General features: G+C 45.1%; 56 protein-coding genes, 1 tRNA gene, 1 other RNA gene and 1 pseudogene (1 of these 59 running past the window's edge). 12 read left to right on the forward strand and 47 right to left on the reverse strand.

Going from position 1 to position 57,671, the window contains the following annotated elements:
- Positions 1 to 301 precede the first annotated feature (301 nt).
- The 3 genes from LKD46_RS12125 to LKD46_RS12135 all read right to left on the reverse strand — a co-directional run bounded on the left by LKD46_RS12125 (position 302) and on the right by LKD46_RS12135 (position 3,581).
- Positions 302 to 1,009 (reverse strand): CvpA family protein, encoded by a 708-nt coding sequence (locus tag LKD46_RS12125; RefSeq protein ID WP_021650939.1) that lies wholly within the window; start codon positions 1,007 to 1,009, stop codon positions 302 to 304.
- 10 nt (positions 1,010 to 1,019) lie between these two features.
- Positions 1,020 to 2,252, reverse strand: coding sequence for a DUF5711 family protein (locus LKD46_RS12130; RefSeq protein ID WP_227574176.1), 1,233 nt, complete (start codon positions 2,250 to 2,252; stop codon positions 1,020 to 1,022).
- 66 nt (positions 2,253 to 2,318) lie between these two features.
- The gene (locus LKD46_RS12135) at positions 2,319 to 3,581 is read right to left on the reverse strand and encodes a LysM peptidoglycan-binding domain-containing protein (RefSeq protein WP_110102774.1); all 1,263 of its coding nucleotides are present in this window, start codon (positions 3,579 to 3,581) and stop codon (positions 2,319 to 2,321) included.
- A 157-nt stretch (positions 3,582 to 3,738) separates the two neighbouring features.
- Here LKD46_RS12135 and yyaC point away from each other — a divergent pair, with 157 nt between their 5' ends.
- Positions 3,739 to 4,326 carry a spore protease YyaC gene (yyaC, locus tag LKD46_RS12140; RefSeq protein WP_022426512.1) on the forward strand — a complete coding sequence of 196 codons (588 nt, stop codon included), beginning with the start codon at positions 3,739 to 3,741 and terminating at the stop codon, positions 4,324 to 4,326.
- Here the strand turns inward: yyaC and LKD46_RS12145 are convergent.
- The 8 genes from LKD46_RS12145 to LKD46_RS12180 all read right to left on the reverse strand — a co-directional run bounded on the left by LKD46_RS12145 (position 4,299) and on the right by LKD46_RS12180 (position 12,024).
- Positions 4,299 to 5,237: a transketolase family protein gene (locus LKD46_RS12145; RefSeq protein ID WP_015525670.1), complete on the reverse strand. Its 939-nt coding sequence runs from the start codon at positions 5,235 to 5,237 to the stop codon at positions 4,299 to 4,301. The two genes, yyaC and LKD46_RS12145, sit on opposite strands and share 28 nt — an antisense overlap.
- A complete protein-coding gene (locus tag LKD46_RS12150) occupies positions 5,225 to 6,064 on the reverse strand; it encodes a transketolase (RefSeq protein WP_110102773.1) in 840 nt (279 codons plus the stop codon). Before LKD46_RS12150 ends, LKD46_RS12145 begins: the two co-directional genes overlap by 13 nt.
- A 66-nt stretch (positions 6,065 to 6,130) precedes the next feature.
- Positions 6,131 to 6,784: a fructose-6-phosphate aldolase gene (gene fsa, locus LKD46_RS12155; protein WP_110102772.1), complete on the reverse strand. Its 654-nt coding sequence runs from the start codon at positions 6,782 to 6,784 to the stop codon at positions 6,131 to 6,133.
- 274 nt (positions 6,785 to 7,058) lie between these two features.
- Positions 7,059 to 8,177 carry a LacI family DNA-binding transcriptional regulator gene (locus LKD46_RS12160; RefSeq protein WP_110102771.1) on the reverse strand — a complete coding sequence of 373 codons (1,119 nt, stop codon included), beginning with the start codon at positions 8,175 to 8,177 and terminating at the stop codon, positions 7,059 to 7,061.
- An 87-nt stretch (positions 8,178 to 8,264) separates the two neighbouring features.
- Positions 8,265 to 8,861, reverse strand: a complete 597-nt coding sequence (recR, locus tag LKD46_RS12165; protein WP_015525667.1) for a recombination mediator RecR — start codon at positions 8,859 to 8,861, stop codon at positions 8,265 to 8,267.
- Entirely contained in the window at positions 8,861 to 9,217 is a 357-nt protein-coding gene (locus LKD46_RS12170) for a YbaB/EbfC family nucleoid-associated protein (RefSeq protein ID WP_015525666.1), read from the reverse strand. The genes recR and LKD46_RS12170 overlap by 1 nt, the downstream gene beginning before the upstream one ends.
- Before the next feature lie 31 nt (positions 9,218 to 9,248).
- Positions 9,249 to 10,871 (reverse strand): DNA polymerase III subunit gamma/tau, encoded by a 1,623-nt coding sequence (gene dnaX, locus LKD46_RS12175; RefSeq protein WP_092072216.1) that lies wholly within the window; start codon positions 10,869 to 10,871, stop codon positions 9,249 to 9,251.
- A gap of 70 nt (positions 10,872 to 10,941) precedes the next feature.
- Positions 10,942 to 12,024, reverse strand: coding sequence for a 6-phosphofructokinase (locus LKD46_RS12180; protein WP_227574177.1), 1,083 nt, complete (start codon positions 12,022 to 12,024; stop codon positions 10,942 to 10,944).
- A gap of 290 nt (positions 12,025 to 12,314) precedes the next feature.
- Here LKD46_RS12180 and LKD46_RS12185 point away from each other — a divergent pair, with 290 nt between their 5' ends.
- Positions 12,315 to 13,076: a hypothetical protein gene (locus LKD46_RS12185; protein WP_227574178.1), complete on the forward strand. Its 762-nt coding sequence runs from the start codon at positions 12,315 to 12,317 to the stop codon at positions 13,074 to 13,076.
- 53 nt (positions 13,077 to 13,129) lie between these two features.
- An RNA gene (gene ffs / locus LKD46_RS12190) (signal recognition particle sRNA large type) lies at positions 13,130 to 13,391 on the forward strand.
- Between the two features lie 94 nt (positions 13,392 to 13,485).
- Here ffs and LKD46_RS12195 read toward each other — a convergent pair.
- The 3 genes and pseudogenes from LKD46_RS12195 to LKD46_RS12205 all read right to left on the reverse strand — a co-directional run.
- On the reverse strand, positions 13,486 to 13,923 hold the full coding sequence (locus LKD46_RS12195) for a GatB/YqeY domain-containing protein (protein WP_022426683.1): 438 nt from the start codon (positions 13,921 to 13,923) through the stop codon (positions 13,486 to 13,488).
- Between the two features lie 122 nt (positions 13,924 to 14,045).
- Positions 14,046 to 14,606, reverse strand: a complete 561-nt coding sequence (gene tadA, locus LKD46_RS12200; protein ID WP_227574179.1) for a tRNA adenosine(34) deaminase TadA — start codon at positions 14,604 to 14,606, stop codon at positions 14,046 to 14,048.
- A gap of 304 nt (positions 14,607 to 14,910) precedes the next feature.
- Positions 14,911 to 15,099 (reverse strand): annotated as a pseudogene (locus LKD46_RS12205) (family 1 glycosylhydrolase); the annotation flags it as partial.
- A 164-nt stretch (positions 15,100 to 15,263) separates the two neighbouring features.
- Here LKD46_RS12205 and LKD46_RS12210 point away from each other — a divergent pair.
- Positions 15,264 to 15,959 (forward strand): anaerobic ribonucleoside-triphosphate reductase activating protein, encoded by a 696-nt coding sequence (locus tag LKD46_RS12210; RefSeq protein WP_227574180.1) that lies wholly within the window; start codon positions 15,264 to 15,266, stop codon positions 15,957 to 15,959.
- 51 nt (positions 15,960 to 16,010) lie between these two features.
- Here the strand turns inward: LKD46_RS12210 and LKD46_RS12215 are convergent, their stop codons facing one another.
- From LKD46_RS12215 to LKD46_RS12230, 4 genes are all read right to left on the reverse strand, one after another.
- A complete protein-coding gene (locus LKD46_RS12215; RefSeq protein WP_227574181.1) occupies positions 16,011 to 17,162 on the reverse strand; it encodes a DUF6128 domain-containing protein in 1,152 nt (383 codons plus the stop codon).
- A 765-nt stretch (positions 17,163 to 17,927) separates the two neighbouring features.
- A tRNA-Pro gene (locus LKD46_RS12220) sits at positions 17,928 to 18,001 on the reverse strand.
- A 183-nt stretch (positions 18,002 to 18,184) separates the two neighbouring features.
- Positions 18,185 to 18,625 carry a DUF1284 domain-containing protein gene (locus tag LKD46_RS12225; protein ID WP_178818107.1) on the reverse strand — a complete coding sequence of 147 codons (441 nt, stop codon included), beginning with the start codon at positions 18,623 to 18,625 and terminating at the stop codon, positions 18,185 to 18,187.
- Positions 18,615 to 19,166, reverse strand: a complete 552-nt coding sequence (locus LKD46_RS12230; protein ID WP_118607955.1) for a biotin transporter BioY — start codon at positions 19,164 to 19,166, stop codon at positions 18,615 to 18,617. Before LKD46_RS12230 ends, LKD46_RS12225 begins: the two co-directional genes overlap by 11 nt.
- Before the next feature lie 278 nt (positions 19,167 to 19,444).
- Here LKD46_RS12230 and pduB point away from each other — a divergent pair, with 278 nt between their 5' ends.
- Complete coding sequence (pduB, locus tag LKD46_RS12235) at positions 19,445 to 20,167, forward strand: microcompartment protein PduB (RefSeq protein ID WP_015525654.1); 723 nt, start codon at positions 19,445 to 19,447, stop codon at positions 20,165 to 20,167.
- A gap of 155 nt (positions 20,168 to 20,322) precedes the next feature.
- On the opposite strand, the gene LKD46_RS12240 is transcribed toward pduB, so the two are convergent.
- From LKD46_RS12240 to LKD46_RS12255, 4 genes are all read right to left on the reverse strand, one after another.
- On the reverse strand, positions 20,323 to 21,711 hold the full coding sequence (locus LKD46_RS12240; RefSeq protein WP_195273673.1) for a PcsB-like coiled-coil domain-containing protein: 1,389 nt from the start codon (positions 21,709 to 21,711) through the stop codon (positions 20,323 to 20,325).
- A gap of 266 nt (positions 21,712 to 21,977) precedes the next feature.
- A complete protein-coding gene (gene spoVG, locus LKD46_RS12245) occupies positions 21,978 to 22,274 on the reverse strand; it encodes a septation regulator SpoVG (protein ID WP_015525652.1) in 297 nt (98 codons plus the stop codon).
- A 57-nt stretch (positions 22,275 to 22,331) separates the two neighbouring features.
- Positions 22,332 to 23,453, reverse strand: coding sequence for a glucose-1-phosphate adenylyltransferase subunit GlgD (glgD, locus tag LKD46_RS12250; protein ID WP_021652857.1), 1,122 nt, complete (start codon positions 23,451 to 23,453; stop codon positions 22,332 to 22,334).
- The gene (locus LKD46_RS12255) at positions 23,450 to 24,727 is read right to left on the reverse strand and encodes a glucose-1-phosphate adenylyltransferase (protein ID WP_059086196.1); all 1,278 of its coding nucleotides are present in this window, start codon (positions 24,725 to 24,727) and stop codon (positions 23,450 to 23,452) included. Before LKD46_RS12255 ends, glgD begins: the two co-directional genes overlap by 4 nt.
- A 313-nt stretch (positions 24,728 to 25,040) precedes the next feature.
- Here LKD46_RS12255 and murC point away from each other — a divergent pair, with 313 nt between their 5' ends.
- The 4 genes from murC (at position 25,041) to LKD46_RS12275 (ending at position 30,043) form a co-directional block, all read left to right on the forward strand.
- A complete protein-coding gene (gene murC, locus LKD46_RS12260; RefSeq protein WP_227574182.1) occupies positions 25,041 to 26,420 on the forward strand; it encodes a UDP-N-acetylmuramate--L-alanine ligase in 1,380 nt (459 codons plus the stop codon).
- Between the two features lie 330 nt (positions 26,421 to 26,750).
- On the forward strand, positions 26,751 to 27,848 hold the full coding sequence (locus LKD46_RS12265) for a DnaD domain protein (protein ID WP_195656157.1): 1,098 nt from the start codon (positions 26,751 to 26,753) through the stop codon (positions 27,846 to 27,848).
- Between the two features lie 22 nt (positions 27,849 to 27,870).
- Positions 27,871 to 28,857, forward strand: coding sequence for an ATP-binding protein (locus LKD46_RS12270; protein WP_015525647.1), 987 nt, complete (start codon positions 27,871 to 27,873; stop codon positions 28,855 to 28,857).
- 1 nt (position 28,858) lies between these two features.
- Positions 28,859 to 30,043, forward strand: a complete 1,185-nt coding sequence (locus LKD46_RS12275) for a ribose-phosphate pyrophosphokinase (protein WP_015525646.1) — start codon at positions 28,859 to 28,861, stop codon at positions 30,041 to 30,043.
- Between the two features lie 163 nt (positions 30,044 to 30,206).
- Here LKD46_RS12275 and LKD46_RS12280 read toward each other — a convergent pair whose 3' ends face one another.
- The 9 genes from LKD46_RS12280 to LKD46_RS12320 form a co-directional block, all read right to left on the reverse strand.
- Positions 30,207 to 31,754: an ATP-binding protein gene (locus tag LKD46_RS12280; RefSeq protein WP_110102762.1), complete on the reverse strand. Its 1,548-nt coding sequence runs from the start codon at positions 31,752 to 31,754 to the stop codon at positions 30,207 to 30,209.
- A gap of 27 nt (positions 31,755 to 31,781) precedes the next feature.
- Positions 31,782 to 32,843: a metallophosphoesterase family protein gene (locus tag LKD46_RS12285; protein ID WP_110102761.1), complete on the reverse strand. Its 1,062-nt coding sequence runs from the start codon at positions 32,841 to 32,843 to the stop codon at positions 31,782 to 31,784.
- 111 nt (positions 32,844 to 32,954) lie between these two features.
- Positions 32,955 to 34,346, reverse strand: a complete 1,392-nt coding sequence (gene asnS / locus LKD46_RS12290; protein WP_022426258.1) for an asparagine--tRNA ligase — start codon at positions 34,344 to 34,346, stop codon at positions 32,955 to 32,957.
- Between the two features lie 203 nt (positions 34,347 to 34,549).
- Positions 34,550 to 36,031 carry an InlB B-repeat-containing protein gene (locus LKD46_RS12295; RefSeq protein WP_110102760.1) on the reverse strand — a complete coding sequence of 494 codons (1,482 nt, stop codon included), beginning with the start codon at positions 36,029 to 36,031 and terminating at the stop codon, positions 34,550 to 34,552.
- 54 nt (positions 36,032 to 36,085) lie between these two features.
- Positions 36,086 to 37,576, reverse strand: coding sequence for a UDP-glucose--hexose-1-phosphate uridylyltransferase (gene galT, locus LKD46_RS12300; RefSeq protein WP_110102781.1), 1,491 nt, complete (start codon positions 37,574 to 37,576; stop codon positions 36,086 to 36,088).
- 139 nt (positions 37,577 to 37,715) lie between these two features.
- Complete coding sequence (locus LKD46_RS12305) at positions 37,716 to 40,169, reverse strand: hypothetical protein (protein WP_110102759.1); 2,454 nt, start codon at positions 40,167 to 40,169, stop codon at positions 37,716 to 37,718.
- 1 nt (position 40,170) lies between these two features.
- Positions 40,171 to 41,340, reverse strand: a complete 1,170-nt coding sequence (locus LKD46_RS12310) for a class I SAM-dependent methyltransferase (RefSeq protein WP_015525637.1) — start codon at positions 41,338 to 41,340, stop codon at positions 40,171 to 40,173.
- A gap of 113 nt (positions 41,341 to 41,453) precedes the next feature.
- Complete coding sequence (locus LKD46_RS12315; RefSeq protein ID WP_015525636.1) at positions 41,454 to 41,834, reverse strand: hypothetical protein; 381 nt, start codon at positions 41,832 to 41,834, stop codon at positions 41,454 to 41,456.
- Positions 41,835 to 41,912: 78 nt separating this feature from the next.
- Positions 41,913 to 42,614, reverse strand: coding sequence for a 5'-methylthioadenosine/adenosylhomocysteine nucleosidase (locus LKD46_RS12320; protein ID WP_015525635.1), 702 nt, complete (start codon positions 42,612 to 42,614; stop codon positions 41,913 to 41,915).
- 175 nt (positions 42,615 to 42,789) lie between these two features.
- Here LKD46_RS12320 and LKD46_RS12325 point away from each other — a divergent pair, with 175 nt between their 5' ends.
- Entirely contained in the window at positions 42,790 to 43,038 is a 249-nt protein-coding gene (locus LKD46_RS12325; RefSeq protein WP_110102758.1) for a TIGR03905 family TSCPD domain-containing protein, read from the forward strand.
- A 117-nt stretch (positions 43,039 to 43,155) separates the two neighbouring features.
- On the opposite strand, the gene LKD46_RS12330 is transcribed toward LKD46_RS12325, so the two are convergent.
- The 3 genes from LKD46_RS12330 to LKD46_RS12340 form a co-directional block, all read right to left on the reverse strand.
- Entirely contained in the window at positions 43,156 to 44,772 is a 1,617-nt protein-coding gene (locus LKD46_RS12330; RefSeq protein WP_059086203.1) for an MBL fold metallo-hydrolase RNA specificity domain-containing protein, read from the reverse strand.
- 353 nt (positions 44,773 to 45,125) lie between these two features.
- On the reverse strand, positions 45,126 to 45,605 hold the full coding sequence (locus LKD46_RS12335) for a DUF6147 family protein (protein ID WP_015525632.1): 480 nt from the start codon (positions 45,603 to 45,605) through the stop codon (positions 45,126 to 45,128).
- Between the two features lie 65 nt (positions 45,606 to 45,670).
- Complete coding sequence (locus tag LKD46_RS12340) at positions 45,671 to 46,510, reverse strand: DUF4367 domain-containing protein (RefSeq protein ID WP_015525631.1); 840 nt, start codon at positions 46,508 to 46,510, stop codon at positions 45,671 to 45,673.
- Between the two features lie 92 nt (positions 46,511 to 46,602).
- On the opposite strand from LKD46_RS12340, the gene LKD46_RS12345 reads away from it, so the two are divergent.
- A complete protein-coding gene (locus LKD46_RS12345; RefSeq protein WP_092072263.1) occupies positions 46,603 to 47,670 on the forward strand; it encodes an undecaprenyldiphospho-muramoylpentapeptide beta-N-acetylglucosaminyltransferase in 1,068 nt (355 codons plus the stop codon).
- Positions 47,671 to 47,734: 64 nt separating this feature from the next.
- Here the strand turns inward: LKD46_RS12345 and LKD46_RS12350 are convergent, their stop codons facing one another.
- The 3 genes from LKD46_RS12350 to LKD46_RS12360 form a co-directional block, all read right to left on the reverse strand.
- The gene (locus LKD46_RS12350) at positions 47,735 to 47,926 is read right to left on the reverse strand and encodes a hypothetical protein (protein WP_092072266.1); all 192 of its coding nucleotides are present in this window, start codon (positions 47,924 to 47,926) and stop codon (positions 47,735 to 47,737) included.
- An 81-nt stretch (positions 47,927 to 48,007) separates the two neighbouring features.
- Positions 48,008 to 48,262 carry an RNA polymerase sigma factor gene (locus LKD46_RS12355; protein WP_227574183.1) on the reverse strand — a complete coding sequence of 85 codons (255 nt, stop codon included), beginning with the start codon at positions 48,260 to 48,262 and terminating at the stop codon, positions 48,008 to 48,010.
- Between the two features lie 23 nt (positions 48,263 to 48,285).
- Positions 48,286 to 48,690 carry an HIT family protein gene (locus LKD46_RS12360; protein ID WP_015525628.1) on the reverse strand — a complete coding sequence of 135 codons (405 nt, stop codon included), beginning with the start codon at positions 48,688 to 48,690 and terminating at the stop codon, positions 48,286 to 48,288.
- Between the two features lie 130 nt (positions 48,691 to 48,820).
- On the opposite strand from LKD46_RS12360, the gene LKD46_RS12365 reads away from it, so the two are divergent.
- Positions 48,821 to 49,495, forward strand: a complete 675-nt coding sequence (locus LKD46_RS12365) for a two-component system sensor histidine kinase NtrB (protein WP_110102756.1) — start codon at positions 48,821 to 48,823, stop codon at positions 49,493 to 49,495.
- Here LKD46_RS12365 and LKD46_RS12370 read toward each other — a convergent pair.
- The 10 genes from LKD46_RS12370 to LKD46_RS12415 form a co-directional block, all read right to left on the reverse strand.
- Positions 49,462 to 50,064, reverse strand: a complete 603-nt coding sequence (locus LKD46_RS12370) for a rhomboid family intramembrane serine protease (RefSeq protein WP_021652840.1) — start codon at positions 50,062 to 50,064, stop codon at positions 49,462 to 49,464. The two genes, LKD46_RS12365 and LKD46_RS12370, sit on opposite strands and share 34 nt — an antisense overlap.
- A 157-nt stretch (positions 50,065 to 50,221) precedes the next feature.
- Positions 50,222 to 51,652 carry a DUF6382 domain-containing protein gene (locus LKD46_RS12375; RefSeq protein ID WP_110102755.1) on the reverse strand — a complete coding sequence of 477 codons (1,431 nt, stop codon included), beginning with the start codon at positions 51,650 to 51,652 and terminating at the stop codon, positions 50,222 to 50,224.
- Between the two features lies 1 nt (position 51,653).
- Positions 51,654 to 52,085, reverse strand: a complete 432-nt coding sequence (locus tag LKD46_RS12380; RefSeq protein WP_021652838.1) for a TadE family protein — start codon at positions 52,083 to 52,085, stop codon at positions 51,654 to 51,656.
- Positions 52,082 to 52,498 (reverse strand): prepilin peptidase, encoded by a 417-nt coding sequence (locus tag LKD46_RS12385; RefSeq protein WP_146207138.1) that lies wholly within the window; start codon positions 52,496 to 52,498, stop codon positions 52,082 to 52,084. Before LKD46_RS12385 ends, LKD46_RS12380 begins: the two co-directional genes overlap by 4 nt.
- Positions 52,499 to 52,509: 11 nt before the next feature.
- Positions 52,510 to 53,286: a hypothetical protein gene (locus tag LKD46_RS12390; protein ID WP_110102753.1), complete on the reverse strand. Its 777-nt coding sequence runs from the start codon at positions 53,284 to 53,286 to the stop codon at positions 52,510 to 52,512.
- 18 nt (positions 53,287 to 53,304) lie between these two features.
- Positions 53,305 to 54,798 carry a DUF5702 domain-containing protein gene (locus tag LKD46_RS12395; protein ID WP_202031280.1) on the reverse strand — a complete coding sequence of 498 codons (1,494 nt, stop codon included), beginning with the start codon at positions 54,796 to 54,798 and terminating at the stop codon, positions 53,305 to 53,307.
- Positions 54,799 to 54,857: 59 nt separating this feature from the next.
- Positions 54,858 to 55,028, reverse strand: a complete 171-nt coding sequence (locus LKD46_RS12400; RefSeq protein WP_044962312.1) for a Flp1 family type IVb pilin — start codon at positions 55,026 to 55,028, stop codon at positions 54,858 to 54,860.
- 44 nt (positions 55,029 to 55,072) lie between these two features.
- Positions 55,073 to 56,098: a type II secretion system F family protein gene (locus tag LKD46_RS12405; RefSeq protein WP_059086209.1), complete on the reverse strand. Its 1,026-nt coding sequence runs from the start codon at positions 56,096 to 56,098 to the stop codon at positions 55,073 to 55,075.
- A 9-nt stretch (positions 56,099 to 56,107) separates the two neighbouring features.
- Positions 56,108 to 56,890 carry a type II secretion system F family protein gene (locus LKD46_RS12410; protein WP_021652832.1) on the reverse strand — a complete coding sequence of 261 codons (783 nt, stop codon included), beginning with the start codon at positions 56,888 to 56,890 and terminating at the stop codon, positions 56,108 to 56,110.
- A protein-coding gene (locus LKD46_RS12415; RefSeq protein ID WP_059086210.1) for a TadA family conjugal transfer-associated ATPase crosses the window boundary here: on the reverse strand, positions 56,887 to 57,671 show its 3' portion. It continues 406 nt past the right edge of the window; only the last 785 of its 1,191 coding nucleotides appear in the window; the start codon falls outside the window, past its right edge — the gene reads right to left on this strand; it ends in the stop codon at positions 56,887 to 56,889. The genes LKD46_RS12410 and LKD46_RS12415 overlap by 4 nt, the downstream gene beginning before the upstream one ends.

Raw genomic sequence — 57,671 nt, forward strand, 5'->3', positions numbered from 1 at the left:
CATTTTTGAGTTAAGATTTTGTTGTCGTTTTGTTGACGACTTGGATACTTTATCATATCTTCTGTCTTTTGTCAACTACTTTTTTATTTTTCTGAAAGCAGATATATTTATCTGTTTCTTAAAAACAATTTGTTCCTAACAACTCTGATAGAATAGCATTTTTTCCATTAGCTGTCAACATGTTTTTTACATAAATTTCATTTTTTTCTGAAAAACGTATTTTTTCGCCAAAAACCGCATTTCACAGACATGGTCACCACCTGTATCCTGGTGCTTTTCCGTCTGCAAAATGCGGTTTCTTTTACCCACCATAAAATATTCCTGTAAAAATACGGATAAAAATATTTTTATCATAAAGAAAATCCAGTACTGTATCACCCCGGATCAGTCCCAGACCCTTTTGCCCTATTTCCGTGTTGCATAAAATCGTAAGTACCAACATTCCGACCCATACAAAAACAATACACTTCATGCCTCCTACTACGGCGCCGGCTATTTTGTTGATCCCACGGATGACCGGCAATCTTGCCAGGAGATCCATGGCATACGCCAGCACATGGATCAGGATTGAGGAAAGTATGTATGATACCAAAAAAGAAAGACAGTTCACTGCTACATTGGCCAGATATCCGGAAATATACCCTGCAAATGTATTAACCGCCAGATATTGATACACCAATGCCGTATTATTTTCTGTTATCCCCTTCTGGAGGAGATCCGGAATATCCATACTGCTGATCAACGCCTTCTGTTCCTCCTCATCCATGGTTTCTTTTCCATCTGCCAGAGAATCCACAAATGATCCGCTGGCAGTCTGGATTTTTTCATAAACAGACGTATTCTCACGTATGAACTGATTCACATAAGGATTGATCAGCCATACCAGAGCAACGGAGATCAGAACAAGCAATGCAGATACTACTTCTTTTACAAAGCCATGCCTGTATCCATCCACCATGGAAAAGGCAAGCAGGACCAGCACAGCCAGTCCAAGCCATGTCCAGTTCATATCTGCCCCCTTAACTGAATTTTATGGTGCTGACGCCTGTATCCAGTACCATAAGATATTTATTCCATCCGATCTTAAAGAAATCCCGGATCGTTCCATCTACATTTCCGGCATATTTCTGTACGCCACGGTTGTTCATCACGCAGATCTGCGAGCTGTTATACATGATGATATTATCTCCGCTCATTTTTATAGTCGTATATGGAATATTGAAATTTTTACGGAATTTCAGCTGTCCGCTCATACTATAGACTTCCATTGTATACAGATCATCTTTATTATTGTTTTTAAATACCAGGCCAATCCTGTCATCACTGAAAAATGTACTTACGATCTCCTGTTTTACATTGACTGTTTTGCTTTCTTTGGGGATCTGGCTTCCCTGGTAAGTAGAAAATCCATCATCTCGCAAAGCAATATACTTACTGTCACTGATACATTCCACCTGCGGGATCACTACATTCTCATAGGTATAACCACTTACGATCCGATCATCCTCATTCTGCCCTACATCCCCATAATTATAAAATGCCACATAGCTGGTAGTCTTGCTTCCATCAACATACTGGAATGTTACCATCATCACTCCGTTATCAGACACTGCTACATCCATGGGATATCCCGGATCATCGATCTTAGTCAGATTTTCCGCGACCAGACTGCCATCCGGATTATAAAAATTGATCCAGGTATTATCATCATTGTCCAGGATCACTGCAACCATTCCATTCGATGCAATCCGCACTTTTACAATAGCATAAGATGTTGTTACAGTTCCGGTCACACCTTTTTTGTCGCAGATATAAAGCGATGTTCCCTCGCTGTCTGCAACAACCGCCCTGCTTCCATTCACATCTGCAATAGGATTCTGCATTGTATAGGTTTCATTCCAGATCGTATTCATGCTGTTGTCCACAACAGATACTCCATCCGGACTGTATCTCAGGATATCTCCATCCATGTCCACATACTGCGTGGACACAACATCTTCCTGTTCGCTTGTATTTAATACTTTATAGCTGTGATAGCTTCTTTTTTCTGCATAGAGAAAAACCAGGCAGACTGCAGCAGCGATCACTGCCGCTGTGATCACCTTTTTTCCCTTTCTTGAAATCCTTCGGCGATGAGAAGTTCTCCCGTAGTGAGCGCCTTCCTGTGCAGCCTGTTCCTGTGCAAGCCTGGCTTTTTGCCTCATCAGCTTTTTGCGCTTTTGTTTTTTCTGTATTTTTTTTATGATATTCACAACCGTATCCCTTACCTTAAGTATTTTATTTTGTAATTGGTTTTCCAGTTATTATAGCACACTCCATCAGGGTAGTACAATTACCTGCCCGGGATAAATGATCTCATTGGCAGAAATTCCGTTTAATGCACAGATCTGCTCCATCGCCGCTACAGTACCATAGCGGTTGAGACTGATCTGATACAAGGTGTCTCCCGGGCGGATCACATAAGTTTCTCCAGGATTTCCTGCAGCCACTGAAGTCTCTTCTGTTTTTTTCTCTTCTGTTTTATTATCCTTTTTTTGCGTTGCTTCTGAAACAGACTGTTTTTTTGAACTTCGAGGTTCCGGTGTTATTGAGATTTTTTCTCTTTTCTGCATGGTTTCCGTCGGGACCGGAGTTCCCCGCACAGCTTCCTGCGTCTGTACCGGTTTTTGTGTTTGCACCGGTTTCTGCGTCTGCACCGCCTTTGGCGAAACCGATACACTCCGCACCGGTTCTGTTACTGCAGGTGTCATCTGCACCACCGAAGCAGAAGCAGCGCGATAATCTTCCGGAACCTCTGTTTTTTCCTGCTGATTCCGATAAAAGCCCACTCCAGCCACAAGAACTGCCAATGCCAGACACACCGTAGCCGCATAAGAAAAAACAGAAGTTTTCTCTTCTCCCTGTTCCTCCGGATTTTTACTATCTATGATCTTTCTGAAATTTCTGACAGCCCTGTCCTCCACTTTCTCGGATGCTTTTCCGCCCTCTTTCTGGCTGCGTTCAATCATATACGTCTGCATCTGAGAATTTTTCTCATAATAAATATAATACCCGCTCAGTTTTGCCATCATGCCGCCATCATAACGGAAAAAGGCATCCTCCCGTTCTCCAGGATCCATCAGCATCAGGATCTTTTCCCCTCCGAAATGTCTGAGATGTACTTTCACAAAAAGCTCCGTGATCTCCATTGCTATCTGAGGCTGTGCAAAAAACCATCCCACGATCTCCTGCTCCGGAAAATACTGATCCTTATCCTCCTGCAGTTTCTGCCAGAGTTTTTCCGAAAAGTCAATATGTTCTGCCGCAGCCTCCATGCCGTCTGCTGCAATGGCACCTTTTATAAAAATACAGGTCATATCTGCAGTCCATTGAATTTCACCTGTAAGTACCGCCACACTTCCCTGGCCTTCCGGCTTTTCATCTTCTGCCAGGCTGCAGAGAAATGTGTATACATAATCTTCTATATAAATCCTGTAATCTCCGTTCGCCAGCCCGATCTGCCTTACATTTCTAGGCATGGAAAACGATTCCTGTGCGGCTTCCTGTTCTGTTGTGTCCTCCTTATAAATGACTTCTATCATCTCATATCACTCCTTCTGTCCAAGCATAGCACAGTAAAAATGCGGATTTTAGCAGAATGTAAGAGTCTGTCCACAGAATTTAGCGACAGATTCCGCACCATGCATATTTTTCCTTTTTTCAGGATATGATAGAGTGAAAAAAGAATCGAGGTTTCTCATGGCTTTTTACATTGATGCCGGAAAAAACGGTTCATCCGGCGAGATTGCTTATCTTCTGAAAAAATGCATTCTTCACTGTCCTAAAAAATGGACTGAGATCGTGTTTTTATGCATTGGCAGTGATCGTGTTACCGGAGATTGTTTAGGCCCATATATCGGACACCTTCTTCATCCTCATGAAACCGGACATATTTTTGTCTACGGCACTCTTTCCTGCCCGGTCCATGCCCTGAACCTGGAAAAAACTTCATCGCTTATCACAAGGCTTCATCCACACGCCCTCGTGATCGCCATAGACGCTTCTCTTGGACAAAAAAAACACCTGGGCTATGTGACCATTGGAAATGGTGCACTTTACCCAGGTGCTGGTGTTCAGAAAGATCTTCCACCTGTAGGGGACATCCATATCACCGGCATTGTAAATACTGCCGGAATCATGGAGCAGCTTACCCTGCAGACTACCCGGCTCTCCACCGTGGTAGCACTTGCAGATGTGATCGCCTGCGGGATCCTTAAGATACTTCCTGCAGAAACAGACTTATCCCCTGTTGATCTTGATTATGCGAACTCCTTGATCTGCTTATAGATACCCTCTGCATCGAGACCGTATTTATGAAGAAGCTCTAATGCCGGACCGGACTCACCGAATACATCATGGATTCCGATACGTTTAACCGGTACCGGTGCCTTCTCAGCCAGGCACTCGCATACAGCTCCGCCAAGACCGCCGATGATGGAATGCTCCTCAACAGTTACAACCTTGCCGGTTTCTTTGGCAGCTGCAACAACAAGGTCCTCATCCAGAGGCTTGATGGTATGGATATTGATCACTTTTGCATCGATTCCGTCTGCTGCAAGCTTCTCAGCTGCTTCAAGAGCCGGTGCAACGCAAAGTCCGTTTGCGATGATGGTAAGATCTTTTCCCTCGCGGAGAACGATGCCCTTACCAAGCTCAAATTTATAATCCGGTCTGTCATTGATAACCGGAACAGCAAGACGTCCGAATCTCATGTATACCGGTCCCTGATGCTCGTAAGCAGCAGCAACCATAGCTTTTGCTTCGATATCATCAGAAGGACTTGCAACGACCATGCCCGGAATCACTCTCATCAGGGCAAAATCCTCCAGGCACTGATGTGTGGCGCCATCTTCACCTACAGAAATACCGCCGTGAGTTGCTCCGATCTTTACATTCAGCTTCGGATATCCGATGGAGTTACGAACCTGCTCATAAGCACGTCCCGCTGCAAACATTGCAAAAGTACTTGCAAAGGGAACCTTACCTGTGGAAGCGATTCCTGCTGCAATACCCATCATGTTGCACTCTGCGATACCGCAGTCAATGTGACGCTCCGGGAATTCTTTTTTAAACATACCTGTCTGTGTAGCTGCAGCAAGGTCAGCGTCAAGAACGATAAGATCCTCGTGTTTTTTTCCTAATTCTATGAGGGCACTGCCGTAGCTTGCTCTCGTTGCGATTTTCTTTACTTCTGACATAATGCTTCACCTACCTTCTCCAGATCTTCCATTGCCTGTGCATACTGCTCAGCATTCGGAGCTTTTCCGTGCCAGCCTACTGCGTTCTCCATGTAGGAAACGCCTTTACCTTTTACTGTTTTCATGATGATAGCTGTCGGCATACCCTTTGTAGCTCTTGCCTCATCAAAAGCAGCCTTCAGCTGATCCATATCGTTGCCGTCCGCAACATTGATCACATGGAAATTGAAAGCTTCAAATTTCTTGTCGATCGGATACGGGGAGCATACATCTGCAATGTCACCATCGATCTGAAGTCCATTGTTATCTACGATCACAACCAGGTTGTCCAGTTTACGGAAGCCTGCGAACATAGCTGCCTCCCACACCTGGCCTTCCTCGATCTCACCATCACCCAGCAGTGTATATACTCGATAGTCATCATTACTGAGTTTGGCAGAAAGAGCCATACCTGCTGCTGCAGAGATTCCCTGACCAAGAGAACCACTGGACATATCAACGCCCGGAATATGCTTCATATCCGGATGTCCCTGAAGATAGGAGCCCAGATGACGAAGTGTTTTCAGATCCTCTTTTGGAAAATATCCTCTCTCTGCAAGTACAGAATAGAGTCCCGGTGCTGTATGTCCTTTGGAAAGGACAAAACGGTCACGGTCTGCCTTCTTAGGATCCTTCGGATCGATGTTCATCTCTTCAAAATATAAATAGGTGAACACGTCTGCTGCAGAAAGGGATCCGCCCGGATGGCCGGCCTTTGCTGCATGGACTGCTGTTACGATATCCTTGCGGACTTCGTTGGCAACTTTCTGAAGTTCTAACTTATCCATGTTATAAATGTCTCCTTTTTAGTGCCCTGCTGTTCACAGGGAATTTGTATATAAAAGAGGTTTCGATCACTCACCGAATACTGCCTTGTAATCAGCCTGAAATTTAGCGATACCTGCATCTGTCAGCGGATGATGTGTCATCTGCTCAATTACCTTGAACGGTACCGTAGCGATATCTGCGCCTGCAAGTGCACATGCAGTTACATGCATTGGATGACGAACGCTTGCTGCGATGATCTCTGTCGGGATATCTGCAACTGCAAACATCTCAGCGATCTGCTGGATCAGCTCAACGCCATCTGTGGAGATGTCATCCAGTCTTCCAAGGAACGGAGATACATATGTAGCACCTGCTCTTGCTGCAAGAAGTGCCTGGTTAGCAGAAAAGATCAGAGTAACGTTTGTCTTGATCCCATCAGAGGAAAGAACCTTAACTGCCTTCAGTCCCTCTGTTGTCATAGGAATCTTAACAACCATGTTCGGATGGATCGCTGCGATCTCACGTCCCTCACGGATCATTCCCTCAGCATCTGTTGTGGTAGCTTTAACCTCACCGCTGATCGGTCCGTCAACGATCGTTGTGATCTCTTTGATCACCTCGTTGAAGTCTCTTCCTTCTTTGGCGATCAGAGACGGGTTTGTTGTAACTCCACAGATAACTCCCATGTCATTTGCTTCTCTGATATCCTCTACTTTAGCTGTGTCGATAAAAAATTTCATTGTTTTTTCCTCCTGTTTACGTTCGTTCTTTTTCTTGATGATTCCATTATAACAAACTCATTGCGGGGGTCAAGGCACCTGCTTTTTATTAATAAATCTTTTATTAATAAAATAACATTTTATTAATAGTGCCTGTCAATTTTTTCACCCAAAACAGCTTCTTTCCATTTTCCTCAATTCGAATATCGCCGTAATTATCGTAGCTAACAAGGTTTCTATTCAAATGTGTCATGGAAACTCTCTCTATATATTATTATTAATAATTTTTGCGCCATTATTTATTTTTCTGTTCATCAGACTGGTTTCTGTCCAGTCTTACATACCCCGTCGTGCGGCGCGTGATCAGCTTCGGGGTATATTCGATATTATACAGGCTGGCAGGTCTTTCATCCAGGTAAAATTTATCATTCATGTCGATCTTACGGATGATGATGTCACAGGCATCTCTTCCCTTCAGCGCAACAAAATGATCAATGGTTGTCAGGGAGATCCTGCGGATGCCGGAATAAAAAATATTGTCGCACCCTATGACAGAAACATCCTTCGGAACGTGTATCCTCATTTCATGCAGCGCATCAATGGCGCCTATGGCCATCATGTCATTCTGTCCTGCGATAGCCGTAAATTTCTGTCCTTCCTGGAGAAGCTCCATAGTCAGCTCGTAGCCCATGGCATACTCGGAATCCATCCGCGGGATTTTTCTGTCATTGGACTCATCTGCCGCCTTGATGAGCACATGATCCTTTTTTCCCTCTTTTTCAAACTCGCGAACAAAGCCCTCCACACGCTTGGAGCGCTGCCACTGCCGTCTGGTAAGTGGCGGCGTGATAAATGCCACATCCGTGTGCCCCAGATCAAGAAGATGTCTGGCCATCAGCCTTCCTACCACTGTGTTGTCCTGATTGATAGCATCTACCGTGGTTGTTTTTTCCTTGTTGCTGATGATGACCAGCGGTGTTTCTTTTGCGATCTTTTCTACCTGATGCTGGAAATCCGGATGAGGATTGCAGGTATAGATGATCCCTGCCGGCCGCATGGTCTGCATCATACGGAGATATTTTTCTTCCAACCCCGCATCGCGCTGGGTGTTGCAGATAAATACCCCATATCCCTGCTCATTGGCCACAGTCTCGATCCCTTGAAGCAGCAGTACATAATAGGGACTGGTGAGTGTGGGGCAGAAAACAACGATCAGCTTTTCTTTTCTGTCAGCTTTGTGTTTCCGACGTCCGGGAAGCTCATAGCCAAGCTCTCTGGCCGCCTGCTCCACCCGCTCCACAGTTTCTCTCGAAAAAGAAACATTATATTTCCGGTTCAGCACCATGGATACCGTTGCCTGGGAAACTCCTGCGCGTGCTGCCACATCCGATGAGGTTGCTTTCTTTTTTGCCACCAGTCTCACCTCCTTTATAATCTGGGGAAATTTCCTGGCTGCTTATCACTTTTTGCAATCCCTCAGGGAATTTTTCACCTGATCCGGTTATAGTTCCACTCTTCCTTCCAGTGCCCGGAGAAGTGTCACCTCATCAATATACTCCAGATCACCGCCCACCGGAACTCCGCTGGCGATACGGCTTACTTTGATCCCGGTCGGTTTGATCAGCTTACTGATGTACATAGCTGTCGTTTCGCCTTCAAGACTGGAATTGGTTGCCACAATAACTTCCTTTACATCCCCCTGAAGGCGCTTCATCAGTTCCTTCAGTTTGATATCATCCGGCCCGATCCCAAGCATCGGGGAGATTGCACCATGAAGTACATGATATACACCGTCAAATTTACCTGTTTTCTCATATGCTGCCAGATCCCTGGTATTCTCAACCACCATGATCGTGCTGTGATCCCTTTTGGGATTGGCGCAGATCGGACAAAGCTCCTGATCTGTCAGCGTGTAACAGCACTTACAGTACTGAACATTCTGCCTTGCATCGGTAATGGAGGCGGTCAGCTGCTCCACCTGGTCCTTCGGCATATTCATGATATGAAATGCAAGACGCTGGGCAGATTTGGCTCCGATCCCCGGAAGATGGGAAAGCTGCTCAATAAGTTTATTGATATGGCTGCTGTAATATTCCATCAGAAAGGAAGACCTCCGCCAAGACCGCCAAGGCCGCCTGTGAGTTTGGACATCACTGCTGCTGACTCGGACTCAACCTGACGGAGCGCCTCATTTGTTGCTGCCGCGATCATGTCCTCAAGCATCTCGATATCATCCGGATCTACCGCTTCCTCGGAAAGTGTGACCTTTGTTATTTCACGTTTACCGGAAACTGTAACGGAAACAGCTCCGCCGCCTACTGTTGCTGTAAACTCTTTTTCCTCAAGAGCTTTCTGGTTTTCTTCCATCTGACGCTGCATTTTCTGCGCCTGTTTCATAAGATTATTCATGTTTCCCGGCATACCCATGCCAGGAAATCCACCTCTTTTTGCCATAATACTTTCCTCCTGTTTTTTGTTTACGGATTTATGACTCCTCATCCGGGTCTTCTTCCACTACGATATCCATGTGGATATTCTCCCGAAGTGCATCGTCTACTGTGATCTGCGCGAGATTGGTGTGCTGATGTTTGTTGGCTACCAGCATATGTATCTCCACGCTTTTGCCTGTCCGGGCAGCAATAATGTCCTGAAGCTCTTTCTTCGCCTCCGGATTGTCTACATAATTCATCCCCAGAAAATCCTGGAATTCCACATAAAGGATGGGATCTCCTGTTTCTCCGTTATACTTAGGGACTGCACGCTGCAGGGACTGCTTGAAAAGTCCGGTAGTCTGACCCACGATGGCACGCCAGCCTGCCACGATCTTCTGAAGATCCTCAGGAGCTGCCTTCTGTGGTTTCTGCTGCTGTACCGTTGCTGTACCGGTCACTGCCGCCCCCGGTTCCCCGGCTCCACCGGCCTCGCTCTCCCGAACGATCACCTGCTGCACAGGCCGTTCCTCCATCTGCTTTTCCAGGACACGAAGCCTGTCAAGAACAGAGTCCAGATTTGTCTCCATGGCCGGTCTGCACAGCTTGATCAGTGCGATTTCCACCAATACACGCTTCTGGCTTGCAAAACGGATCTGATTGGACAGATCGGAAAAAATACGAATGTAACGCATCAGCGTCTCCACATCTGTCATCCCGCTCTCTTCCTTCAGAAGCTTCAGATTCTCAGAAGAAACATCAATGGCTTCCTCCGGATTTTCGGAAGTCTTCACAAGCAGAAGATTTCGCATATACCAGGTAAAATCTGATACAAACTGTCCCAGCTCCCGGCCGCCTGTGATCAGGTCCTCCAGCACATGGATGGAACCTGTCACATCGCCGGAAAGAACCTTTCGGAGAAGTCTGCTGAATACCTCTGTATCCACAGCTCCCAGAACATCCAGGACTTTATCATAAGTAAGCACCTGTCCCAGATAAAAGGAAATACACTGATCCAGAAGACTCAGGGCATCTCGCATGGACCCGTCGCCTTTTTTTGCCACATAGCGTACAGCCTTCTCCTCTGCTTCCACCCCTTCTGCTGTCAGAAGCTCGGAAAGTCTGGCAGCAATGGTATCAATGGATATCCGGTGAAAGTCATAGCGCTGACATCTGGACAGTATTGTGATCGGTATCTTGTGGGCCTCTGTAGTCGCTAGGATAAAAATAACATAAGAAGGCGGCTCCTCCAATGTTTTCAGAAGAGCATTAAATGCACCTGTTGAGAGCATATGCACCTCATCGATGATATAAACCTTGTATTTACCCTCTGTTGGACGATAAGCCACTTCCTCACGGATCTCACGGATGTTATCAACACCGTTGTTAGAGGCTGCATCGATTTCGATCACATTCATGGCAGTTCCCGCCTGAATGGCCTTGCACATGGCACATTCATTGCAGGGGCTGCCATTTACAGGATGTTCACAGTTTACTGCCTTCGCCAGGATCTTTGCAACCGTAGTTTTTCCGGTACCACGCGTTCCGCAGAACAGGTATGCGTGTCCGATACGGTTCGCCTTGATCTGGTTGGTCAGTGTTGTCACAATATGATCCTGTCCTTTTACATCGTCAAAATTGTCGGGACGAAATTTACGGTAAAGAGCAGTATAACTCATAAAACTCTCCTTCTCTTCGCCACAGTCGCCGCGGAAAGACTCCCGCGGCGGCCAGATGACTCATAATTCATTAATCGCCAAAACTGATTCCGATCTGTTTGGCTGCTTTTACAAGCTGATCCTTTGGAGATACCATCTTCAGCTTGCCTGCGCATTCAGCAAGAGGAACCCTCTTGATCTTGCCGTTGATGACACCGATCATAACACCGTATTCCTCATCCATGATCGCCTGCGCTGCACCGGCACCGATCCTTGTGGAAAGAACGCGGTCATATGCACATGGCTCTCCGCCTCGCTGCATATGTCCCGGAACTGTGATACGTACCTCACTTCCGGTCACCTGCTGGATCTGGTCTGCGATCTCATAGGATACAGACGGATATTTCTTCGCTCTTTCCGCAAGCTTTTCTTTGTATTTTTTCTTCGGAAGCTCTGCATCTTCTTTTGAGATAGCTCCCTCAGCTACTGCAAGAATGGTAAAACGCTTGCCTGCCTTGTTACGCTTCTGGATGGCTTCTACAACCTTATTGATATCGTATGGGATCTCCGGGATCAGGATCACATCTGCTCCGCCTGCAACACCAGCATTCAGTGTAAGGCTTCCGACCTTATGTCCCATGATCTCAACAATAAATACACGTCCATGAGATGCAGCTGTTGTATGGATGCAGTCAATGGCATTTGTTGCGATCTCCAGAGCGCTCTGGAAGCCAAAGGTCATATCTGTACCCCAGATATCATTATCAATGGTCTTCGGAAGATGGATGATATTCAGGCCTTCCTCGCGGAGAAGATTGGCGGTTTTCTGCGTTCCGTTTCCGCCGAGGATCACAAGACAGTCAAGACAGAGCTTATAGTAAGTCTGTTTCATGGCCTCAACCTTATCCAGTCCCTTCCCATCCGGAACCCGCATCAGTTTGAATGGCTGTCTGGATGTTCCGAGAATAGTTCCGCCCTGAGTCAGGATTCCGGAAAAATCTTTGGCTGTAAGCATACGGTATTTCCCGTAGATCAGTCCCTTATATCCGTCATCAAATCCATAAACCTCAAGGTTCTCAACGCTGTTGCTCAGACCCTTTACAACGCCTCTCATGGTTGCGTTCAGTGCCTGACAGTCACCACCGCTTGTCAGCAGACCGATTCTTTTAATCATAGCGTCCTCCATTCTATGCCCTCTTATGTGCACATTTTATTTGTTGCTGTCTGCATATAAGACAGATATTCCACCTGACGTATTTCTGCAGAACAACTACTGTATCCTCTCTTTTCACAGAGTTTTACACAATATAATATTATAAAGCATTTTCAGGCAGTGTACAATAGCCAAAAAAGCACGAAAACAGCGAGCGTATTGATTGACTTTACCTGTATCTCATCGTAAAATAAAATTATCAGTAACTTTCGTATGTTTACAGAAAATTTTCGTCAAGAAAGGAGCGTCCTATGAAAAAAATCCTCAAAAAACTATCCTGCGCTTTATTAGCCGCAGCCATGGTATGCGCCATGACTCCTCTCACCGCCAGTGCAGCGATCAATTATTCCAAAACCCGGATCGTTTATATGCCCACATCCGGAAAGGACCTGGGATACGATGAGATCTCGATCAGCAATATTCCTGCTAAACAGAACATTCTCAAATCCAATGTTAAAGTGGTCAGCGGCGGTTCTGTGATCGCACTGGACTCCTTCGGTTCCAGTGGCTTCAAAAGTACCACGGAGGCTTTCCGCAAGGGTGCAAAACCGTACACTCACTCCGATCATTTCTACAATATCGGTTTTGCCGTTAAAAAGCCCGGAACCGGAAAGATTTCCTTCAAAGTCGGAAACAAAACCTATACTTCCACCATCAAGGTGCTTCGTTATGTCAACCCGTTGAAATCCGTCTCCATCACAGGTGTAAAAGGCAATCTTGCCGGAAAATTCAAAAGATCCGGCCATAACGCCTTTCGTTACGCCAACAAGGCACAGAAGAATGCTGTCATGAAATGCACCGCTGCAAATGGCTGGAAGATCACAGGCGTTTCTTTCAACAACAACCGGACCCATACACAGTATAGTACCAATTACAACGCCCCTAACAGCGGGGCTTCTTCTTCCACGCTCCGTATCGGAAACCTTTCCGCGAAGCAGTCCGCCTATATCAGCTTCACCCTTCGCAACACCAAAAACGGGGCGATACAGTACTGTACACTTAATATGAACTGATTTATTTCGGTCTGTACCTTGACAAATCTGGTTTCAGAGTCTATAATTAAATTCCGCGCAGCCGGGGAGATAGCGGTGCCCTGTACCTGCAATCCGCTACAGCAGGGGTGATGCCAATCTGAGGCTTGTATCTTGCAGAGCAGCCCTTTATAAGTGGCGTTGACGTCTGGGTCTTACGCAACAGGAATCTGTGAACCGTGTCAGGGCAGGAATGCAGCAGCACTAAGCAGAAGCTCTTGTGTGCCGTGAGGGTGCCTGGGCTGAGTTAACTGTAAAGGTAACGTCTGTGAGACCATTCCGAGGTGCGGCGCGCGTAAAAAAGGTTATAATATATGATCTCTATATAAACAGCATTCCCGCCGGGTCCGTCATTTATGACTGATCCGGCGGGATTTTTTGTACTATTATTTTATTTACAATATCCGGCAACTACCTGATTGATCAGCTTGCCGTCTGCCTTTCCCTTCAGATCTCCCATAACTGCCTTCATGATCTGGCCTTTATTTCCTGTTGCCAGAACATCTGCAAATTTCTCCTCTATATAAGCCTTGATCTCTGCTTCATCCATCTGCTTCGGAGCATATTTCGCAATGATATCATATCTTGCCTGATACTCCTCTTTCAGATCTGTACGTTCTGCAGGGCAGGTGTCGATCTGCTCTTTTGCTGTTTTCAGCTCTTTCAGGATAACTTTGTCTACAAGCTCTCCTTTGATGTCATCACGGCATCCCTCATCAATGGCAGCTTTTTTTACTGCTGCGATCAGTGCGGAAACTGCTTCCTTTGTTACCTTATCTTTGGCCTTCATTGCTGCTACCATGTCTTTTCTTAAAGCTTCAAGTTCCATTTTTTGTTCCTCCATTTTCTGTCGTTCCTGTATCAACAACTTTCGCTTGGTCTGAATGGATTTTCTGTCTGTAATAGTGAAATCCATTTATGATTTTATTTTGATATTTTCACAGGATTCTGTCAAGAGTAAATCTCCCGGGACTTTTCGTTCTGTTCCGCTCTCTCTGACTGTGTCTGCCCGGCAAGGCGCTCTGCTTCCTGCTTCTTCAGGATTTTTGCCTGCTTCTTTTTCTCCCGCAGTTCCCTGAAAAATGTGGAAAGCATTTCGGAGCATTCCTCTTCCAATACCCCTTCTGTGATCTTTACCTGATGATTAAAGCCTTCGATCTGAAGAAGATTCATCACAGATCCGGCACAGCCTGCTTTCGGGTTCATACAGCCGATCACCACCTCATCGATCCTGGACTGTACCAGTGCACCGGAACACATCTGACAAGGCTCCAGCGTTACATACATGGTGCATCCCTCCAGACGCCAGTCTCCCAGCTTTTTACTAGCCTTTCGGATAGCATTAAGCTCTGCATGAGATAAGGTATTTTTATCTGTATTGCGACGATTGTAGCCTCTGGCTATGATCTTTCCCTCATGCACGATCACGCAGCCGATCGGCACTTCCTCCAATGCACGGGCCTTTTTTGCCTGGCGGATCGCCTCTTTCATAAAACGTTCCTGATCTGTCACGTTTTTACTCCTCCTGTAACTTCACATTCCGGAAAAAGCTCCGGGATTCTATCTGTTCATACTAAGACTGCTCTCAGCCTTCTGTCCGTTCGATTATAACTTTTCAAATATTCCATGTCAATCTGCTGCAAAACAGATATTCGCACACAGCCAAAAACGCCACAGAAATTTCCACACTAATTTCTGCAGCGTTTTTTTTATTGTATAACAGAAAAACGCAGACAACGGAAGCTCTCGCGAACTCCATTGTCTGCGTCAATGAATGCATTATATCTGCTTTTTTCCGGAAAGTCAAGCAGCCAGATTATTTGTGAAGTGACTCACCATTGGTAGCGATCACATCTTTATACCAATAGAAGGATTTTTTCTTATAACGGTTCAGTGTACCTGTTCCATCGTCGTTGCGGTCCACGTAGATGTAGCCGTAGCGTTTTTTCAGCTCTGCTGTAGATGCACTGACAAGGTCAATGCAGCCCCAGGAGGTGTAGCCCATAAATTATATGTTTTTTTTCTTCCATGAGCAAGTCCCCATCTCTGCTTACTGCTTTTCGCAACTCCGCAGGAAACTTACTTGATTCAGTCAAAAAGGCTTGCAGCTTTTCTCGGGGGAGAGTATGCTTGTAGTATCATAAATAAGAGAAACAAGGGGATTTTCCTATGAAAATATGTGGATTTAACAAAACAACCCTGCTGGATTATCCGGGAAGGGTAGCCTGTACCATATTCTTAGGCGGCTGCAACTTCCGCTGCCCATTCTGCCAGAATGGAACTCTTGTCGTGGAGCCTGACACCCAGCCTGAATATTCCCAGGAGGAAATCCTGGCTTTTCTAAAAAAAAGAAAGGGGATTCTCGATGGCGTCTGTATTTCCGGCGGTGAACCCACACTTGCACCGGAGCTGCCGGAATTTCTCAGCAGGATCAGGGAGCTGGGCTATGATGTGAAGCTCGATACCAACGGTTCCCGCCCCTCCGTGGTAAAAAATCTCGCAGCAGCTGACCTGATCAACAAGGTTGCCATGGATATCAAGGCCTGTCCTTCCAACTATCATGTGCTTACCGGTGTACATGCCGATCTGGATGGGATCCGGGAAACTGCCGGATGGCTGCTGGACGGACACCTTGATTATGAATTTCGTACAACAGTTGTGAGGGAACTTCATTCCGAAAAAGATTTTCAGGAGATCAGCCGGTGGTTAAGCGGTGCAAAAGCTTATTATCTCCAGGCTTACCGGGATTCCGACGGAGTTCTGATACCGGGATTCTCTGCCTGCTCCGAGGAAGAAATGAAAAACTACCGGGATATCCTGTCTCAGACGATCCCGGTAGTAGAAATTCGTGGTATGGAGCTGTGATCTGCGGATTTGCAAAACTGTTTGCTTATATGGATGCCAAAATTTTTCTGATCAGATGTTAATAAAACAGTACCAGTATCCTCCCTTTCCGCCTGGGATATGAATATCCGGACATTCCTTAAAGTAGGGAAAGCCAAACATATTGGCCATAAACCGTTCCTGCTGGCTGTATCCACCGGGTACTCCCAGTATGTACTGTCCCCGGGGATTTCTGCACAGCAGAAGATGGCCGAAATTCTGATATCCGTACATGACAAAACGGTTGCTGCAGAAACAGCCGTTTTTTCTGCATAAGGCACTGCAGTCCGATGGTCTGATCTTGCGGCAGTCTGTGAAATAGCCGTCGTTAAAGGGATCATCACAGGGTATTCCCGGAAGTGGACGAGATGGCTCCGGTCGCGGTGGTTTCGGCGGATGCGGTGACGGCTGGCCTGGCCGTGGTAGTTCCGGCGGATGCGGTGATGGCTGGCCTGGTCGTGGTGGCTCCGGCGGATGCGGTGATGGCTGGCCTGGTCGCGGTGGCTCCGGCGGATGCGGTGATGGCTGGCCTGGTCGCGGTGGCTCCGGCGGATGCGGACCGGGAGCCTGATATGAATTTCCGGTTTCCGATGTCTTTAATACATCCTCCTGAATCTCCTCCACCGTCATGATCCTGTCTGACTCCTTCTGATTTTCCTGCACTTCTGGCAAGGTTCCATCTTTTTGATTTTCTTCTTCCTTTTCTCCCCGCTCTCTGCCTTTTTTCTCCGCTGCCTTCCGAGGTTCCATTCCTGTTTTCTCCGCTGCCTTCCGAGATTCCGTTTCTTTTTTCTTCCACTCGCGGAAATTCTCCGGCCGGATCGGCTGATCATCCCATTCCGTTCCCCAGAATCCGCCGGCATCGGAGATCAGAAGCAGTCCTCCAAGCTCCTGAAGACTTTTTCCCATGCCTCCAATATCCCCTGTATCCGTCTCCAGTGCGCACTCGATCCGCTCCCGCCCTGTAACACAGCTTCCAATCAAAATACCATCCATCAGCCCTTCCTGCCGCACAAACCCATACACTCTGCACCGACTTCCAGGCTCCAGTCCAACGCAGCGCAGATGAACCTCCACACGGCATTTCCTATCTCTGGCCTCCACCCTCACATAACCGCTGCTGCTATCTTTTTTTCCTTTCCGATACTCGTACACATACGCAACAAAACGCTGATATCCAGCCAACGCACGTCCCTCCGGTATTTCGGTTTCGTTAATATATATGAAGATCGAGAGAAATCATTCCATCAACTGAAAAAAGCTCCAGGATGTACAAACATAAAAAAGAACCCCTCAACCAAGGGATTCTCAAGCTGTTAGTCGAAAGAATACGGCTATACCCGAATCAGTACACCGAAACAGAATATTAACAGACAGGTGAAGAATTAAGACGTACAGAAAATTTGCGCATTTTTCAAAAAAGCATTACTATCTTAGAACATTCTGCGCTTGTCAGAATTTTCCGTATATGCTACACTGTACGGGAACAATCGTGTTACAGGGTGGCTGACCTCTAGTCCCAAAAGGATGGAGGTGGTGCTGATGAACAACAATTATTTTGACTTCAAAGATCTTATGGCTTTTGGCATGTTCATTCTAGCATTGCTTACGTTCGTATTAACGTTTTGTAAGTAATTCTTTACATAGAAAAACCACCCCAAAACTTTGGCCGAGTACAGGGTGGGATTTTCTAATCTTCTCTTATAAGGTCAACCCCTTGTGGGCGGTTGTTCTTTATATCTGTATTATAGCACTGCTATTTAAAGCAATCAAGAATATTTTCATCTGTAAATATAAAAAAGCCCCTGGTGGTCCATGCTCGGGACATTCACCAAAGGATTTCTCCTTTCTTTTCTCATTGAGGTAACACAAGGTAACACAAACTTACATTCCTTCATTTTCCACAAACAAAAAAAGAACCCCTCAACCAAGGGATTCTCAAGCTGTTAGTCGAAGCGACAGGATTTGAACCTGCGACCTCTGCGTCCCGAACGCAGCGCTCTACCAAACTGAGCCACGCTTCGTTATTCTGTTTCAGTTGTTTGTGTGTTGCTCAACTGCAAGAGCTATTATATTAGAGTTTCTGTACTTTGTCAATAGAAAAAATTAAAATTTTTCAAAAAAATCGAATTTTTTCTTTTTTCCTGCTTCGGGCATACTTTTTTTTGCAGACCCGAAGCAGTTTTTGGAAAGGTTCTTATAAATATCTATGCCCAGCGGCTCTTCTGTTCTTCGCAGATACTGTTCCACTGGCAGTTTCCACAGATTTCCTTACGTTTATCTGCCGCAAGGATTTTTTCCTGGACTTTTTTTGTAAATTCACTGAAGTGCAATGTCTGTCCGGCCTTCAGTCCACATTTTTCCAGCACGGCATTGTCATACTCTGCCACTTTATCTCCGGCTTCACAATGTCCGCCCAGATTATTCGGACAGGCAGAGCAGATCTCATCCGTATCCACATGAAGCCTTATTTTCTTTCCCTCCAGAAAAATCTTCAGCATCTCGGCCATATGTGCAGTAAAACCGTTACTGTAGCCTTCCCCCTTAAAATACGCCAGGCACATACCATGATGAGGGCGCAGAGGAATGACTATTTCCTCTGTGCCCTCATCAGAAGCATATGCCGCAGCACTGCTTTTATCTTGCATATTTACGTACCTTTCCTGATAAAACATAAGCCAGTGCGATCTTGATAAGATCCGGAATGATAAACGGGAACACACACCAGCCAAGAACTGCCATAAGACCTACCGGACCTGTGCTTCTTGTGTAAGCAAACATAAACCATGCGGTTCCAAAGGCATAGCATACGATCAGTCCAACGACCATGGAAATGATCTGAACAACCGGCTTTCTGCCAAAAACGTGCTCAATTGCCCACATAACAAGTGCGGAAAAGATAAATCCAATGATATATCCACCTGCATTTCCGAGAAGAGCTCCAATGCCTCCGGAAAATCCTGCAAAAACCGGAACTCCTACTGCTCCAAGAAGAACGTAAACCAGAACTGCCAGAGTTCCTCTTTTTCCTCCAAGCACACCAACTGCCATAAATACTCCGAATGTCTGCAGAGTAAACGGTACCTGTGCCGGAATGGAAATCCATGAGCAAACTGCCATCACTACTGCAAAAACTGCAATGTAAACAAGATCATACGTCTTGCTTCTGCCTGCTGCCACTGTTGTCATAATAATCTGTATCCTCTCTTTCCTTTTCTGCTTTTCCTGTCGGAAGATCATTCCTGTCCTTTATAAATGATATCCGCTCTTTCGCTGTTAACAATTTAACACAGCAGGATTTTAATGTCAACTTAATTTTATTTTTTAAGTTTACATTTTGCAATGCCGTTTACAACTATGTAAACCTGCCATTTACAAATGATATTGTCAATTTTCACTTTCAAATTCCCCTCTCTGATGCTATACTGAAACCAATGAGTTTTCAGCAAAAAGGGGGATTTTTCCACATGGATATACACGATATTCATAACATCAGCACCAACTGCACACGGACTGAATTTGTAGGGACCGCAGTCCTTGACACAATCGGACTCGTGATCTCCGGAGTTGATGATTCTCTGCTTAAAAAGATGAACGTAGGTACCCAATACCACTGTCTGGGGCTTTTCAGTTCCCGAACAGGCGCTGCCGGTCAGATCACAGCTATTGACGATGCAGTAAAAGCCACAAATACAGAAGTCCTTTCCATTGAACTTCCAAGAGACACCAAGGGCTGGGGCGGTCATGGAAACTATATCGTCCTTGGCGGAAATGATGTATCCGACGTGCGTCACGCCATTTCTCTGGCTCTGGAACTGACTAACAAATATGCAGGTGAGGTCTACATCAGCGAATCCGGCCACTTGGAGTTTGCTTTTTCCGCAAGTGCAGGTCCTGCTATCCATAAAGCCTTCGGCACACCTCTGGGTGAAGCATTTGGTTTCATGGCAGGTTCTCCGGCTGCTATCGGTCTTGTGATGGCAGATAATGCCGTGAAATCCGCAGCAGTATCCATTACACAATATATGACTCCGAATATCGGTACCAGTCATTCCAATGAAGTGATCATCGCCATCTCCGGTGATGCCAGTGCTGTAAAAGCTGCTGTACTGGAAGGCCGTCAGACAGGCCTTGAGCTTCTCATCGGTATGGGAACCTATCCGGAGATCCCGGGTACGCCGTATCTGTAAAATCTCCGGATTGCAGGAAATTTGTGAATTTCCACACACTACACTTCACGAAACACATATCTGCGTCATGCATACAAAAGCAGCGCTGCAGGGATCAGCATACGATCCTGCAGCGCTGTGTTTCTCTTAAATATTCTCCTATGGATTTTTCCGGATCAGCCCACCTGATATACATCTGCAGACTGAAGTCCGAAGCTTAATGCCTCAGAATGACTTCCACAATAGATATCCACATGTCCGTAAGGAGTTCCCAGATCCTCTACCGTATAAACAGTACCGTTGATCAGAAGCTTGGTCCCAAACGGAACACCTGCCATAGCAACGGTACGTCCTGCTGTCGGAACTGTTCCGCTGGCGGTAAGATTGCCGGCTGTACCGCAGCACTGTGCACAGTTGCAGTATGCGGTCAGTGTAAAGTTTCCAAGATATGTTCCCTGACTGGAAGAACCGGAATCGGACGTATCCGCAGAGGCATCTTCCGTCTCCTCGGAAGCTGTCTCATCATTGGAAACCTCCTCAGAAACCTCCTCCTGGGAGCTGTCCTCGGAAACATCTTCGGAACTTCCGGACTGTACATCATCCGCTTCCTCTTCCTCCTCTACAACAATGTCTGTACTTGTAGAACTGCTGGAAGACTCGGTTGTATCCTCCTCCGGATCATAGCCGTAATCATCGTCAGAATCAGCCTCTTCACTGTCCTCGTTATCCTGATCGGCTTCTTCCTGGGCTGCCGCTTCTGCTGCCTGTCTCTCAGCCTCTGCTGCCGCTTCAGCCTTAGCTTTCTCTTCCGCAGCCTTCTCCGCCTCTGCCTGCTGTACCAGAGCGGTAATACTGCTGTCTGCATTACTGATATCTGACATCAGCTGCTGAGCCTCTTCCTGGCTGGCGCTGATCTGATTTACATAAGAGTTAATATCATCGCTTGTGCTGGAAGCCATGGACTGCACTTCCTGCTGTTTGGCTGCACGCTCCGTCATCAGATCATCGATCTCTGCGGACTCCGTCTCAACCTTTTTCTCATTCTCCTGGATATTCTTCTGAAGACTCACATATTTATCCAGCATGTCTCTGTCGTATGTAGAAATCTGGATCGCATTCTCCGCGCGATTGAGGAATTCTGCAAGGCTTTCGGAAGAAAGCAGTGTCTCTAGTGCGGAAGTTCCGGCATTTTCATACATATATGCGATTCGAAGCTTCATGGATTCATACTGATCTGCAGAAGCTTTCTTTGCTTTTTTTAGTTCTTTTTTTACTTTATTTAATTCATCTTCCTTCTCAGCAGCCTGGATACTAAGCTCAGAAATGCTGTTGGTAAGATCCTCATACTGTGCGTTTAAATCAGCCAGATAGCTCTCCAGCTCCTGCTTCTTGCTCTCCAGTGTGCCGATGCTGCTCTGTACCTGCGCAAGATCCTCCTCAGCGGCCTGTTTCTCCGCCTGTGCCTCTGCGATCGCAGCGTCTGTACCTGATGCATATACGGTGCTTCCCATGGAAAGGGTCAGCATACCTGTAAGCAGTAATGTGAAAACTTTTCTATTCTTCATATAAACACCTTTCGTCCTTTCATGGATTCTAGTATAACATATTTTTCATAAAAAGCAATAATTTTATTTTATTTCTGTAACAAATACGTAATAATTTAAATTTTTATGAACTGAAAAGCGTTTTTTTTGTTTTCCGGAGCACAAAAAAACTGCCCTCTCACAGATTTATCTGTAAAACGGCAGTTTTTATTCTATGCTGTTTCAATCCAAAGATCATCAGCTACGAGAATACTTCTCTGATGTAATCCCCCCTGAAGCTGCTTCTCTTACTCCGCAGCCTCCATAAGAACCTCATTCTCAGCTTCCTCAGCCATTACTTCCTGATACTTGTCCAGGATGATCGTCTGGATCTGCTCTCTTGTTGCTGAATTGATCGGATGTGCGATGTCACGATATTCACCGTCGCTTGCCTTACGGCTTGGCATTGCGATGAACAGCCCCTTCTCGCCTTCGATCACCTTGATGTCATGTACCACAAACTCATCATCTATTGTGACAGACACAACGGCCTTCATTTTCCCTTCTTTTGCTACCTTCCTCACACGTACATCTGTAATATTCATTGCTACTTGCCCCTTTCATTTCGCTAACCGTATCTGCGGAAAACTGATCTTCCGCATTTATAATACGTAGCGTTCGTTTTTCTCTACGACGATCTTCACTTCTCCTTCTTCGCCGCAGTAATATGAATTCGCCCGGATGGTATCCCGGCTCTCAACAATGCAATTCTCAATATGCGTATTATCTCCAAGATATACGTCATTAAGGATCACAGAGTTTTTGATCACACAGTTATTTCCTACAAATACATCACGGAACAGAACAGAATTCTCCACAGTTCCGTTGATGATACATCCGCTGGACACCAGACTGTTCTTCACAGTTGCACCCGGATTGTACTTAGCAGGAGGTACATCTGCGATCTTGGTTTTGATCGCCGGCTCCTGTTTGAAGAAATAGTTCCGGATCTCCGGTTTCAGGAAATCCATATTTGTCTGATAATAAGCCTCTGCAGTAGAGATATTATTCCAGTAGTTATCGATCTTATATCCGTAAATCCTCTTCAGATTTTTGTAACGGATAAGAATATCATTTACAAAATCATGCCTTCCTTCCTGGGCAGCACGCTCGATCAGTTCGATCAGCTGCCTTCTTCGGATGACATAGATACCAGTAGATACCGTATTATAGGAGGAAACGATCGGTTTCTCCTCAAATTCCTCGATCCGACAGTCCTCATTCATGCGAAGAACACCAAATCTCTCAACCTGGCTCTGATCCTTGCATGTAGTACATACAACGGTAACATCTGCCCGCTTTGCGATATGATACTCCAGGACTTTATTGTAATCCAGCTTGTAGATTCCATCGCCGGAAGCGATCACCGCATAGGGTTCATGACTGTTCTTTAAAAAGCTCAGGTTCTGATAGATCGCATCTGCAGTACCCTGATACCATAAGCTGTTATCTCTGGTAATGGTTGGAGTAAAGACATAAAGTCCTCCCTGTTTTCTTCCGAAATCCCACCATTTGGATGAACTTAAATGCTCATTAAGGGAACGGGCATTATACTGTGTCAGCACAGCAACCTTCTGGATATGTGAATTTGCCATGTTGCTGAGGGCAAAGTCGATCGCGCGGTAACTTCCTGCAATAGGCATTGCCGCGATTGCTCTTTTGTTTGATAATTCTCTCATGCGGTTATTATTACCGCCTGCCAAAATAATACCTATCGCTCTCATTCTTTCCCACCGTCCTTTGCTGCAATTACCTGGCCGGCTGCCAGTTCTCCGTCAGGGTAGTCTTCTTTTGTTGTAACACCGGCGATAGCGGTATTCTTACCGATTTTGACACTGTCCGGAATCACGCTGTTTTCGCCGATAGCCACAAGTCCAAAGGAATATACAGCCGGTTTCAGAACATTCGGTGCCTCCTCGCCGCATCCGATCACAACATTATTTCCGATGACAACATCTTCTGCCACGATGGCTTTATCCATAACAACGTTCTCACCAACTGCTGTATTCTTCATGATAATAGAATCACGGATCACACTGCCCTTGCCGATGATAACATTCGGACCGATCACTGAATTATGTACTTCACCATAGATTTCTGTTCCCTCACCGATGATACACTTGTCCACAACTGCATCTGCGGAAATATACTGTGGCGGGATCACATCTCCCTTGGTGTAGATCCTCCAGAATTCCTCATAAAGATTAAACTCCGGAATGATATCGATCAGCTCCATATTTGCTTCCCAGTAAGAACCAAGAGTTCCTACATCTTTCCAGTAGCCGTTGTACTCATAAGCAAAAAGGCGCTGCCCCTTCTCTTTACAGTACGGAAGGATATGTTTACCGAAGTCACAGCCATTCTGATCCTTCAGGGCGATCAGTGCTTCCTTCAGAACCGGCCATGAGAAAATATAGATACCCATGGATGCAAGATTGCTGCTTGGATGCTCCGGCTTCTCCTCAAACTCAGTAATACGGCTGCTCTCATCAGTAACCATAATACCAAAACGGCTGGCTTCCTCAATGGGAACCGGCATACACGCGATCGTAATATCTGCCTTGTTCGCCTTGTGGAAATCCAGCATCACTTCGTAATCCATCTTATAGATATGGTCACCGGAAAGGATCAGTACATAATCCGGGTTATACTGCTCCATATAAGCCAGATTCTGATAGATCGCATTGGCAGTTCCTGTGTACCATTCACTGCTTGTGCTCTTCTCATACGGAGGAAGGACTGTGACACCGCCTTCATTGCGGTCAAGATCCCACGGAATACCGATACCGATATGTGTATTCAGGCGGAGAGGCTGGTACTGTGTCAGCACACCCACCGTGTCAATTCCCGAGTTAATACAATTGCTCAGTGGAAAATCGATGATACGATATTTACCACCAAAAGCGACTGCCGGCTTTGCAACCTTTTCTGTCAAAACTCCTAACCTGCTGCCTTGCCCACCGGCCAAGAGCATGGCAATCATCTCTTTCTTAATCATGCGATCACCTCTTGTATGTTATGATTATTCCATTATAGCATACTTTACTGTGTTAGTGAACATTTTTTACAATTATTTTAGCTGTATTTTACTTTTTTTATCGCTATTGTATATTATAAATTGGTAAGACTCATCATTTTTTTCATTCCTCTGGTAATTTTCAACATTTTTCGATGTTATTTTCTGGTTACTTTTATATTCCGTAAAAAACCGCTTTTTTAGCCAAAAGAACCACTTTTCAATTGTTTCTGTTGGCGTTATAATAAAACAGACAAAAGAGCTACGAAAATAACATATATATAAGGAGATTATTATGTATCAGATAGACTTTCATAAACCGCTCCATATTCATTTCATCGGGATCGGAGGCATCAGCATGAGCGGCCTTGCCGAGATCCTTCTGGAAGAAAATTTCCGGATTTCCGGTTCCGATGCCAAATTCAGCCCGCTGACCCGCACACTGGAAGAACGTGGCGCTGTGATCTATTACGGACAGCGCGCTTCCAACATCAAGGATGATGTAGATGTGGTTGTCTATACAGCAGCGATCCACCCGGACAACCCGGAATTTGCCTGTGCGAAAGAAAAAGGGCTTCCAATGCTCACCCGCGCAGAGCTTCTGGGACAGATCATGCGGAACTACGATACACCGATCGCAATTTCCGGAACCCACGGAAAAACCACTACTACTTCCATGGTTTCCCATATCCTTCTTGAGGGTGACTGTGATCCTACCATCAGTGTTGGCGGAATCCTTCCTGCTATCCACGGAAACATCCGCGTTGGAAATTCTGAGACCTTTATCACAGAGGCATGCGAATACACCAACAGCTTTTTAAGCTTCTTCCCTAAGATCAGTGTGATCCTGAACATGGATGCCGATCATCTGGATTTCTTCAAGGACATCGATGACATTCGCCATTCCTTCCGGAAATTTGCAGAGCTTCTCCCTGCTGACGGTACTCTGATCATCAACGCCGACACACCGGAGTATGAGACGATCACCCGGGAGCTTCCATGCAATGTTCTTACCTATGGTCTGGAGCACGATGCCGATTACACCGCAGCAGACATTACCTGGGATAAATACGGACATCCTTCCTTCTCCGTTCTCTTCCGGGGCAAAAAGATCGGCAGCTATTATCTGCGTGTACCGGGTATCCACAACGTATCCAATGCACTGGCCGCCATTGCCGTAGGACGCCTTCTGGACCTTCCGGATGATGTGATCGTCAAAGGTCTCGGAAGCTTTACCGGTACAGACCGTCGTTTCCAGTATAAAGGTGAGATCGGCGGTATCACCATCATTGATGATTACGCGCATCATCCAACCGAGATCGAGGCAACCCTTCATGCTGCAAAGAATTATCCGCATCAGAAGGTATGGTGTGTATTCCAGCCTCATACCTACACACGTACCAAAGCTCTTCTTCCGGAATTTGCAAAAGCGCTGACTCTGGCCGATCATGTTGTACTGGCTGATATTTATGCCGCACGTGAAACAGACAATCTTGGTATTTCTTCCCAGGATCTCCAGAAACAGATCCAGGAACTTGGAACCCCCTGCGAATATTTCCCGACTTTTGATGAGATCGAGAGCTTCCTCTTAAAAAGTTGTGCACATGGTGATTTGTTGATAACTATGGGCGCCGGAGACGTTGTAAATATTGGAGAACACCTTCTCGGAAAATAATTATCCACATTATCCACATGCTTATGCACATTTCAGACGTGCCTGGCATGTGGATTTTTTTGTGTATAACCTACTTGACATAATTCAACAGCCACATTCAACAAATACCGCATTTTTCTTACAAAATTAAGGTTTTTGTTAGTTGCTGATAATGTTATCCTCGAAGTTTTCCACACTATCCACATTTTCCACATGGAAATTGGTGCACAACTTCTGTGAAAATAGACTATTCTCAAGTAAAAGCGGTTGTGCTATAATCCTTTTTAGCATGGCGGACTTCGGGATATCACCTGAAATATCTGCTGTATTTTAGAAAGGGAGCTGCTGATCATGAGCCTGATTTCACTTCAGAATTCCTCGGAACTGGAGGTAACGATTCTTTCCAATCGCTTTATTGACAATTTCATGCCTCGTGCCAACGGGGAGTTCGTAAAGGTATATATCTACCTTCTCCGGATGGTATCTGCCGCTCCTTCTTCTTTCAGCCTGGAGCATATGGCAGACAGCCTTTTCTGCACGGAAAGAGATATTTCCCGTGCGCTGAAATACTGGGAAAGTGAGAAACTGATCGCATTAACCTATACTGCAGATCAGAAGCTTTCCGGGATCACTTTGCTGGAACCCTTTGCGGATACCGGTCATAGAGAGAGCAGCGCTTCCGTGGATACTTTCACCGGTTCCGGCAATTCTGCTTCCGTTTCCGGGAACACGGATCCGGGAGTCCCAAGCTCCGCTGATTACATTCTCAGTCTCACTCCTGACCGGATCAGAGAACTTAAGCAAAACGAAGAGATCAGTCAGCTTCTCTATATCACAGAGCAGTATCTGACCAAAACACTGACGCCTACAGAAATGCAGAAGATCCTTTTTTTCTATGATGAACTCCATATGTCTGCGGATCTCATCGAATATCTGGTGGAATACTGTGTTTCCAGAGGCCGCAAGAGTATGCGTTATATTGAAACTGTTGCACTCGCCTGGGCAAAAGACGGCATCACCACCGTCGAGATGGCCCGGGATGCCAGCTCCCGTTTTTCCAAGGATTATTACACGATCCTGAAGGCTATGGGGATCAGCGGCCGCAATCCTGTTGATAACGAGATCACTTACATTGATACCTGGCGCAAGACCTACGGTTTTGATCTGGAGCTGATCCAGGAAGCCTGCAGCCGTACTGTCCTTTCCACCGGACAGCCCAGTTTCCAATATGCAGATAAGATCCTCTCCGGCTGGAAAAAGAAAAACGTACATACGCTGGAGGATATCCGGCTTCTGGATGCCGCACACAAAAAACGCCAGCTTGAGAAATCCGTTTCCAGGAAGAAGCAGCCCCAGACTCAGCCTCAGAATAGCAACCGCTTCAATAATTTCCACCAGCGTGATTATGATTTTGCGGAATATGAGAAACGTCTTTTAAATAATCAGTAACAGAACCTGGAAGGAGCGCTTTATGCCTTTACAGAATTTTCAATATGATACTATAATGAGAGAATACAGCCGCCGGCAGGCACAGAACCACCGTATTCTGGAGGAGCACACAGCCGAAGCCTACGGAAAGATCCCCCGTCTGAAAGAGATCGATGACGAGGTGGCAACTTTAAGTGCTGACAAAGTCCGTCGCCTTTTAAACGGCGAAGAAAAGGGGACTTCGGATCTGAAGGCAGCCATCCAGGAGCTTTCCGATGAACGGATCACCCTTCTTGTTGCAAACGGCTTTCCCGGAGACTATCTTGAGATGCCTTACACCTGCCCTGACTGTCAGGATACCGGCTATATCGGCAGCCGAAAATGCACCTGTTTTAAAAAAGCTGAGATCGAACTGCTTTATGCACAGTCCAATCTGAATGAAATTCTCGAAAAAGAGAATTTTGACAGCTTTTCATTTGACTATTATTCTGCTACAATAAAAAACGAAGCCACGGGACTGTCTGCCCTGGAAACAGCCAGACGGGCCTATGACACTGCACAGCGCTTTGTGCAGAACTTCGACCATAAATTTGAAAACTTGTTTTTATATGGTGATACCGGTGTGGGAAAAACCTTTCTTTCACACTGCATCGCCCGAGAGCTTCTCAGATCCACCCACTGTGTCCTGTACTTTTCCGCCTACGATCTTTTTGATATGATGGCTGCGAATTCTTTTTCCCGAAAAGATACCGGCACAGACGAGGAACTGATCTATGACTGTGATCTTCTGATCATTGATGACCTGGGAACGGAGCTTACCAACAGTTTCGTATCTTCACAGCTTTTTCTCTGTCTCAATGAGCGGATCATGCGCAGGAAATCCACGATCATTTCCACGAATCTGACGCTCAAAAATTTCTCGGATACCTATTCCGAGAGAACATTTTCCCGAATTGCCAGCAACTATCAGATGATATCGTTGATCGGGAAGGACATCCGTATACAGAAAATATTTTTAGGAGGAAATTAAAATGGCACAGGTAAATACAAAAGATTTTTCCACACTCCCGGTAGGAAGACTTGGACTGATTCCCCTTCAGAGCTGCAGCTCATTAGGCGCGAAGGTGAATGACTGGCTGGTCAAATGGCGTGCCGAAAGACAGTATCCTGGAATGGACTCCTTTGCATTCGAGGGATACAAGCGCGATTCTTACATTATTGACGCCAAGACTCCACGTTTCGGCTCCGGTGAGGGTAAATGCACCATCAACGAATCTGTCCGCGGTGATGATATCTACGTAATGGTAGATGTGACAAATTACAGCTTATCCTATCCGATCGGACCTTACACGAATCTTATGTCCCCGGATGATCATTTCCAGGATATGAAGCGTGTTATCGCCGCTGTAGGCGGAAAAGCCCGCAGAGTCAACGTGATCATGCCATATCTCTATGAGAGTCGCCAGGACAAACGTGTCGGAAGAGAGTCTCTTGACTGTGCCAATGCACTTCATGAGCTGATCGATATGGGTGTTGAGAATATCATCACCTTTGATGCACATGATTCCCGTGTACAGAATGCGACTCCTCTTCATGGTTTTGAGACTGTACAGCCATCCTACCAGTTCATCAAGGCTCTTCTTAATAATGAAAAGGGACTTCATATCGACAAGGATCATTTCATGACGATCAGCCCGGACGAAGGAAGCATGAACCGTGCGATCTATCTCGCCAATGTCCTCGGTGTTGATATGGGTATGTACTATAAACGTCTGGATTACTCAAGATATGTAAACGGCCGTCATCCGATTGCAGCATATGAATTCCTCGGACCAAAGATCGAGGGCAAGGATATGATCCTGATCGATGATATGATCTCCTCCGGTGATACGATCATTAAGATCGCGTCTCTCCTGAAAGAGAAAGGAGCAGGCAGAGTTTACATCTGCTCTACCTTCGGATTCTTTACCGATGGTCTTGATAAATTTGACGATGCTTACAAGAAGGGCTACTTCGACAAGCTTCTTACTACTAACCTGGTTTATCAGTCACCGGAGCTTCTTGAGAAGCCATACTACATCAGCTGCGATATGAGCAAATATATTGCTCTGATCATTGATACGCTGAACCATGATACCTCTGTCAGCCACCTTCTGAATCCGGTAGACAGAATCAAACGCTGCGTAACAAATTACATGAGCCAGCATGAGAAATAAATAAATCATAACGCACGCAAAGCGGCTGCACCTTCTGAGAACGATATAACAGTTTCTCAGAAAGCGCAGCCGCTTTATATTTCTGTAACAGACGGATATCCATGATCCGCATCTGCTGTCTGCTTTGCTTTTGATCTTTATGCTGAAATCTTCCTGCAAAAGCTCACATAGGAAGCTTCTGATAGGGAATCCTCTCTTTATCCAGGATCTCCATTTCTCTTTTATGGCAGGTACTTATGATCACCTGTCTGTTTTCTTTATGCAGCCACCTGAGAGCCGCTGCAAGACGTTCTTCATCATACATGCCAAATACATCATCCAGGATCACAGGGAACGGTTCCTCTTTGCAGAAAAGCTCTCCTGCTGCCATACGAAGGGCAAAATAAATCTGCTCCAGTGTCCCGCGACTCAGTCTCTCAATGGATACGATACGCTCCCCTGTGTTCACAGACATATGCAGTGCCTCATCCATCAGAACCTCCTGGTATCTGCCACCGGTGATCTCACTTAATATCTCAGATGTACGTTTTTTCAGACGGACCCCTACCTGATCCGTAATGTTTCCGGAAAGTGCCTCAATCGTCTCCATAGCCATATTCAGCGCCTGGATCTCCGTTTCCTCCGGAGTGATCACTTCTGTGTTTTCTTCACATTCCGTCAACTCTGCCTGCAGGTTCTCCAGCGCTGTATGCTTCTCTTCGTAGTCACTGTCCAGACTGTTCCGGTTCCAGGTCAGCTCCTCATGTCTGGAATGCCAGCGCTCTCTCTGACGTTCTCTCTTATTCAGCTCCCTGCTGAGCCGTATGCGAAAAAACAATGCCGCTACAGAAATCGCCGCAGTTGCCACGCCTGCCAGAACACTGAAAATGACCTGCCCGGAAAAAGCTGCCAGGCAGCCGGTACCGACAATCCCACCAAGCAGCACAACTGCCAGAACTGCATCTGTCAGCTCCCGTCTTCTTTTTACACGATCGATCCGAAGCTCAAGAAGATCCTCTGTACTCCGTTCTCTGGTCCCTATGTTCATCCCGTCCTGCTGCTGCATGATCCGATCACGCTTCTCATCCAGTTCACGGATCTCTCTGCGGATATATTCCATGTTTGCGGAAATCTTTTCTTTTTCCTTTTCCAGCTCCTTTTTTCGCCGGGCCGCTTCTGTCAGATATCCTTTTCTGGACATTTTCAGCATCTGCATGGCTCGTCCCATGTCAATGGAACTGTCACCGGTTCCCTGATAGCTGGCCATGTAATTCTGCAGTTCACGTACGAGATCTTTTCCTGTAACGCTTTTCAGCTGTGCCACAGACACCGTATTATCATAAACTGCCTCACTTACATTTCCCAGAATAGTCCCAAGAGCTCCCTGTTCCGCATCCACAAGACTGCCATCATCTTCACAGAGAAGCTCTCCCAACTTCTTTTCTTTATAAAAATTCCTGGTAAGACGATACTTCTTCCCCTTGCTTGTGAACCACATGATCCCACCATATTCTGCCGGATTTTCCCATGGTTCATATTTTGTATATGTATCGTTCAGAGCAGCCTTTCCCCGCAGTCTGCGAACGCCGTAAAACATGGAGCGGATAAATGTATGTGTGGTAGTTTTTCCACTCTCATTTTCACCGTAAAGTACGTTGATCCCAGGTGAAAGCTCCATATCCTTGTCCCGGATCTTCCCGAAATTTTTTATTTTTAAACGTCTGATAACCATCTTATGCTATCCTCCTGTGCTGCCCCTTTATCGCCGGCTGCCTGTCTCAAGCAATGCCTGAAGCCCATAATACAGCGCCTTTTTTTCCACGGTATCCATACCCTCTTTGGCCAGAAAATAGCCGATATAATCACCGATCAGAGTACCGCTGTAGCGTTTGTAGAGCTCACCAAGATCATACGCCGGCCAGGATTCATCCACAACATCGGTAACATTTCCGAGACTTTTCAGTTTCTCAGGGATCAGAAGAAGATCCGGCGAACGCATTCCCTGAAGAACGATCCTGTAGATATTCCTTCCTCCTCTGCGGAAAATCTGGGATTTTACCGCTTCTTCCAGAGATATCTGTGTAGTTTCCTCGTGAAGTGTCATTACCAGCTGCTGATAGGAACGACAGGCAAAGGGAACGAACTCTGTACGGATCCTTCCGTTGATCAGTCGTCCCTCCATATATCCATGTTCCCCTGTATCATTCCTGTCAATGGGCTCCAGAGCCCCGGAAAAGGCCGCCTGGTCACGGATCAGGATCTGCGGCTTGTGGATATGCCCTAACGCTACATAATCGAAGCCTGACGCCGCCAGAGCTGCTGCACTGAGAGGAATATGCTTCTCATCGCCGCCATGAGCCAGCAGAATATGGATTCCTTCTTTCTGGACAGGGACAGCCTGATCATAAAGTCCGTCTTTTATTTCCCGGTCATAGTAACTCAGTCCATATACATAGACATCAAGCCTGGGATCTTTAACGCAGGTCAGTTCCCTGCTCCTGAAAAATATAACATTGGAATTCCACTCAAACGTATTATAAAAAGAATCTCTGCTTATAAAATCATGATTTCCTGCCATCAGATACACTCTGGTATCCGGGATGGTGGAAAACAGATAATTTACTTCCTTAAGCTCTCTCATAAGAGGCTGGCGGTGGAACAGATCTCCGGATATAAATAGCAAATCCACCGGATCTTCGCGGATGCCCGCAATAACCCGGCGGAAAGTGCTCCAGATTTCTTCCTCCCGCTCTTTGCTCCACGGGCAGCCCCTGTCGGGAACTGCGCCCAGATGCACGTCTGCAAGATGAATAAATCTCATAATGTTCTCCCTTGTGTGTCAGTCACACATATCAATACCTGTTGCCAATTTCTCCCTGCTGTTCTCTGATCTCAGGAGCACAGAACGTCCTGCTGTGCAAAAGTGTTCTGATCAAAGATCGCAGTTCTTTACAGTTCTCGGGAATGGGATCACGTCACGGATGTTGCCCATACCTGTAAGGTACATGACACATCTCTCAAATCCAAGACCAAAGCCGGAATGACGTGTGGAACCATATTTACGAAGATCCAGATAGAAATCGTAATCCTCCGGTTTCAGACCCAGCTCATCCATACGTGTTCTCAGCTTGTCGTAGTCATCCTCTCTCTGGCTTCCTCCGATGATCTCTCCGATTCCCGGCACCAGACAGTCCATAGCCGCAACTGTCTTTCCATCCTCGTTGAGTTTCATGTAGAATGCCTTGATCTCCTTCGGATAATCTGTAACAAATACCGGTCTCTTGTAGACCTGCTCTGTCAGATAGCGCTCATGCTCTGTCTGAAGATCACATCCCCAGAATACCTTGTAATCAAATTTGTCATTGTTCTTCTCAAGGATCTCAACAGCCTCTGTATAGGTCACATGCGCAAATTCAGAATTAAGCACATGGTTCAGTCTGTCAAGAAGCCCCTTGTCAATGAAGGAATTGAAGAAGTTCATTTCCTCCGGTGCATTCTCAAAGACATAACGGATCACGTATTTCAGCATAGCCTCTGCAAGCTCCATAGCGTCCTGAAGGTCTGCAAACGCACACTCAGGCTCGATCATCCAGAACTCAGCTGCATGACGGGTAGTGTTGGAATTCTCAGCACGGAAGGTCGGTCCGAATGTGTAGATATTGCGGAATGCCTGTGCATAAGTCTCTCCGTTCAGCTGTCCGCTTACGGTAAGGTTTGTCTCCTTTCCGAAGAAATCCTGTGAATAATCAACACTTCCATCCTCTGTCAGTGGAATATTCTTCGGATCCAGTGTTGTTACCTGAAACATCTCTCCTGCACCTTCACAGTCACTTCCTGTGATCAGCGGTGTATGCACATAGACAAAGCCTCTCTCCTGGAAAAATTTATGGATCGCATATGCACAGAGAGAACGTACACGGAATACAGCCTGAAAAGTATTTGTTCTCGGTCTTAAATGTGTCATGGTCCTTAAGTATTCAAGACTGTGTCTCTTCTTCTGAAGTGGATAATCCGGTGCGGAAGCTCCCTCTACAGATATCTCTGTTGCCTGGATCTCAAATGGCTGCTTCGCCTGAGGGGTAGCTACCAGCGTTCCCTTAACAATGATGGCTGCTCCAACGTTCAGCTTGGAAACCTCTGCGAAATTCTCCATGTTATCATGATATACGATCTGAAGAGTTTCAAAAAAGCTTCCATCATGAAGTACGATGAATCCAAACGCCTTGGAATCACGAACACTTCGTACCCATCCACCTACGGTGATCTCTTTGTCGAGATACTGTTCACGGTTTCTGTAAATCTCTTTCACTGTTGTCAGTTTCATAATCTATACCTCATTCCTCATATTCAGGATCACACGTCCCTGCGGACCTCCAAACGTCCGTATCGAATTAAGTATAGACTATTCTCATGGTTCGTGCAAGGAGTAATTGCCCTGTCGGACAGAAAAATAGCGGGCCGCCGGACAGAAAAATCCCGCCTGGCGGAATGTCTCCGGCAGACGGGATTTTTCTGTCTGTTATACCATTAATAATAAGATGCGTTGATACTTCCTGTGTTGAGATAAGTAATGCAGTAATAGTAGATCCTCTTGAATGTCTTTGTTGTGTAGTGAAGTCCATCATCACTGTCAGCGTCTGTGCCATTGTAGGAAGCATTGGTCCCGTAGCCTTTTTTCATAAGTACGCTGTACATATCGATGTACTTGTAATCCAGAGAAAGACCGGAACGGATCTTGCTGTTGAATTCTCTTACCTGTGCCTCTGTACGGGCGCCTCTTCCTGCTTTTGTGATCATGGTACTGTTGATCGGGTTTACAGACATATAAAAGAGTTTACAGTTCTTACTTTTCAATGTGGATGCGATACTGGTCATATAGCTGACATAATTGCCTGCATTTCCCAGGTCATTGACACCCAGATTAAAGATAACGGCGATCGGTTTGGAACCTTCTGTTTTGTCGATCTCTTCTATAAGCTGTGCATATCCTGTATCTCGGAACCAGCTCAAGCCCTTTCCTGGGTTTGCAACAAAAGAAACCCCATTTGTTACAGAACTGCTCATCTGTTTTTTCAGTGTCGCCTGTATTCCTGCAGTACGGGAATCTCCCACAAAAATAACCTTACTGTACATCATACCGATCGCCGGATGAGCCATCTCATCGGAGCTGATATCCTTCTCCAGTGCACGGTTAAATACTGTCGCATACAGATTGGTGTTTTTGTTGATCCGCAGAAGTTCGCCGGCTTCATAATCCGGATCTGTGGAAGAACCGGTCCGTCTGGTCTTAGACCAGCCCATAAACGTATAACCTGTCGCATTGGATACAGATGGGAGCTTAAGGTAACCGCCCTTTCCAAGTGTTACTGTCTTCCATACGGTTCCGTTTGCCTTGCGGAGATTTACTTTTACTGACTGCATCTGTACGGAATAGTATCTGATATTACCGGAGATTTTAATCTTCGTTCCTACTTTTTTTGCAGTAGATGCCTTGCCGTTCTTTGCTATTGACCAGCCAAGATTTACATATCCCGATCTGGATGGAACTGCAGGCAATGTGTAATATGTACCCTCTTCTACTTTTTTCTGCAGCTTCTTATATGCGGAATTGGTGCTTCCATTTCCAAGATAGAAGTTTACGGTATAGTATCTGCTCTTTCTGCGGACCGCATACAGAGTCATATCTTTTCTGACCTTTACGCGGGCACCTGCTTTATATACTACCTTACTGCTCCCCTTCCGTGTAGTCCATCCGAGATTCTGATATCCCACAGCCTTGGGTACTGCCGGAAGCCGGATCGTAGTATTTAATGTCACGTTCTGTGTCAGTGCGGTATACGTCTTACTTTTGCTGGTACCTGAATTATTATTGAACTTAACGGTATAAACAAGCTTCGCCGCCGACACCTTATGCGATGCAGCCGGCACAAAGATCAGTGCAGCTGCCACAAGTGCCAGCAAAAGCCATTTTATCCGAAAGGCCTTTCCGGTTTTTTCTCTGTTTTTCATATAAACAAACTCCTCCTGAAATACATATCCATCCCCGGGTGCCTCCGTACTTTTTTACAGAGTATTGATAAATCTCATAAATGCATCCCTGCCCTCTGGTGTGCATTTATAAACACCGGCATCCTCCAGTACATGAACAAATACATTGCCCACTTCCCTGCGAAGGACTTCCTGGATATTATCTTTATCAAGTTTCTCATATTTTGGCAGAAATTCTGCAACCCATGCAGCATGTTTCTCGATTTTCTCATTGGAAGCAATGTCCCTGCCGCTTAAAATGTATTCTTCAAGAAGCTCCAGCTCTTCTTTCAGACGTGCCGGAAGAACAGCGAGTCCCATAACTTCGATAAGACCGATATTCTCTTTCTTGATATGATGATAGCATGCATGCGGATGATAAACCCCCAGCGGATGCTCCTCTGTTGTGATATTGTTACGTAATGTCAGATCCAGTTCAAAGGTATCTCCCACTTTACGTGCGATCGGTGTGATGGTGTTATGCGGCTCTCCGTCTGTTTCTGAAAAGATAAATGCAGCCTCATCCGTATATCCTCTCCAGCCTGCCAGTACATGTGTTGCCAGATCGATCAGTCTCGTCTCGTCTTTGCTGCGGATACGCAGTACGGAAAGAGGCCATTTTACAATGCCGGCTTCCACATCTTCGTATCCCGGGATCGTCACATGCTTTTCAATCTCTGCCTTCGCCATGGCAAAGGTGTAATGCCCGCCCTGGAAATGATCGTGGCTGAGGATAGAACCTCCTACGATTGGAAGATCCGCATTGGAGCCAAGGAAATAATGTGGGAACAGCTTTACAAAATCAAACAGCTTGATAAATGTATTTCTCTCGATCTTCATCGGAGTATGCTGACTGTTAAATACGATACAATGTTCATTGTAGTAAACATATGGAGAGTACTGGAAGCCCCATGGACTGTCATTGACGGTGATCGGGATGATCCTGTGGTTCTCCCTTGCCGGATGATTGACTCTTCCTGCATAGCCTTCATTTTCCGGACAAAGCAGACATTTTGGATAGCTGCTGGATTTTACCAGCTTGGCAGCTGCGATAGCCTTTGGGTCTTTTTCCGGCTTGGACAGGTTGATCGTGATATCGATCTTGCCATATTCGCTGTCTACTGTCCATTTCTGATCTTTTTTTACGCGATAACGTCTGATATAGTTACTGTCCTGACTCAGCTTATAAAAATAATCTGTAGCTTTTTCCGGATCTTCTTTATAAGCATCCCAGAATTCTCTCTGTACCTGGGCAGGACGCGGCATCAGACAGTTCATCAGTTTTGTATCAAAGAGATCTCTGTACACAATACTGTCCTCGATGATGCCCCTCTTTACAGCCTCATCAAGAAGTTCGTTCAAAGTCTCCTCAAGATTGATTTTAGCATACTCTGTCTCCGGTTCTGTATATTCGCTTTCCCCAAAGGCATCCAGAAGGAGATTGGTTGCATAAATTCTTTCGCATTCCGGAGTAATACCACTCTCCACCCCATACTGTACCAGTTTTTTAATACTTTCACTTAACATTGATTTTTCCCCTTTCCTGTCGCGCTTTCCCCGGAAAACAGGAACTTTTTTCCTGTTTTCCGATTTATGCCAAACGGGAACTCCCGTCTTGCCATCCTGCTGTAACCCCATGGCCTTCATCCGGCCTGCTCTGTAAGCATCATTCTATGACGTTTTCTATATAGGTGAGAAATACATTTCCGGCACTCTCAAACAGCGCTGTACTGTCATTCATTCCATACGGGCTGATCTGCCCTGTTGCCGGATCATAAAGATAGGTATTATATTCATCATAGCCTACGATCACCACACTGGAATTTTCTCCTGTCTTGGCGATCACCGGTCTCTGGGCACTGACCTCATAAAGAACATTGTCAAGAGTGCAGCCGGTCAGATCGATCACCGTTCCCATATCACCAAGGCTATCCTGAAGTTCTTTTTTCTTCCAGTTGGCTGTACGTATACTTTCCGGTACATCCTCTATATTCATCTGGAGCTTTGTTTTTTTGTTTCCACGTTCCCAGACATACTGCTGCGCACGGTTAAGTACCACTCCAGTCTGCGCATCCGCGCGTTTCACAGCTGCAGCCGGATCGGTATAGATACGGTCAAGAGAACCATATGCATAAACATAATAAAGTTCTCCCTGTGGAACGGTAGTATCCAATGTTACCGATGAGTCTTCAGTACTCTCGATCTTGGAACAAACAAGCAGCGGACTGTCTGTCTCCGGTTTCTGGGTCATGGTCAGGCGGATCAGCGTTCCTGCACGGTTTGTAGTGATCAATGCTACATCTATCTGGCTTCCGGATGCTTTTTTGTTATTCATGATATTGTCCTTTTTCTGGACTGTATAAGCATTCCCGGATTTTGCAGAAAGTTCAAACTCCATCATGGTACTGCCAACCGTTACGTTGGTGATATAAAGGCCATCCTGACGATACTCTTTTTTCACCTTTCCTTTAAAGCTTTCAATGCGGAATGTACTGATTCCCTCTGTTTCATGTCCGTTGGCATCCGTAAGAATGTCTTCATCGGAAAGGATCCCATATACCAGATCTTCATTCATAAATCCCAGAGCTCTCAGATTTTTTCCGCTTTCCGGCGAAATATCTCTTGTTTTCAGAGAATCAAATTCAATTTCCCGGATCTTCCCTGCATCATCTCCGGATTCGATCAGCCATGCTGCATGTGCCTTGGTATCTGACACAACAAAATGGTTCTGTTTGATTCCTTCTTCCAGAACCTGTGAGGTTCCTGTCTCAATATCTACCTGATACAGCTTCTGTGCAAACAGCAGAAACAGCTGATTGTTTTTGTTTACATAAGTGAGTGTTCCAAGATCTTCCTTCAGGAACTCGTAGGATTCTGTACTTGGTATGAATACTTTTTCTTCCACCACATTACGGTCGCTGTTGTAGTGATAAACACAGACACCGCTGTATCCCTCGTGAACACCACGGTTCATGTAACCGTACAATACAAAGTCTACATCCCCGTTATCTGCCACTCGGATGATCTTGATATCATGTTCGTTGCGCACATATCTGGAATCGTTATCTTCCTCTTTGCGGAAGCTGAAGATCCTTGTGATCTTTCCGCTGGACGGTGCATAAGACCAGAGATCCCCATCCTGCTCAAAAGCAACGATCTTTCCACTGCTGTCTGAAGCATAGGTGACATTCTTGTCACGGACACCCAGAAGCAGGCCTGCATCGGAAACTACCTTCTGAGACGGATCAAATACCTTCGTTGCAGAACGTTTAAAATCCAGCAGCATGATCCTTGTTTCTGTATAACGCATACGGTAAAATTCCGTAACATCATAAATTTCGGTTTTACCCTCATCATCCTGTGCGGAAACCTGATAATCCAGCGTGATACTTGCAGTCGTTTCATTGATATCATCGATCAGCGGAACTCCTTCCATGTAGAGCTTCGGAGAAAGGGATCCCCAGCTGATATTGGAAAGTCCAGAACTGATGGAAATATTATTGTAATTCGTTCCGCCGGAAATATCCTCCGCTTCCAGATATCCGGTCAGCGTATCTGCCTGTTCCTTGTCCAGACACTTTGTGGAAAAATCCTTGACAAACTGAAGATACGCTTCTGTATTCAACTGGGTTCTGGAAACCACTCTTGTATAGTAGTAGACTTCCCCCTCACTGGTATCCAGCGTGATCTGCATGGAATACTCCTGGTTCATGCGAAGGTCACTGCCGATCTCAATCTCTGTACTTAAACAGCCGTTGTCCTCTTTCGTGAGATTCTTGATCTTACGGTTCTCCATAACCTTGCTTCCGTCTGAAGTCCGTACCTCATAAGCAAGCCCTGTTACTGTATCAGCATATGGGTTGATCTCAAAAGACACTTTTTTGGTCGTATCCAGCGGAGTAATACTTCCTCTCATGAAATCGGTCTGCATCTGCTGTCTGTATCCATACATCTTATTTGCCTGGGTACTTCCGATCTTTACCATAACCTCTGGAAGTGTGGCATCGTTCATATCTGAGCGGTTATCTGTAGACTGACTGTTCATCAGAAATGAGGTCCCGGCTACTACTGCCACAAAGATCACCAGCAGTATCGCTCCCTTACGTAGGATCTTCATCATGTCATTCTCCCTTCTGTGAGGCTGACTCTTCCGGATAAAGAAGCCTATCCAGGGTAGGAGCCACATGAAGAGCCTTCATGGTATCCGAAAAACTGTCCCTGCTCTTTTTCTTTCCGGTTTTTACTGCGCGGATCAGAATATTCTTTGGTGTATGTTCCATATCGATAAATTCAAGAAGCTGGGTTTCATATCCTTTGCTTTCCAGAAGCTCAGCACGAAGACCATCTGTGATCAGAGCTGCCATTCTTTCCTTCAGGATCCCATAACGCATAACAGGCTGGAGCATTTCGTTTCGGATCTGACGATTCAGTTCATGCTGACAGCATGGAACAGACAGGATCACCTGAGCCCCCCATTCCACTGCCTTGGCCAGAGCGAAATCTGTTGCTGTATCGCAGGCATGAAGTGTCACCACCATGTCCACAGAAGAAACGCCTTCGTACCCTGCAATATCTCCCTGGTAAAAATGCAGCTTGTCATAACCATAAGATCTGGCCAATTCACTGCAATGCCGTATCACATCTTCCTTAAGATCCAGCCCTATGATGTTTACATCAAAACCCTCCAGTTCTCTGAGATAATAATACATAGCAAAAGTAAGATAGGATTTTCCGCAGCCAAAATCCAGGATCGTGATCTCTCTGTCTTTAGGAAGCTTCGGAAGGATATCCCTGATAAACTCCAGAAAGCGATTGATCTGTCTGAACTTGTCATATCTGGAAGCAACGATCTTTCCATCCTTTGTCATAACTCCCAGATCCACCAGAAACGGAGCTGCCGTTCCCTCTCTGAGAATGTACTGTTTCACCCGGTTATGAGGAGCGATCTTTATCTTCTCATTCTGTGCAGGCCCGTGTTGTTTTGTTTTGATGGTTGCTTTCCCTTTCTTGCTGATAAGGATACTTCCATCCTGACTGCGTCCGGTTGCCTGAAGCTGACGAAATTCCTCCATGGCATGCTCCAGATAAGCGATCATCTCTTCCCTGGTAAAATTCTTATGATAAACCTTCGTCCCTTCTGTCATGGACGCCTGGTAAAAAATCTGACCCTTCAGCTCCACAGGACGAAGCTTCACCTTGGAAGGTCCCTCGCCAGTCCTGCGGCCACTGACAACAGCCTGTATCAGCTGTTCATTAATCTGTTCTTCTAAAAATTCCCTTATTGTTTTCATCATACTTCCATTATATTCACTTTTTGTTTTATTGTATATGGACAGATGTTGTGCGAACCAGTTTTGGTCGCTTCTGCCAGTATCACTGTATCGTTCATGGGTAAACCGCCATTTTAATACTCAGTGCGGAAACATTTTCTGCACCTTTTCCTCCTGCATCTTCGTCTGGAAATCTCCTGATACACCAGCACTTCGATCAGATCATCCAGGAACCCTCCTGGAATCTCCTGTACACTGGTATCTCCTTCCATCTGTCCTTTCACCTGGTGACAGATGTGATAGAGCATGAAACGATCCGGATATTCATCATACAGCCGGCTTCCCTCATAATCCAAAAGCTGACACTGTGCTTCCGCTTTTTCCTGGATCCTTCGGGCTGTATCCGGATAGTATGATCTCATCAGATCAAATTCCTTTTCCTGTTCTCTCTCTTCATTATAAAAACCAGGACTTCCCTGTGTAGCATAAAACGGATAAAAATCTGGATAGATCATAACTCTTCTGCTGTCCTCTCTCTGCTATCTCTTACAGTATATGCAGAAGAAAAATGACGGTTCCCTCCAAAGTTCCGATCAGGCCATCCGTTTCAGCATTCCCTGGGTCAGACGTACGCTGTGCTCAATTGCAAGCTTTTCAAAAGCCGGATAATCCATGTTTGCACTATTATCTGCTTTATCTGAGATAGCACGGATGATCAGGAATGGAATCCCGTTAAGAGCTGCTGCCTGTCCGATCGCTGCGCCCTCCATCTCAACAGCATAGGCGCTGAATTCCTTTACAATATTATCTTTTACACCCTGATCACATACAAACTGATCTCCGGAAGCAATTCTTCCTTCAAAAACCCTGATCTCCGGATTTACTTCCTCGCATACATCATGTGCGATCTTACGAAGGCACTCATCTGCCTGGAAGGAAAACTCTTTCATCTGCGGGATCTGTCCCTTCGGATATCCGAATCCGGTTGCATCCATATCATGATGAAGAACATCTGTGGAAAGTACGATATCTCCAATATTGATATCATTGTTAAGGCTTCCTGCGATACCGGTATTGATCACCGCTTCCACCTGAAAGAGATCTGCCAGGATCTGGGTGCACATGCCGGCATTTACCTTACCGATCCCGGACTGTACCACAACTACCTTCTTTCCTTCCAGAACACCCTCATAAAAATCCATTCCGGCTCTGGTAGTAATGGATACATTCTCCATAACCTCTTTCAGTCTTGCTACTTCCTGTTCCATTGCTCCTATGATTCCAACACATTTCATGATCTGTAAATCCTCTCTTTCAATATGATATCCCGCTGAATTTCACAGTTTTTTTTCGTTCAGCAGTATCTTTTTCTTTTTCTACATTGTTCATTATAACAAATTTTATTTTTTATGGAAACTTTTTTTGAGAGATGCTATAATCGATAAATAAACAGAACAGGAGGTAACCAGAATGGTTTATAAGACAAAAGGCGTCTGTGCTCAAGGAATTGAGTTCGAGATCGACGATAATAAAAAAGTTCACAATATCAAGTTTACAGGCGGATGTTCCGGAAACACACAGGGTGTTGCACAGCTTGCAGAGGGAATGGATGCAAATGAAGTGATCTCCCGTCTGGAAGGCATCCGCTGCGGATTCAAACCAACTTCATGTCCGGATCAGCTTGCAAAAGCCATCCGCCAGGCATTGAACGAAGGCTGATCTCACATAATCTTATTTTGTATATCGTATTTATCATCACCCTGCGAAAAATTTCCGCAGGGTGATTTTAGAATGATCTGACAAAATAATTGTTTCAATGTTATCTTTGTTATCCGGTTAAATGTCCGTTCTATCCCACTTGTCACACAGTGACTGGATATCTCTTGCAAAACGATCCAGATCTTTATTGGGGCAACCTTCATTCTTCCGGATCACGGACATCAGGCGACGTCCCATAGCCAGCAGCTTCTCATATGCACGGGCAGCCTTGGTTGTTTTCGGCGAAGCAGTTGCCTTTACGATCCGAACACCGACAGCCTCATGGATACACCGGTTCTCCAGAAGATCATATTCAGTTCCACTAAAGGGTGCTGTTGCATCATACCCAAGCTCTTCTTTAAGCCTCTGGGCAAAAATCTCCGTCACCGTATCATCACCATGCGTAACAAATACGTGTTTTGGTCTCGTCTCAAAGGCTTTCGCCCATTCTATAAGTCCGTTTACATCAGCATGACCGCTGATTCCCGGCATTTTGCATATTTCAGCAGCTACCTGCACAGTCTCACCAAACAACTTCATCTCCACAGCACCTTCCAATAATGCCCGTCCCGGAGTTCCGATAGCCTGGTATCCAACAAAAAGAATGGTATTTCTGGGATTCCACAGATTGTGTTTCAGATGATGTTTGATACGACCAGCATCACACATACCGCTGGCGGAAATGATCACCTTGCAGTCCTCATCAAAATTGATAGCTCTGGAATCATCGGTAGTAACGGAGGTCTTCAATCCCTGGAAGGATAACGGATTGATACCTTTATTCAAAAGATCCATTGCTTCCTCATCATAGCAGGTATATGCATTTTCACTGAAGATCGTAGTTGCCTCATTGGCAAGGGGACTGTCTACATATACCGTAAAACCATCATGGCCGTGAACCAGTCCCTGTTCTTTGATCTGTCGGATAAAATACAGCATTTCCTGAGTACGGCCTACTGCAAAGGACGGGATTACCAAACTGCCGCCTCTGTCAAAGGTCCTCTGGATGATCTCTGCCAGTATTGCCGGATAATCCGGACGTTCTCCATGACTGCGGTCTCCGTAGGTAGATTCCATCACAACATAATCTGCCTCTCGGATATATACCGGATCCCTGATCAGCGGCTGATTGATATTTCCGATATCGCCGGAAAAAACGATCTTTTCTGTTTTGTCCTCTTCCGTCATCCAGACTTCAATACTGCTGGAGCCAAGAAGATGTCCTGCATCCACAAATCTTACTTCGATTCCCTCTGCCGGTTTGATGATCTTATCATATGGGCATCTGACGAAGTTCCGGAGCACACCCATGGCATCTTCCATCGTGTATGCAGGAATAAATTCCGGTTTTCCTTCTCTCCGCCCCTTTCGGTTTCTCCACTCAGCCTCGAACATCTGGATATGTGCGCTGTCACGAAGCATGATATCGCAGAGATTACAAGTTGCCTCTGTCGCATAGATCGGCCCCTGATAGCCTTTTGCATACAAGGCCGGAAGATTTCCGGAATGATCCATGTGTGCATGTGTCAGAAGCACAAAATCCAGATCACCCGGAGCCACCGGAAGCTCCTTATTTTCATAATAATCCGGTCCCTGCTCCATTCCATAATCCACCAGAAACTTCCGTCCTGCCGCTTCCAGATAATAACAGCTTCCAGTCACCTCATGCGTAGCACCGATAAATGTTATCTTCATGCACAAGCCCCCTTTTCCGTCCCACGTTCTGAAATTTCCATATCAAAAAAGCCTGAAGGATCTCTCTGTGATATCCGATCGTCCAGAAACGCTGTGATATACAATTCCAAGAAGAAATAATCGACTTTTTGTTTATTAACGGTTTGTTATTGTATTTATTATACACGAAATATATGTTTTTTGACAGTCTTTTTGTGAAAAATGTTTCTTTTTTTAAGGGGATTTTTTTAGATTTTTTGATATTATTCAGAATTTTTAGACATTCCCCAGCGAAGGTAATGTAAAGTTTACTGGATTTTTTATTTTTTTTGGGGGAGTGGCATCGCTGGGGGGTGTGTTATTTTGTTGATTTATTATTTTACAAGAATACCATTGGTTAAGGTTGTGGTTGATTCTTTACTGCCATCTTTAGCTGCGTGATAGCCTCGTACACGGTAGTAATAACCCTTTGGTACGATTACCGTAAGATCTTTAACTAAATTACTTGCGTTTGATGCTGTAAAACTCCAGCTTTTATATGTAGAATATGTTCCATTTACCTTTCTTTCCAAGTAAACATCCAAATAAACTTTACTGCATACATGATGGCACTGAGTTATTCCAGAGATTCCAACTTTATTACTTGCCATCTTTTTTATCGTTGTTGTTCCAAAACTTAAGTTATTGCCTCTAAGAACACTGTAAGTCGTATCCTCTGCATAATCTCCATCCGTATCTGTTTCCACTGAAAAATCATCTGATAAGCCTTCTGCCATTGCAGGAACTACAAATAATATACTGCAGCAACATGCCAAAAACAACATGCTTATTATTCTTTTCATTTTCTCTTTCATATAATGCCTTTCTCCTTTAAACTTTCATTACATTATATATACGATGAAAAAAAAACATTATCTCGTCAAAATTTTATATTTTTGATTAATTTTATAAACTCCTTTTCTTCCATTTGGGATTCTATTTGATAAAATTCTGTGGAATTATTCCAATATGCAACATAACTGGCTTTCTTATCTCCTTTAGCCATTATTCTTTTCACCTGAATGCTCGCTTCTCCCTCCGGTAATTTGATTGTTTCTATTTCTTTTCCATCTAAACTCGCACCAGTACTTTTGGTTTCCTTATCATATTTATTAATATATAATGTCATAATTGTGTCATTATAATCATACTGCAATAAAGCATATTCAAAATCTTTACTTATATTGTAATCTTTGAATTCAAGTCCCTCAGGCCGATATAAAAAGCGTGGAATATCAACACTTAACTCTTTTTCTATATCATCAATTGCCTTTTGCTCATCTTCACATTCTTTCTCATTCGTTCTATCATTATCTACCACAATCTTCGTATCATGTCCAACCCAATACCTCACAGAATCAATAAAATACCTCCTGTTCGCCTGGCTGGTCATGCTTGCGGCGAAGATACCGGCTGAGCATACAAGTACTGCTGCCGCTACGCGAGCTGCTTTATGACTTTTCTTTTCGGGCAGATAAACGATTTTTACATTCTCTTTATGATCATCAGTTTTAATACTGTCAGTTTCGTCTTCTTTGTAAACACCATCTGCTTTCAGTTTTTCTACAAGCCTCTGATAAGCAGCCTTTGCCTCCTCTTCTGTTTCTCCATCATCAGGAATCACTCCATCTGGAAACAGGATTTTTTCCATCTCTTCGGTTTCTTTTTCATATTCTTCTGCCAACCATTTTTTCAGTTCGGCATCCCTGAAATTTTCCATTATTTTTCTCCTGTAATCCTATCTTTCCTTGACAATTCCTCCGTTAGAGTTCATATTTAATGATAGTATATGACTATTCAGGAGGAATCCAAATGAAACACATCGTACTTACCGGCGGTGGTACTGCCGGACATGTAACTCCAAATATTGCCCTGATTCCAAAGCTCAGGGAGCTTGGTTATAAGATTTCCTACATCGGTTCCTACGAAGGAATCGAAAAAAAACTGATCGAAGAACTTGGAATCCCATATTATGGAATCTCATCCGGAAAGCTGAGACGTTACTTCGATCTCAAAAACTTCTCTGACCCGTTTCGTGTACTGAAGGGATTCAGCCAGGCCAGAAAGATTCTGAAAGAGCTGAAACCGGACGTTGTTTTTTCTAAAGGCGGTTTCGTTACGGTTCCCGTTGTGATCGCGGCCAAACGTTTAAAAATCCCCGCATTAATCCACGAGTCCGACATGACTCCAGGTCTTGCCAATAAACTCTGTCTCTCTTCTGCATCCAGAATCTGCTGTAATTTTCCTGAGACAGTCGCCAATCTTCCAGCTGACAAAGCAGTTCTTACAGGAACTCCGATCCGCCAGGAACTTCTTTCCGGAAATGCGGAAAACGGTCGTAAATTCTGTGGTTTCACTGCTGACAAACCGGTACTTATGGTTATCGGTGGTAGTCTGGGAGCTGCTTCTGTCAATGATAATGTCCGCAAGATCCTCCCTGAACTTCTGAAGGAATTCCAGGTTGTTCATCTCTGCGGAAAGGGAAAAACCGATGAATCTCTCAACGGTACTGCCGGATACGTCCAGTATGAATATATCCAGGACGAGCTTCCGGATCTGTTTGCCATGGCTGATATCGTGATCTCCCGCGCAGGCGCTAACGCAATCTGTGAGATCCGCGAACTTCATAAGCCAAATCTTCTGATCCCGCTTTCTGCCAAAGCCAGTCGTGGTGACCAGATCCTTAACGCTCGATCCTTCGAACGCCAGGGCTTCAGTAAAGTGCTGGAAGAAGAGGAGATTACAGAAGAAAAGCTTCTGGAAACCATCCGCCAGCTCTATACCGATCGTCAGAAATATACAGATGCTATGGCAGGAAACGGCCAGGTAGATTCCATCAGTAAGATCACTGATCTTATTGAAGAATGCGCCAGAGCCTGACTATATTTCCACAACAGCCATATGAAAACTCTGCCACTCCCTTCCGGGCTGGCAGGGTTTTCTTTTATTCGTATACTTTGCGAAATTCTTCCTGCAGCCAGCGCTTCGCTTTATATATCCTGTTATTGACACCACTTTTCGTCAGACCATATTCTTCTGCAACTGTTTCAACGGAAATCTCCAGATATTTGACCTGAATTAAGATCTCATAATTTATCGGCTGTTTCTTTCGAAATCTTCTCAGCACCATATACATAAATTCTTTCTTCTCTTTACGCAGAAATACCTCTTCCGCATCGACCGAATTCTGTTCTTCCAGAAATGCCGCAACTTCTTCCTAACAGACAAACTCATGCTTGGAGCTTGATTTCTTTATATAATCCAAAGCCTTATTCATAGATGCCCTCTTGATCAGAGAAAACATCATCTTTTCATTATCAATATTCAGGCCATCCTTTATAGTATACATTTTGTAAAGTACATCCTGACTGACATCATCAGCAATGCTCCAGTCATGGAGAACCCCATACGCATACCCTCTGGATATTTTTCGGTATTTAAGATAAAACTCTTCAAATGTCTGATTATTCATTTTTCCTCTTTAGTGGCTATTTGTCATTCTTTAATTTTCTTTAAGATTTCATCTCTCACCTCATCGCTGAGTTCTCCGGGTTTCCAGGTTAAACCAACACCATCTCCCTCATATCTCGGAATCAGATGCATGTGAAAATGAAACACAGTCTGTCCTGCGATCTCTCCATTGTTCTGCACAACATTAAATCCATCACAGTTCAGTGCATCTCTCAGCTTTCCTGCCATTTTTTTAGCCAGGATCATTGCTTTTCCGGCAGTCTCATCCGGAAGTTCATAAATATTCGCTGCATGCTTTTTCGGCAGGATCAATGAGTGTCCTTTGCTTGCCGGTCCCAGATCCAAAATCACGCGAAATTCCTCATCCTCATAAAGTGTTGCTGATGGAATCTCTCCATTTGCGATTTTACAAAATATGCAATCTCCCATTATTTTGTCCTCCTTGTTTGCAAAATTATTTTATCTATATTCTTATTTTGTCGTATTTTCTCGAATTTTTCAATACTGTTCTTGTTGATATTTGAAATTTCTGATGTTAATATTTTTTCGAGGTGATAATATGTGCAACGATACTACAGTCAGTAAATTTAAAAACGATTTTCATTATACACTTTCAAAATTTTCACATGAACTCCGGAATCCTCTGACTCTTATTAACAGCGGACTCCAGATGATCGCATCTGCACATCCTGAGGTCAAAGAATATGAGCACTGGGATGATGTTATGGATAATCTTGATTATGTAAAAGAACTTCTTGATGAACTTTCTGCATTTAATAATGCAGGCCATGTCAAAAGAGAAAACATTGACACCTGCAGCTACCTCCGAACGATCCTTTCCTCCATAAAACCTACTCTGGATTATCTGGAGATCACACTTGAAACAGATATTCCGGATTCATTGCCATCGATGGCTCTTGACCGGATCCGTGTCCGGCAGATGCTTCTGAATCTTCTGAAAAACGCATGGGAAGCCGTTCCTATTCCCGGAGGAAAGATTTCTTTTTCTGTCATTCCGGAAAATTCCGGCATCCGCATTGATATCCGGGATAACGGATGTGGAATCTCAAAGGAACAGCAGGCTACGATATTTCAGCCATTTTTTACAACCAAAGAATCCGGGACCGGCCTTGGCCTTGCTGTTTCAAAACAGATCGCTCAGGCACACAGTGGAGACATCACGCTTGAGAGCGCTCCCGGTCAGGGAACTGTTTTCCATATTTTTCTGGGATGATAAAGAATTACAGCGATCAGGAAACCACTCAACAAACCGCCTATATGCGCTACGTTATCCACGCCTTCACTTGCAAATCCAAAATACAGTGAAAATGCGGCCATGATCAGCATCTGTCTGACAGTCAGATCCGCCACTCTTCCTCTGTGCCGTATGATCACATAGATCATACCGCCCATGACTGCAAAAACAGCTCCGGAAGCTCCTGCAGATAAAGAAGCGTTTCCTGCATACATATCAAAAAACAAAGAGAGCATATTTCCGCCCAGACCACCAAATATATAGATCAGAAAAAATTTTATCTTTCCTGTTACCGGTTCCAGCCTCTGGCCAAGCACAAACAGAACCAACATATTATTGATCAGATGCGGCGCACCAAAATGCAGAAACATACTGCTAAACATCCGATACCACTGTCCCTGTTCCAGGATCAGCGGTGCATAAGCAGCACCGCATTCCAGCATATGCTGCCCGTTCTCCGAGCCGCCGGTAAATTCCACCACAAGAAAGATCAGCGTATTTATGAGGATCAGTAAAACTGTCACAGGTTCTTTTTTTATTTCTTCCAATTCCGGCCTCTTTCCACAGCGGTTCCGGAAATATTTCCCATAACTCGCTGTTATAATCTGAAAATTTGAATTTATTTCATTATTTTAACAGATTTTCATCAGGCGGACAACCTACGGTCCCATATTAATACGATACAAAACTGGATTTTTCGCTCTGTTATTTCAAAAAAATATAACGGGCCTGTGCAAAATCGACTTCATCCTCATCCTCCAGCAAATAATCTTCTCCTGTTTTCAGAAGCTGTCCATTTACAGAAGTCCCATTTCTGGAGTTCAGATCTGCCAGATAATATGCCCCCTCCCTTTTTCGGATCTTGGCATGGATCCTGCTGACAGTTGGTATATTGATCACTGCATCCGCCGCAGTTTCCAGTTTTCCGATCACTGTGATATCTTTTTCCAAATAAATGGTAGCCAATTCCCCCGGTTCCCGGCTCACTAATGTAGCAGGACCTTTGGATGCACCTGCCGAAAGAACTACTGTTTCACCAAATCCATCTAAAAAATCTTCCGCTTTTGTCGGGATATTTTTTTTGATCTTTTCCAGTTCTTTTCTGCTGTCACCGGCATTGCTCCCTGACAGCGTACCAGATTCTTTCTGATCTTCAGAATATACAGCTGCCTCTTTTTCCGCCGCACCATATTTCTGCTCAGGCACCGGCGTATCCAGTTTTTTCTTTTTTCCACAGACTTTTTTGATCAGAATATAGCTCAGCATCCCCAGTATCATTGCTGCAAGAATTCCCAGAAGAAAAATTTCTTTGCTTATTCTTGGAATATATCCGCCGGCCATTCCTGCCGTAATTCCTAGAAGAAGCACCAATGCTGCACCAAATCCAGCCACTGGCTTCCATATTTTGTTTGTTTTTCGCTTCTGTGAGTCCGCTGAAGATTTTTTCTGTTTTTCATTTCCGGACACACTGGCTCTTTCCCAGCCTTCCACCTGCCACAGATCCTCTGCTTTTTCCTCCTCTGTCATCCTGTTTTCTTCCTGGACCACTGTTTTCTTTTTTTCATATGAAGAAAAATCTTCCTCGTCGCTGTTACATATTTTATATAACTCTTCCTTGATGTATTCCAGATGAAAGCTGTCCTCCAGTGCACGTCTGTATACATTATATCCCAACATGACCGCTTTTCCGTCTTCATGATCCAGCTTTGGAAGGATATACTCCGCAAGACTCTGAAACTGTTTCTGTATTTCCCCATGAAATCCCGGAAGATAACAAAATCGGACACTTTTTCTTTCCGCATCCAGATAGATATATTCCGGTTCCAGGATCAGCTGACAGGGATTCAAAAGATACTCGGACATTTCTTCCATGATCTGTATAAATCCTCCCAGTATCACCTGAAGCGACTCCAGATCCATCTTTTTTTCCTCAAAAAGCGCAGTCATGGAATGCCTGGAAGTTATATCATAATACACCATGAATTTTCCGTCGATTCCCTGTATCCGACACTGAAGAAGATCAGGCACAGCATTGGCCACGATCATCCTTACCTGGTAAGAATCTGTATCGATTCTCTCATCTCCTGTCAGGATCAGATAATTATGATTCATATCTCTTTTATATTCCGTTCTCATTTTATGGCGTCACCTCTCCCAGCATATCCACAGTTCCTTTTACCTTGCGAATCCATCCCACAGGCCGCAGAGGCTTTGCCTTACCACTGACTTCCAGCTTCCATTTCTGCCCCAGGAACCCGGCAGGTACTTCCAGTCTGTAAGTTACTTTCACAGTTTTTCCTGCATTTGTCTGCATGCTCAGATTCTCTCCTCCCGGAAGCCCGATATCTCCCAGCATTCTTCCCTGTATATCCGCCTTTTCATATATGTTCCCTTTCTTTTTATATCCTTCCATACTGCCGCTGACTGCTGCCTCATAAGCTGCCGCAGTGAGATATGCTCTGTCATGTACAAAAAAATCCAGATACAGCACTCCGATCAGTATCATAAGCACCAGAGGCATGAGCAATGCAGCTTCTATTGTAAAGCTCCCCTTTTTTATTTTTCTCACAAAAATATCCCTCCCAAATATCCGATCAGCAGAAACGGTACAAAAGGAATTTCCTCACTTCGACTCTTTTTTAGCATAAGATACTCAATGCCTGAGTAGATTCCGCACAACAATAATGCACCACAGAGGATCCCTGCCAGTTCTCCGGCTCCCAGCACAGAGCCCATTGTCAGTATCAACAATCCGTCTCCAAATCCGACCATTCCTCCGCTGATCAAAGCGGTCAAAATTATAAATACTCCGATTCCCATGGAAATAATCCCTGCCGGCCAGAGAAGCCCCTGCCTGATCCGCCACAGGATCCCGCCTGTCAGGAATATAAAGAGCACCGGTAAACAGATTTCTTTTTTTCGGATATCTGTCCAGGTATTAATTACAAGAAGTACAGTCATGCAAATTTTTACACTGCTCATGATCTCTCCCTTCAGCCACATCGTCCGCAGGCACTCATTTCACCGGAAACCTCAGTTTCTTTCACCATCCGTACAGATCGTTTCAATGCGCTGCAGCTTTCCCTGTTATGAAAACGGTTACTCTTTTTTGTGATATATACCACTCCGGCCGGTTCCTGCCCACGACTGCACAGCTCACAGGCCTGATACTTTTCTCCATATGCATTTTTTAAAGCTTTAACCGAAGAGCCTGATATCTGCTGAACAGACAGATTCAGATAACTGCACCCCAGTTTTCTGTGATACACACTTCCTGATTCTGTCACATACACCATAGGCTGGCTTTCCACTGTATCCTTTCCATTTTCGTATATCACACCATTCCACGTATGAACCTTTACCGTATTATGGAACCATATTTTAGGAAGCGGGATCAGACCGCCTATGGGCTGATAGGAATATACGTCCGGCAATGTGATCGTTTCTGTACCTGAACCGCCGGCACCATACGCATACATACCTGCTTCCTTTGCTTTCTGGCACAAGCCAGTCAGATGCTCCGTCTGTACCTTGTAAATATCCATAAAAGAAAGCAGCGTGAGCACTCCGAAAAAAAACAGCGGCAAAGCCATCGCAGTCTCCAGAGTGAGACTTGCTTTTTTCAGAAAGGTGCACAGGGATACTTTTCCAGAAAGCGTTTTCCGGCTTATCGGGGAAAGCAGGAAAAAAGCTCTTCGAGAGCGCCTTTCTCTTTTTTGATCCAGTCTGTTTATCTGATTTTTATCTTCTTTTTCTTTCTGAAAAAGCATCCCTGTACACCTCTCTTTCTATTCATACGCATACTGACGTGTAACTGTAAATATTTTCCGTCTGTTTGCTTTTACATCTGCAGACGCTTCCATGGCAGTGATGCAGTGATCCATCTGAAAACCCGGTCTTTTTCCCTTTTCACGTACAGAGCACTCGATCATGTCCATTCCTCTCAGAATTTTATCCTGTTTTCCTTTCGCCATAAGCAGAACCTGAAGATAATCCTCATAAGACATTCCATTCCCTGCATCCTTTCTTGAAGAATCCAGTTTGTCCAGGATATTGGGCAGATTACTCAAAGACAGCTGCCAGTCTGAGGAGTTTTTTATAAGAGGTACATGTCCTCCTGCAAAAAGTTCCCGGACATCCAGAATACTCTCCGCAAATGCCCAGCAAAAGATCAGTGCCGCTTCGATCACTGCTGCCGCCGGTGGGATCAGAAAACCTGATGCAATCGCCAGCGCCAGTGTTTCGACCTGTATCCGTTTTCCACTATCTGAAAGCAGATACGCCATGTTAACCCCCTGACGGATCACCAGAAGTTTTCCTGCCACGGACTTCAGATTTTCCCGATCACTGTTCTTCCCTCCAAGAATATATTCCACCTGATAATTCAACCCCGCCGCTGCCGGTCTTCGATAATTTCCCAGTTTCTTTAGCAGATACTGTCCAAACAATATTCCGGACGTATACGAATTATCGGATCGTATATCCGTATCCAACATTAGTCCTGTCTGGAGCTTTCTTCCGGATGTAAGGCTTTTTCTGTCTGTAAACGCATCCGATATTCCCCGTTCGGATGGTACTACCAGATCAAGAAGTCCCATTTTACGGACTCTTCTGATGATCGGAATAGGATTTTCCACGCTTTCATCAACACCGCCGGTAAAATCATCCCCATTTCCTGCATCCGAAAAATCTCCCTGGTTTTTTTGTTGTTCCTGTTCTTTTTTTGCTTCTTCGCTCTTCTGCGCGGCGTCCGTAATAGCAGAATCATAGGAATCCAACGTTCCTTTATTTTCTGCCTGTTCTCCTTTTTTCTCTGCGTCCTCTGTCTTCTTTTCCTGATCCTTCAGTTTTCCGAGAAGAGTCTGTACCCCCTGGCTTCCCAGAGTTTCACGCATATACTGAACAGCCTGCTGGTAAAAAATCTCGCCTTTTCCGTCGCTCAGAAGCTGATAACCATTGAATCCGCCCTGGAGAAGCTCCAGTTTCTGACTGTTCTGTTTCAATACAGGTTTCATATAAGTCTGAAAATCATCATATACAGAAGCCATATCCAGTTCTTCTTTTCCACCTGCATACAGTGCAAACAGCTCATAATCTTCCAAAAGCGTTCGGTCATACTGTCCAAATAAGGAATATAAGCCAATATCCATACTGTTAAGTATCTGTGTCCTGGCAGCTGCCATGCGTACAGATTCAATGCTGGCACACACAAGAGAAAGAACCAGGCTCAAGATCAGAGCCAGAAAGATCGTAATGCTGCCTTTTTTCACATTTCCTGCCAAGGGGTACCTCTCCTTTCCAAAACGGAAATATCAGCAGATATCACCGTTTTTTCTCATTTTCAGATCGTGTTGCTTTGTTTTGTGATTTTTGTAAGGATTTTTTTAACAAGTGCTGTAAGCTGTTCCTTAAAGATGATGACCAGACTGATCAGAACCACCAGAATCAGGATGATCTCCACAACACCCACCGCATCCTCTTCCATCGCAAATTCTTTTACATACTTCCACATATTTTCATTTGTCACCTCACATTTCCTTTCTCTGTTCTCCAGTCCTACCCTCCGTAAAAGGAAAGGCATGCCGGAAGCATGATCACCGCCATCACCACCAGGAGCATCAAGACCATCGGAAGAAGCAGTTTTGTTGCTGCTGTATCTCCCAGCACTCTTGCTTTTCTTTTTCGCTCCTCCCAGGCTTCCACGGATTCCTTTTCCAGCAGATCGGCCAGATACCTGCTTCCTTTCTGGAGGTTCTGGATCAGTAGTGTTGACAGAGTTTTATACTTTACCTGTCCGCACCGTTCTCCAAATCTCCGGTAAGCCTCTGCTTCGGAAATCCCACTGTCCATCTCATAACAGGCTACTCGGATTTCTTCGTAAGCCTCACGTTTTTTACCATCTTCTCTCTTTCCGTAATCCAGTGCTATTTTCTGGAACGCTTTTCTGGCAGTTAAGCCTGCCTGCACCAAAAGGGTAAATTTCATGATCAGTCCTGGATAATCCATCAGCATCTGTTCTCTTCTTTTTATCTGAGCATTCTGTGCTTCCCGTTTTTTTGCAATGACAGCTGCTGCCGCTGCTGCCAGACCAAGAGCTGAAAGCAGGTTTCCTGTTTTGTCTTTTGGCTGCTCCCATTCAAGATGTTTTCCATTCCATTCATCTGGAAGATAATAGTACTGTGGATCGTTTTTTTTCTGATTATATTGTACGATCATGTCCTGCAACTCTTTCTCGCGCTGCTGTTCTTCGCTAAGTTCTGTTTCCGGTTCTTCTTCGGATCCTTCTGTTTCTTTTTCCGGCACCTGCACATACAGGGAACCGGCTTCTTCTCCGTCTACAGATACTTTGAATTTCTCTTCATAAGCACCTGTCTCCTCTTTTTCCATACGGTATCCGGATGAATAAACCTTATCTCCGCCACTTTGAAATGTCAGGAGCATACCGATGATATTTCCGGTAAGCGCTATCCGTATAAACAGTTTCTTTTCTTCCGGATTTCCGGCTTCCGGAGGCAGCCGCCCCATTTTTCCTGCCAGAAACACCCCAAGGATCACCATAAATATCAAAATATGTATCCACATTATCCTCACCTACACTTCTATGTCTACAATCTTCACACCCAGCCAGTAAGACAAGCCATAGATCACCATGCAAACTGTCATGGCACAGATTCCGAAAGGATTCCCATAAAGTACATCCAAAAATCCCGGCGAAGTCAGTTTCAGATAGCAGATGATACCGGCCGGCATGATACTCATAACCATCTGTTCCGATTTCTTTGCGGCCAGCGTTGCCTCGATCTCTTTTTTTACCTCGATCTTATCACTAAGCATTCTGGCTACTTTCTGGATCACCTGCGTCATATCCCCGCCTGTTCTTTTTGCTGTATAAAATACTGCTGCGAAATTTTCAATATCTTCCACTCCGCTGCGTTTTCCCAGATCCAGGAACAGCTCTTCCACCGGAACACTCAGACGCAGCTGGCTTTCGATATACCGAAATTCATCCAGGATATCACTTCCCTTTTCATAAAGTCTCCCCAGATCCTTTACACTGGCACGCACCGCATTCTCCGCGGAATAGCCGGCCTGTACCGCCACATTCATGGCCGTCAGAGCATCCCGGAACTGGTAATTCAGCTCCCTCTGCTGCCGTGCAGTGCATTTTTTCCTCTGCATTTTCAGAAAAAGCACTGGTATTGGAAGCATAAACAGCAACACAGGAAGGCTCTGATAAAACAGATAGTCGGCTGCAGCGCATACGGCAGCTCCCTCCAGAAGATACTTTGCAGTCTCCTTCCCCGTAAAATGATACATCCTGTAATCTTTCCTCGTAGATCTCCATTTCTGATTCTTTCCTTTCCGCTCTTTCATAGTCTGATTCCTGCCCGTTTCATTTTTTCACAATGCAAAAGTTCTCCGGTTTTTACAAGTCCCTTTCCTTCTTCCCAGCGATACAGCGGCCTGGTCTGGATCTCTCCGTTTTCAAATCCACATACTTCTGTGATTTCCAGCAGCTTTCTGCTTTTATCCCGCATACGCCCGAGATGTACCAGAATGTCTACCCCGGAAGCGATCTGCCTTCGGATCGCTTCCAGGGGAAGATCGATCCCCATCAATGTCATCGTTTCAATTCTGGAAAGCATATCCTGACTGCTGTTTGCATGAAGTGTTGAAAGGCTTCCATCATGTCCCGTATTCAGGCTCTGCAGCATATCCACTGCCTCTCCTCCACGAACTTCCCCTACAATTATCCTATCCGGCCTCATTCGAAGGGCTGACCGGATCAGATCTCGGATCGTTACTGACACCGCGCCCGCCATATTGGCCATTTTTGCCTCCAGACATACCAGGTTATCAATTCCCCGGATCTTAAGCTCCGCATTATCTTCAATGGTGATCAGGCGCTCATCTTTTGGAATATATTCTGTAACAGCTCCAAGGAATGTTGTTTTTCCACTGCCTGTACCTCCACCGATCACAATAGAATATCTTGCCTGAACAAGTTTTTTTAAAAACTGTGCACATTCTTCGGTGATGCTTCCAAAAGCGATCAGTTTTTCCATTGTGATAGGATCATCCGGAAAACGACGGATCGTCAGGATCGGACCATTCAGAGCAACCGGATAAACCACTGCATTCACACGTGCTCCGT

Origin of the sequence: Blautia fusiformis (assembly GCF_020686995.1) — a bacterium.
In the GTDB taxonomy this organism is placed as follows: Bacteria; Bacillota; Clostridia; order Lachnospirales; family Lachnospiraceae; genus Blautia_A; species Blautia_A fusiformis.

Coding starts and splice junctions, on each gene's coding strand:
- LKD46_RS12285 (WP_110102761.1), bottom strand. CDS start 32,843: ATGAGATTTATTCATCTTGCAGACGTGCATCTGGGCGCAGTTCCCGAC.
- LKD46_RS12385 (WP_146207138.1), bottom strand. CDS start 52,498: ATGAGCAGTGTAAAAATTTGCATGACTGTACTTCTTGTAATTAATACC.
- LKD46_RS12405 (WP_059086209.1), bottom strand. CDS start 56,098: ATGTGGATACATATTTTGATATTTATGGTGATCCTTGGGGTGTTTCTG.
- LKD46_RS12280 (WP_110102762.1), bottom strand. CDS start 31,754: ATGGTTATCAGACGTTTAAAAATAAAAAATTTCGGGAAGATCCGGGAC.
- asnS (WP_022426258.1), bottom strand. CDS start 34,346: ATGAAACTGACAACAGTGAAAGAGATTTACAGAAACCGTGAACAGTAT.
- LKD46_RS12340 (WP_015525631.1), bottom strand. CDS start 46,510: ATGGAAAATTTCAGGGATGCCGAACTGAAAAAATGGTTGGCAGAAGAA.
- LKD46_RS12365 (WP_110102756.1), top strand. CDS start 48,821: ATGTGCAACGATACTACAGTCAGTAAATTTAAAAACGATTTTCATTAT.
- LKD46_RS12400 (WP_044962312.1), bottom strand. CDS start 55,028: ATGTGGAAGTATGTAAAAGAATTTGCGATGGAAGAGGATGCGGTGGGT.
- LKD46_RS12330 (WP_059086203.1), bottom strand. CDS start 44,772: ATGAAGATAACATTTATCGGTGCTACGCATGAGGTGACTGGAAGCTGT.
- LKD46_RS12410 (WP_021652832.1), bottom strand. CDS start 56,890: ATGAAAGAGCGGAAAGGAAAGAATCAGAAATGGAGATCTACGAGGAAA.
- LKD46_RS12295 (WP_110102760.1), bottom strand. CDS start 36,031: ATGAAAAACAGAGAAAAAACCGGAAAGGCCTTTCGGATAAAATGGCTT.
- LKD46_RS12135 (WP_110102774.1), bottom strand. CDS start 3,581: ATGATAGAAGTCATTTATAAGGAGGACACAACAGAACAGGAAGCCGCA.
- LKD46_RS12225 (WP_178818107.1), bottom strand. CDS start 18,625: ATGCAAGATAAAAGCAGTGCTGCGGCATATGCTTCTGATGAGGGCACA.
- LKD46_RS12210 (WP_227574180.1), top strand. CDS start 15,264: ATGAAAATATGTGGATTTAACAAAACAACCCTGCTGGATTATCCGGGA.
- LKD46_RS12315 (WP_015525636.1), bottom strand. CDS start 41,834: ATGATCTATCCAGATTTTTATCCGTTTTATGCTACACAGGGAAGTCCT.
- yyaC (WP_022426512.1), top strand. CDS start 3,739: ATGGCTTTTTACATTGATGCCGGAAAAAACGGTTCATCCGGCGAGATT.
- LKD46_RS12355 (WP_227574183.1), bottom strand. CDS start 48,262: ATGAATAATCAGACATTTGAAGAGTTTTATCTTAAATACCGAAAAATA.
- LKD46_RS12305 (WP_110102759.1), bottom strand. CDS start 40,169: ATGATGAAGATCCTACGTAAGGGAGCGATACTGCTGGTGATCTTTGTG.
- LKD46_RS12375 (WP_110102755.1), bottom strand. CDS start 51,652: ATGAGAACGGAATATAAAAGAGATATGAATCATAATTATCTGATCCTG.
- LKD46_RS12230 (WP_118607955.1), bottom strand. CDS start 19,166: ATGACAACAGTGGCAGCAGGCAGAAGCAAGACGTATGATCTTGTTTAC.
- LKD46_RS12345 (WP_092072263.1), top strand. CDS start 46,603: ATGAAACACATCGTACTTACCGGCGGTGGTACTGCCGGACATGTAACT.
- LKD46_RS12360 (WP_015525628.1), bottom strand. CDS start 48,690: ATGGGAGATTGCATATTTTGTAAAATCGCAAATGGAGAGATTCCATCA.
- LKD46_RS12390 (WP_110102753.1), bottom strand. CDS start 53,286: ATGCTTTTTCAGAAAGAAAAAGAAGATAAAAATCAGATAAACAGACTG.
- LKD46_RS12310 (WP_015525637.1), bottom strand. CDS start 41,340: ATGAAAACAATAAGGGAATTTTTAGAAGAACAGATTAATGAACAGCTG.
- LKD46_RS12335 (WP_015525632.1), bottom strand. CDS start 45,605: ATGAAAGAGAAAATGAAAAGAATAATAAGCATGTTGTTTTTGGCATGT.
- LKD46_RS12170 (WP_015525666.1), bottom strand. CDS start 9,217: ATGGCAAAAAGAGGTGGATTTCCTGGCATGGGTATGCCGGGAAACATG.
- LKD46_RS12255 (WP_059086196.1), bottom strand. CDS start 24,727: ATGATTAAGAAAGAGATGATTGCCATGCTCTTGGCCGGTGGGCAAGGC.
- recR (WP_015525667.1), bottom strand. CDS start 8,861: ATGGAATATTACAGCAGCCATATCAATAAACTTATTGAGCAGCTTTCC.
- LKD46_RS12325 (WP_110102758.1), top strand. CDS start 42,790: ATGGTTTATAAGACAAAAGGCGTCTGTGCTCAAGGAATTGAGTTCGAG.
- LKD46_RS12125 (WP_021650939.1), bottom strand. CDS start 1,009: ATGAACTGGACATGGCTTGGACTGGCTGTGCTGGTCCTGCTTGCCTTT.
- galT (WP_110102781.1), bottom strand. CDS start 37,576: ATGTTAAGTGAAAGTATTAAAAAACTGGTACAGTATGGGGTGGAGAGT.
- dnaX (WP_092072216.1), bottom strand. CDS start 10,871: ATGAGTTATACTGCTCTTTACCGTAAATTTCGTCCCGACAATTTTGAC.
- spoVG (WP_015525652.1), bottom strand. CDS start 22,274: ATGAATATTACAGATGTACGTGTGAGGAAGGTAGCAAAAGAAGGGAAA.
- LKD46_RS12270 (WP_015525647.1), top strand. CDS start 27,871: ATGCCTTTACAGAATTTTCAATATGATACTATAATGAGAGAATACAGC.
- LKD46_RS12350 (WP_092072266.1), bottom strand. CDS start 47,926: ATGTATATGGTGCTGAGAAGATTTCGAAAGAAACAGCCGATAAATTAT.
- LKD46_RS12185 (WP_227574178.1), top strand. CDS start 12,315: ATGAAAAAAATCCTCAAAAAACTATCCTGCGCTTTATTAGCCGCAGCC.
- LKD46_RS12275 (WP_015525646.1), top strand. CDS start 28,859: ATGGCACAGGTAAATACAAAAGATTTTTCCACACTCCCGGTAGGAAGA.
- murC (WP_227574182.1), top strand. CDS start 25,041: ATGTATCAGATAGACTTTCATAAACCGCTCCATATTCATTTCATCGGG.
- glgD (WP_021652857.1), bottom strand. CDS start 23,453: ATGAGAGCGATAGGTATTATTTTGGCAGGCGGTAATAATAACCGCATG.
- LKD46_RS12145 (WP_015525670.1), bottom strand. CDS start 5,237: ATGTCAGAAGTAAAGAAAATCGCAACGAGAGCAAGCTACGGCAGTGCC.
- LKD46_RS12195 (WP_022426683.1), bottom strand. CDS start 13,923: ATGGAACTTGAAGCTTTAAGAAAAGACATGGTAGCAGCAATGAAGGCC.
- LKD46_RS12265 (WP_195656157.1), top strand. CDS start 26,751: ATGAGCCTGATTTCACTTCAGAATTCCTCGGAACTGGAGGTAACGATT.
- LKD46_RS12150 (WP_110102773.1), bottom strand. CDS start 6,064: ATGGATAAGTTAGAACTTCAGAAAGTTGCCAACGAAGTCCGCAAGGAT.
- fsa (WP_110102772.1), bottom strand. CDS start 6,784: ATGAAATTTTTTATCGACACAGCTAAAGTAGAGGATATCAGAGAAGCA.
- LKD46_RS12240 (WP_195273673.1), bottom strand. CDS start 21,711: ATGAAGAATAGAAAAGTTTTCACATTACTGCTTACAGGTATGCTGACC.
- LKD46_RS12320 (WP_015525635.1), bottom strand. CDS start 42,614: ATGAAATGTGTTGGAATCATAGGAGCAATGGAACAGGAAGTAGCAAGA.
- pduB (WP_015525654.1), top strand. CDS start 19,445: ATGGATATACACGATATTCATAACATCAGCACCAACTGCACACGGACT.
- LKD46_RS12180 (WP_227574177.1), bottom strand. CDS start 12,024: ATGATTAAAAGAATCGGTCTGCTGACAAGCGGTGGTGACTGTCAGGCA.